This is a genomic window from Amycolatopsis sp. WGS_07 (assembly GCF_045278895.1).
GTDB lineage: Bacteria > Actinomycetota > Actinomycetes > Mycobacteriales > Pseudonocardiaceae > Amycolatopsis.
In genome coordinates, this window is the sequence record NZ_CP136053.1 from 6,363,935 (window position 1) to 6,419,673 (window position 55,739).

At 71.2% G+C, this 55,739-nt stretch carries 53 protein-coding genes and 3 pseudogenes (2 of these 56 running past the window's edge); 23 read left to right on the forward strand and 33 right to left on the reverse strand.

Going from position 1 to position 55,739, the window contains the following annotated elements:
• Positions 1-528, reverse strand: partial view of a purine-cytosine permease family protein gene (locus RPX00_RS30125; protein ID WP_406630412.1) — the start only. The gene continues 924 nt to the left of window position 1, outside the view; only the first 528 of its 1,452 coding nucleotides appear in the window; its start codon is at positions 526-528; the stop codon falls past the left edge of the window.
• A 120-nt stretch (positions 529-648) separates the two neighbouring features.
• Here RPX00_RS30125 and RPX00_RS30130 point away from each other — a divergent pair, with 120 nt between their 5' ends.
• A complete protein-coding gene (locus RPX00_RS30130) occupies positions 649-1,677 on the forward strand; it encodes a LacI family DNA-binding transcriptional regulator (protein WP_406630414.1) in 1,029 nt (342 codons plus the stop codon).
• A 17-nt stretch (positions 1,678-1,694) separates the two neighbouring features.
• Here RPX00_RS30130 and RPX00_RS30135 read toward each other — a convergent pair whose 3' ends face one another.
• Entirely contained in the window at positions 1,695-2,123 is a 429-nt protein-coding gene (locus tag RPX00_RS30135; protein ID WP_406630416.1) for a DoxX family protein, read from the reverse strand.
• Positions 2,124-2,386: 263 nt separating this feature from the next.
• A complete protein-coding gene (locus RPX00_RS30140) occupies positions 2,387-3,304 on the reverse strand; it encodes an NADP-dependent oxidoreductase (protein ID WP_406630418.1) in 918 nt (305 codons plus the stop codon).
• Positions 3,305-3,382: 78 nt separating this feature from the next.
• Here RPX00_RS30140 and RPX00_RS30145 point away from each other — a divergent pair, with 78 nt between their 5' ends.
• Positions 3,383-3,952 carry a TetR family transcriptional regulator gene (locus RPX00_RS30145; protein WP_406630420.1) on the forward strand — a complete coding sequence of 190 codons (570 nt, stop codon included), beginning with the start codon at positions 3,383-3,385 and terminating at the stop codon, positions 3,950-3,952.
• Here RPX00_RS30145 and RPX00_RS30150 read toward each other — a convergent pair.
• On the reverse strand, positions 3,947-4,519 hold the full coding sequence (locus RPX00_RS30150; RefSeq protein ID WP_406630422.1) for a TetR/AcrR family transcriptional regulator: 573 nt from the start codon (positions 4,517-4,519) through the stop codon (positions 3,947-3,949). The two genes, RPX00_RS30145 and RPX00_RS30150, sit on opposite strands and share 6 nt — an antisense overlap.
• 67 nt (positions 4,520-4,586) lie before the next feature.
• Between RPX00_RS30150 and RPX00_RS30155 the strand changes: the two genes are divergently transcribed.
• Positions 4,587-5,447: an SDR family NAD(P)-dependent oxidoreductase gene (locus tag RPX00_RS30155; RefSeq protein ID WP_406630424.1), complete on the forward strand. Its 861-nt coding sequence runs from the start codon at positions 4,587-4,589 to the stop codon at positions 5,445-5,447.
• On the opposite strand, the gene RPX00_RS30160 is transcribed toward RPX00_RS30155, so the two are convergent.
• The 4 genes from RPX00_RS30160 to RPX00_RS30175 all read right to left on the reverse strand — a co-directional run bounded on the left by RPX00_RS30160 (position 5,440) and on the right by RPX00_RS30175 (position 8,862).
• Complete coding sequence (locus tag RPX00_RS30160) at positions 5,440-6,462, reverse strand: NADPH:quinone reductase (RefSeq protein WP_406630426.1); 1,023 nt, start codon at positions 6,460-6,462, stop codon at positions 5,440-5,442. The two genes, RPX00_RS30155 and RPX00_RS30160, sit on opposite strands and share 8 nt — an antisense overlap.
• A gap of 307 nt (positions 6,463-6,769) precedes the next feature.
• Entirely contained in the window at positions 6,770-7,588 is an 819-nt protein-coding gene (locus RPX00_RS30165) for an LLM class flavin-dependent oxidoreductase (RefSeq protein ID WP_406630428.1), read from the reverse strand.
• Between the two features lie 57 nt (positions 7,589-7,645).
• On the reverse strand, positions 7,646-8,473 hold the full coding sequence (locus RPX00_RS30170) for a peptidoglycan-binding protein (protein ID WP_406630430.1): 828 nt from the start codon (positions 8,471-8,473) through the stop codon (positions 7,646-7,648).
• Positions 8,474-8,553: 80 nt separating this feature from the next.
• Positions 8,554-8,862, reverse strand: coding sequence for a cupin domain-containing protein (locus RPX00_RS30175; RefSeq protein WP_406630432.1), 309 nt, complete (start codon positions 8,860-8,862; stop codon positions 8,554-8,556).
• A gap of 249 nt (positions 8,863-9,111) precedes the next feature.
• Here RPX00_RS30175 and RPX00_RS30180 point away from each other — a divergent pair, with 249 nt between their 5' ends.
• Both RPX00_RS30180 and RPX00_RS30185 read left to right on the forward strand, forming a co-directional pair.
• Positions 9,112-12,258, forward strand: a complete 3,147-nt coding sequence (locus tag RPX00_RS30180) for a GH92 family glycosyl hydrolase (RefSeq protein WP_406630433.1) — start codon at positions 9,112-9,114, stop codon at positions 12,256-12,258.
• Positions 12,259-12,363: 105 nt separating this feature from the next.
• The gene (locus RPX00_RS30185) at positions 12,364-13,629 is read left to right on the forward strand and encodes a Bcr/CflA family multidrug efflux MFS transporter (protein ID WP_406630435.1); all 1,266 of its coding nucleotides are present in this window, start codon (positions 12,364-12,366) and stop codon (positions 13,627-13,629) included.
• 58 nt (positions 13,630-13,687) lie between these two features.
• Here the strand turns inward: RPX00_RS30185 and lexA are convergent, their stop codons facing one another.
• On the reverse strand, positions 13,688-14,341 hold the full coding sequence (gene lexA / locus RPX00_RS30190; protein WP_406630437.1) for a transcriptional repressor LexA: 654 nt from the start codon (positions 14,339-14,341) through the stop codon (positions 13,688-13,690).
• 117 nt (positions 14,342-14,458) lie between these two features.
• Here lexA and RPX00_RS30195 point away from each other — a divergent pair, with 117 nt between their 5' ends.
• On the forward strand, positions 14,459-15,064 hold the full coding sequence (locus RPX00_RS30195; RefSeq protein WP_406630439.1) for a hypothetical protein: 606 nt from the start codon (positions 14,459-14,461) through the stop codon (positions 15,062-15,064).
• Here the strand turns inward: RPX00_RS30195 and RPX00_RS30200 are convergent, their stop codons facing one another.
• The 7 genes and pseudogenes from RPX00_RS30200 to bla form a co-directional block, all read right to left on the reverse strand.
• The gene (locus tag RPX00_RS30200; protein ID WP_406630441.1) at positions 15,065-15,520 is read right to left on the reverse strand and encodes a MarR family winged helix-turn-helix transcriptional regulator; all 456 of its coding nucleotides are present in this window, start codon (positions 15,518-15,520) and stop codon (positions 15,065-15,067) included.
• Positions 15,521-15,578: 58 nt separating this feature from the next.
• A pseudogene (locus RPX00_RS30205) lies at positions 15,579-15,914 on the reverse strand (VOC family protein); the annotation flags it as partial.
• 53 nt (positions 15,915-15,967) lie between these two features.
• Positions 15,968-16,693, reverse strand: coding sequence for a decarboxylase (locus RPX00_RS30210; protein WP_406630443.1), 726 nt, complete (start codon positions 16,691-16,693; stop codon positions 15,968-15,970).
• A gap of 40 nt (positions 16,694-16,733) precedes the next feature.
• Positions 16,734-17,462, reverse strand: a complete 729-nt coding sequence (locus tag RPX00_RS30215; protein WP_406630445.1) for a hypothetical protein — start codon at positions 17,460-17,462, stop codon at positions 16,734-16,736.
• 93 nt (positions 17,463-17,555) lie between these two features.
• Positions 17,556-18,305, reverse strand: a complete 750-nt coding sequence (locus RPX00_RS30220) for a hypothetical protein (protein WP_406630447.1) — start codon at positions 18,303-18,305, stop codon at positions 17,556-17,558.
• Positions 18,306-18,431: 126 nt separating this feature from the next.
• On the reverse strand, positions 18,432-18,953 hold the full coding sequence (locus RPX00_RS30225; RefSeq protein ID WP_406630449.1) for a D-alanyl-D-alanine carboxypeptidase family protein: 522 nt from the start codon (positions 18,951-18,953) through the stop codon (positions 18,432-18,434).
• On the reverse strand, positions 18,950-19,837 hold the full coding sequence (bla, locus tag RPX00_RS30230; protein WP_406630450.1) for a class A beta-lactamase: 888 nt from the start codon (positions 19,835-19,837) through the stop codon (positions 18,950-18,952). Before bla ends, RPX00_RS30225 begins: the two co-directional genes overlap by 4 nt.
• Positions 19,838-19,947: 110 nt before the next feature.
• Here bla and RPX00_RS30235 point away from each other — a divergent pair.
• Together RPX00_RS30235 and RPX00_RS30240 are read left to right on the forward strand one after the other, a co-directional pair.
• A pseudogene (locus RPX00_RS30235) lies at positions 19,948-20,825 on the forward strand (LysR family transcriptional regulator).
• A 4-nt stretch (positions 20,826-20,829) separates the two neighbouring features.
• Entirely contained in the window at positions 20,830-21,735 is a 906-nt protein-coding gene (locus RPX00_RS30240; protein ID WP_406630452.1) for a serine hydrolase, read from the forward strand.
• A 298-nt stretch (positions 21,736-22,033) separates the two neighbouring features.
• Here the strand turns inward: RPX00_RS30240 and RPX00_RS30245 are convergent, their stop codons facing one another.
• Positions 22,034-22,999, reverse strand: a complete 966-nt coding sequence (locus tag RPX00_RS30245) for an SEFIR domain-containing protein (RefSeq protein WP_406630454.1) — start codon at positions 22,997-22,999, stop codon at positions 22,034-22,036.
• Between the two features lie 192 nt (positions 23,000-23,191).
• Here RPX00_RS30245 and RPX00_RS30250 point away from each other — a divergent pair, with 192 nt between their 5' ends.
• From RPX00_RS30250 to RPX00_RS30265, 4 genes are all read left to right on the forward strand, one after another.
• Complete coding sequence (locus tag RPX00_RS30250) at positions 23,192-23,767, forward strand: toll/interleukin-1 receptor domain-containing protein (protein ID WP_406630456.1); 576 nt, start codon at positions 23,192-23,194, stop codon at positions 23,765-23,767.
• Between the two features lie 4 nt (positions 23,768-23,771).
• A complete protein-coding gene (locus RPX00_RS30255) occupies positions 23,772-25,379 on the forward strand; it encodes a tyrosine-protein kinase family protein (protein ID WP_406630458.1) in 1,608 nt (535 codons plus the stop codon).
• 68 nt (positions 25,380-25,447) lie between these two features.
• Positions 25,448-26,080: a hypothetical protein gene (locus RPX00_RS30260; protein ID WP_406630460.1), complete on the forward strand. Its 633-nt coding sequence runs from the start codon at positions 25,448-25,450 to the stop codon at positions 26,078-26,080.
• Complete coding sequence (locus RPX00_RS30265) at positions 26,077-29,292, forward strand: ATP-binding protein (protein ID WP_406630462.1); 3,216 nt, start codon at positions 26,077-26,079, stop codon at positions 29,290-29,292. The genes RPX00_RS30260 and RPX00_RS30265 overlap by 4 nt, the downstream gene beginning before the upstream one ends.
• Before the next feature lie 48 nt (positions 29,293-29,340).
• Here RPX00_RS30265 and RPX00_RS30270 read toward each other — a convergent pair.
• Positions 29,341-30,047: pseudogene (locus RPX00_RS30270) on the reverse strand (S1 family peptidase).
• A 256-nt stretch (positions 30,048-30,303) separates the two neighbouring features.
• Here RPX00_RS30270 and RPX00_RS30275 point away from each other — a divergent pair.
• On the forward strand, positions 30,304-30,720 hold the full coding sequence (locus RPX00_RS30275) for an STAS domain-containing protein (protein ID WP_406630464.1): 417 nt from the start codon (positions 30,304-30,306) through the stop codon (positions 30,718-30,720).
• Positions 30,721-30,835: 115 nt separating this feature from the next.
• On the opposite strand, the gene RPX00_RS30280 is transcribed toward RPX00_RS30275, so the two are convergent.
• The gene (locus RPX00_RS30280; protein ID WP_406630466.1) at positions 30,836-31,486 is read right to left on the reverse strand and encodes a sigma-70 family RNA polymerase sigma factor; all 651 of its coding nucleotides are present in this window, start codon (positions 31,484-31,486) and stop codon (positions 30,836-30,838) included.
• Positions 31,487-31,768: 282 nt separating this feature from the next.
• Entirely contained in the window at positions 31,769-32,728 is a 960-nt protein-coding gene (locus RPX00_RS30285; RefSeq protein ID WP_406630468.1) for a hypothetical protein, read from the reverse strand.
• A gap of 535 nt (positions 32,729-33,263) precedes the next feature.
• On the opposite strand from RPX00_RS30285, the gene RPX00_RS30290 reads away from it, so the two are divergent.
• The 3 genes from RPX00_RS30290 to RPX00_RS30300 all read left to right on the forward strand — a co-directional run bounded on the left by RPX00_RS30290 (position 33,264) and on the right by RPX00_RS30300 (position 38,244).
• Positions 33,264-33,407: a hypothetical protein gene (locus RPX00_RS30290; protein ID WP_406630470.1), complete on the forward strand. Its 144-nt coding sequence runs from the start codon at positions 33,264-33,266 to the stop codon at positions 33,405-33,407.
• Positions 33,408-33,469: 62 nt separating this feature from the next.
• A complete protein-coding gene (locus RPX00_RS30295) occupies positions 33,470-35,632 on the forward strand; it encodes a tetratricopeptide repeat protein (protein ID WP_406630472.1) in 2,163 nt (720 codons plus the stop codon).
• A 1,016-nt stretch (positions 35,633-36,648) separates the two neighbouring features.
• Complete coding sequence (locus RPX00_RS30300) at positions 36,649-38,244, forward strand: FUSC family protein (protein ID WP_406630474.1); 1,596 nt, start codon at positions 36,649-36,651, stop codon at positions 38,242-38,244.
• A 492-nt stretch (positions 38,245-38,736) separates the two neighbouring features.
• Here the strand turns inward: RPX00_RS30300 and RPX00_RS30305 are convergent, their stop codons facing one another.
• The 4 genes from RPX00_RS30305 to RPX00_RS30320 form a co-directional block, all read right to left on the reverse strand.
• On the reverse strand, positions 38,737-39,135 hold the full coding sequence (locus RPX00_RS30305) for a hypothetical protein (protein ID WP_406630476.1): 399 nt from the start codon (positions 39,133-39,135) through the stop codon (positions 38,737-38,739).
• A 5-nt stretch (positions 39,136-39,140) separates the two neighbouring features.
• Complete coding sequence (locus tag RPX00_RS30310; protein ID WP_406630478.1) at positions 39,141-40,583, reverse strand: MDR family MFS transporter; 1,443 nt, start codon at positions 40,581-40,583, stop codon at positions 39,141-39,143.
• A complete protein-coding gene (locus RPX00_RS30315; protein WP_406630479.1) occupies positions 40,580-40,750 on the reverse strand; it encodes a hypothetical protein in 171 nt (56 codons plus the stop codon). The genes RPX00_RS30310 and RPX00_RS30315 overlap by 4 nt, the downstream gene beginning before the upstream one ends.
• Before the next feature lie 787 nt (positions 40,751-41,537).
• The gene (locus tag RPX00_RS30320) at positions 41,538-42,632 is read right to left on the reverse strand and encodes a calcium:proton antiporter (RefSeq protein WP_406630481.1); all 1,095 of its coding nucleotides are present in this window, start codon (positions 42,630-42,632) and stop codon (positions 41,538-41,540) included.
• A 192-nt stretch (positions 42,633-42,824) separates the two neighbouring features.
• Here RPX00_RS30320 and RPX00_RS30325 point away from each other — a divergent pair, with 192 nt between their 5' ends.
• The 4 genes from RPX00_RS30325 to ctaD all read left to right on the forward strand — a co-directional run bounded on the left by RPX00_RS30325 (position 42,825) and on the right by ctaD (position 46,098).
• Complete coding sequence (locus tag RPX00_RS30325; protein WP_406630483.1) at positions 42,825-43,592, forward strand: acetate uptake transporter family protein; 768 nt, start codon at positions 42,825-42,827, stop codon at positions 43,590-43,592.
• Between the two features lie 22 nt (positions 43,593-43,614).
• Complete coding sequence (locus RPX00_RS30330) at positions 43,615-44,031, forward strand: SPW repeat protein (protein WP_406630485.1); 417 nt, start codon at positions 43,615-43,617, stop codon at positions 44,029-44,031.
• A gap of 4 nt (positions 44,032-44,035) precedes the next feature.
• Positions 44,036-44,278 carry a hypothetical protein gene (locus RPX00_RS30335; protein ID WP_406630487.1) on the forward strand — a complete coding sequence of 81 codons (243 nt, stop codon included), beginning with the start codon at positions 44,036-44,038 and terminating at the stop codon, positions 44,276-44,278.
• A 113-nt stretch (positions 44,279-44,391) separates the two neighbouring features.
• Entirely contained in the window at positions 44,392-46,098 is a 1,707-nt protein-coding gene (gene ctaD / locus RPX00_RS30340) for a cytochrome c oxidase subunit I (RefSeq protein ID WP_406630489.1), read from the forward strand.
• Here the strand turns inward: ctaD and RPX00_RS30345 are convergent, their stop codons facing one another.
• From RPX00_RS30345 to RPX00_RS30365, 5 genes are all read right to left on the reverse strand, one after another.
• A complete protein-coding gene (locus RPX00_RS30345; RefSeq protein ID WP_406630491.1) occupies positions 46,099-46,677 on the reverse strand; it encodes a TetR/AcrR family transcriptional regulator in 579 nt (192 codons plus the stop codon).
• The gene (locus tag RPX00_RS30350; protein ID WP_406630493.1) at positions 46,674-47,105 is read right to left on the reverse strand and encodes a hypothetical protein; all 432 of its coding nucleotides are present in this window, start codon (positions 47,103-47,105) and stop codon (positions 46,674-46,676) included. The genes RPX00_RS30345 and RPX00_RS30350 overlap by 4 nt, the downstream gene beginning before the upstream one ends.
• Positions 47,106-47,195: 90 nt before the next feature.
• Positions 47,196-47,561 carry an RNA-binding S4 domain-containing protein gene (locus RPX00_RS30355; protein WP_009076800.1) on the reverse strand — a complete coding sequence of 122 codons (366 nt, stop codon included), beginning with the start codon at positions 47,559-47,561 and terminating at the stop codon, positions 47,196-47,198.
• Positions 47,562-47,568: 7 nt separating this feature from the next.
• A complete protein-coding gene (locus RPX00_RS30360) occupies positions 47,569-48,498 on the reverse strand; it encodes a hypothetical protein (protein WP_406630496.1) in 930 nt (309 codons plus the stop codon).
• Positions 48,499-48,581: 83 nt separating this feature from the next.
• Entirely contained in the window at positions 48,582-49,409 is an 828-nt protein-coding gene (locus RPX00_RS30365) for a MerR family transcriptional regulator (protein ID WP_406630498.1), read from the reverse strand.
• 269 nt (positions 49,410-49,678) lie between these two features.
• Between RPX00_RS30365 and RPX00_RS30370 the strand changes: the two genes are divergently transcribed.
• Both RPX00_RS30370 and RPX00_RS30375 read left to right on the forward strand, forming a co-directional pair.
• Positions 49,679-50,371: a helix-turn-helix transcriptional regulator gene (locus RPX00_RS30370; protein ID WP_406630500.1), complete on the forward strand. Its 693-nt coding sequence runs from the start codon at positions 49,679-49,681 to the stop codon at positions 50,369-50,371.
• Positions 50,372-50,434: 63 nt separating this feature from the next.
• A complete protein-coding gene (locus RPX00_RS30375; protein WP_406630502.1) occupies positions 50,435-51,019 on the forward strand; it encodes a nuclear transport factor 2 family protein in 585 nt (194 codons plus the stop codon).
• A gap of 53 nt (positions 51,020-51,072) precedes the next feature.
• Here RPX00_RS30375 and RPX00_RS30380 read toward each other — a convergent pair whose 3' ends face one another.
• A complete protein-coding gene (locus tag RPX00_RS30380; RefSeq protein ID WP_406630504.1) occupies positions 51,073-51,486 on the reverse strand; it encodes a hypothetical protein in 414 nt (137 codons plus the stop codon).
• A gap of 278 nt (positions 51,487-51,764) precedes the next feature.
• On the opposite strand from RPX00_RS30380, the gene RPX00_RS30385 reads away from it, so the two are divergent.
• Complete coding sequence (locus tag RPX00_RS30385) at positions 51,765-52,745, forward strand: winged helix-turn-helix domain-containing protein (RefSeq protein ID WP_406630506.1); 981 nt, start codon at positions 51,765-51,767, stop codon at positions 52,743-52,745.
• A 58-nt stretch (positions 52,746-52,803) separates the two neighbouring features.
• Here RPX00_RS30385 and mftD read toward each other — a convergent pair whose 3' ends face one another.
• The 3 genes in view from mftD to RPX00_RS30400 are tightly spaced (each overlapping or abutting the next) and all read right to left on the reverse strand, a layout consistent with a single transcriptional unit that may run on beyond the window.
• Positions 52,804-53,976, reverse strand: coding sequence for a pre-mycofactocin synthase MftD (gene mftD / locus RPX00_RS30390; protein WP_406630508.1), 1,173 nt, complete (start codon positions 53,974-53,976; stop codon positions 52,804-52,806).
• Entirely contained in the window at positions 53,973-55,400 is a 1,428-nt protein-coding gene (gene mftF, locus RPX00_RS30395; RefSeq protein WP_406630510.1) for a mycofactocin biosynthesis glycosyltransferase MftF, read from the reverse strand. The genes mftD and mftF overlap by 4 nt, the downstream gene beginning before the upstream one ends.
• Positions 55,397-55,739 carry the 3' end of a mycofactocin-coupled SDR family oxidoreductase gene (locus RPX00_RS30400; RefSeq protein ID WP_406630511.1) on the reverse strand. It continues 446 nt past the right edge of the window, so the window shows 343 of its 789 coding nt (coding positions 447-789); its start codon lies off the right edge, out of view; its stop codon occupies positions 55,397-55,399. The genes mftF and RPX00_RS30400 overlap by 4 nt, the downstream gene beginning before the upstream one ends.

Genomic DNA, 55,739 nt, shown 5'->3' on the forward strand with positions numbered 1-55,739 from the left:
GCTGATCACCAGCGTCGCGGCGGCGATCGCGACGATCACGAGGACCTTGCCGACGGTGTTCAGTTCGATGCCCAGCCGAGAGCACAGGCTGAACGCGGTCACCGAAGCCGCGGACCAGCTCAAGGCCACGTAACAGACCGAAACGAGCCAGCCGTTCAGCCCGATCACGAACCGGTTGCCGCGTGTGCCGAACATCGCGCGCATGATCACCTCGCTCGGCGCGCCCGCCGCCGGGCCGCTGACCGCGACGAGACCGACCAGCATCCAGCACAGGTTGCCCACGACGATCACCGCGAGCGCCTGCAGCAGGCTCAATCCGCTGAGCACCAGCGCACCGCCGACCACCAGGCTGAGGTAGCTGACGTTGGGCGCGGCCCACACCCCGAACAGGTCCCTGGCGCGGCCGTGCCGTTCGCCGTCGCCGATCACGTCGATGCCGTGGGCCTCCACCCGGGGGCCGCGCCCGGAGCGGGCCGGCGGCGGCGCGGACGTGCCGGGGGACGCGGGCGGGGTGGCGGGAGCGGTCATGGCGAGAACCTCCGGGCCGGGGACGCGACCCGGGTCACGGTAAGCACCCAAATCGATTTGGGCAATGGCCGCTCCGGACTGGGTTCCAAAACGATTTGGACGAGGTTAGGCTCGTGCGCCATGGCCGGGAAGAGAACGCGCGCGACCATCAAGGACGTCGCCCGCCGCGCCGGGGTTTCGCCGACCACCGTGTCGCACGCCTTCAGCGGGAACGGGACGGTCGCGGCCGGGACCGCGGACCGGGTGCGGGAGGCGGCGCGCGAACTGGGCTACCGGCCGGACACGGTCGCGCGCGGGCTGCGGTCCAGCAGGCTCGGGGTGCTCGGGCTCGTGGTGCGGCCGCTCGACCCGCAGGACACGGCGTTCCTGGAAGGCGTCGACTACTTCCTGCGGTTCGCCGGGTCGGCCGCGCTGGCCGCGGTGGAACGCGGGTACGGCCTGATGCTGGTGCCCGATCCGACGCGTGCCGACGCGCCCGCGGTCGGGCTCGCCTGCGACGGGTTCCTGATCACCGAACCGGTCGAGAACGATCCGCTGATCACGATGCTGACCCGGGAGTGCGTGCCGTTCCTCGGCGTCGGCCGGGATCCGGCGCGGCCCGCGTCGCCGGACTACCTCGACCTCGGCACCAAGCGGATCGTGACCGACGTGCTCGACCATCTGGCCGCGGCGGGCGGTTCGCGGGTCGCGGCGGTGCTGGGCACCGACCCCAACGAGTGGAACCTGGACGCCGAAACCGCTTATCTCGCTTGGGTTCGCGCGCGCGGGCAGGAGCCGCTGGCGGTGCGCCGCGCGGAGGTCGCCGGGGAAGCGGGCGGGCGCGAGGCGGGGGAGGAGCTGTTCGGACTCGCCTCGCCGCCGGACGCGGTGTACTGCCAGACCGGGCGGCACGCGGCCGGTGTGCTGGCCGCCGCGCGGGCGAAGGGGCTGGCGGTGCCGGGCGACGTGCGCATCGCCTGCGGTTCGGATTCCGATTCCGAGCAGACCCGCTCGTCGGTTCCGCCGATCACCTCAGTGGACTTGCGTCCAGTGCAATTGGCGCGCGTCGCGGTCGCGGTGCTCGTGGATCGTGTTGAGGGGATTGAACAATCCCCTGCCCCCGGGCCGGCGGAGTACGAGCTGATCGTGCGCGGATCGACCCGGGGGTAAGGGATTGCGCTCGGGAATCAGGCGTGCGGGACGGCTCCGACGCGCGAATCCCGCGGCCGGAGCGCCGAAAGCGCGCCGCTGAGCGCGAACCGGCCGGGGCCGGTGAACACGAGCAGCAGCAGCGTCCAGCAGAACATCACGGACGCTTCGCCGCCGTTCTCGATGGGGAAAAGCGCTTGCGGCACATGGACGGTGAAGTAGGCGTACGCCATCGACCCCGATCCGATCAGCGCCGCGATCCGGGTCGCGACGCCGAGCAGGACCAGGCCGCCGGCGACTAGCTGGATGAGCGCGGCCCACCAGCCCGGCCAGGAGCCCACCTGCGCGGTGCTGTGCGCGCCGAGCACCCCGAACAGCGTTTTCACGCCGTGGCAGGCGAAAAGGAACCCGACGACGATGCGGAACAAACCGAGCGCGTAATCCTGCGCCGCGTCCAGCCGGTGCATGATGCCTCCACATAGGACGACTCGGGCGGACGGCGACGTCCGTTCGGACACCCGTACCGGTCCGCACAGTGGTCCAGACCTTTCCTGGACCGGTGTCAGGTATACCGGTGACCGGAGTCTCGGCGATACCTGCGAAAGTCAGGTTCCGCCCGATTCGCCGGGTGTGGTAACGGCAGGGGAACGCGGCGGCCTCCGGTTCGGGGAAGGGGCGGGGCCGTTGAGGGGAACGGGGTTTCCGGCTTCTGCGCGCGCCCGCCGCCGGTTCAGAGCACGACCGCGATCTTGCCGTGGACGTGCCGTCCGGCTTGCGTCGTCACGGCTTCGCGGATTTGCCCGACCGGGAAGGTCGCGGCGATCGGCACGGTGATCTCGCCGGAACGGACCGCTTCGGCGATCCGTTCGAGGGAGCCTGGTTCCGCTTCGAAGGCTCCGGTCGCGCGCACGCCGGGAATGGCGGGGCCGTCGGCGACGGTGGAGATCCGCTCGGGCGCGACGCCGAGCTTGAGCGCGGTCTCGGCCGTGTCCCGGTCGAACAGGTCGGCCGCCGCGGTGATCCCTTCGGGAGCCAGCTCCCGCACCCGGTCCGCCAGGCCGGGGCCGTACGCCACTGGTTCGGCGCCGAGTTCGCGCAGGAAGCCGAACGTGCGCTCGGAGGCGGTGCCGAGCACGCGGGCACCGGCGAGCTTCGCCAGCTGCACGGCGAAGATGCCCACGCCGCCCGCCGCCCCGCCGATCAGGACAGTGTCTCCGGCCTGGAGCCCGATCGCGGCGAGTGCTGCGGAGGCTGTCAGGCCGGACACCGCGAGGGTGCTCGCGACCTCGTCGCTGATGCCTTCCGATGTGCGCCACAGTGTCGTTGCAGGGGTCTTGACCAGTACGTACTCGGCGACGGCCCGCCCGATCGCACCCCCGTGCACCCGGTCGCCCGCCGCGAAGCCGACGGCCTCGGCGCCCACCTCGTCGACGACTCCGGCGAAGTCAGTGCCGAACCCGGCCGGCAGGGTGATGCCGAACCGGGCCGCTGCCGCGGGACTCGCGGCGATCTGCCAGTCCATCGGATTCAGCCCGGCGGCCGTGACCCGGACGCGGACCTCGTCCGGCCCGGCGTGCGGTTCGGGCACCTCCAGCAGTTCGAGCGCTTCGGGACCGCCGAACCGCCGGTAGACGACAGCTTTGCTCATGGATGCCTCCTGAGTGATGGGACTTGGTCCCATCAACCGTACCCGAAGTGATGGGACCAAGTCCCGTAGACTGTCCCCATGGCTCGCTGGCAACCCGACGCACCTGGACGGCTCGCGGCCGCGGCCCTCGATCTGTTCGAGGAACGCGGCTACGAGAACACCACCGTGATCGAGATCGCGGAGCGCGCCGGGCTCACGAAGAGCACGTTCTTCCGGTACTTCCCGGACAAGCGCGAGGTGCTCTTCGGCGGCGGCGAGATCGCCGGCCTGCTCGCCGAGGAGATCGCTGCGGCACCGTCCTCGGCTGGGCCGCTCGACGCGGTGGCGCACGCACTGGACGCGCTCGGCCGGGAGTTCTTCACCGGCGACCGCCGCGAGTTCAGCGCCCGGCGGCAGGCTGTGCTGGCTGCGAATCCGGGGCTGTGGGAACGCGAAGCCCGGAAGAGGACGGATCTCGCCGACTCGATGATCGAGGCGCTCGAACGCCGTGGCGTCCCGGGCTTGGCCGCGCGGGTGGCGGCGCGGCTGGGCGCACTTGCCTGGGAGATCGCTTACGACCAGTGGATCAGCGCGAGCGACGAGTTTGGTGCGCTGGCGCGGCAGGCGCTCGCCGAGGTGCGGGCGGCCGGCGCCGACTGCTGCTCATGATCGTGGCGGCCAGCCGGATTCCAGCAAAGCGAACACTGACGCCAGCGCGGCCGCCGGGTCAGGTGCGGTGCCGGTGAGGTCCGGGATTTCCAGCACGAAGCGGGCCAGCGCCCGCACCGCCGGATCGTCCGGGGGCAGGCCGCTGTCCTCGGCCAGCGCCGCGGTTAGCTCGGGTTCGCAGGAATGCCACAGCCGTCGTGCGTACTCGCGTAGCGCGGGCGTCTGCACGATGAGGTCCCGTTTCGGCGCGTGTTCCGGCGGCAGATCGCTCGAGTAGGGGCCGCGGGCGGCGAAAAACCGGTGCAGGGCCTTGAGAATCGGCTCGTCGCGTTCGCGGACCGCGGCGACGATTCCGGCGCGGCGTTCGGAGCCGTCGTCGAAGATCAGGGCGTCCTTGCCGTCCGGGACATGGGCGAAGAGGGTCGCGACGGAGACGTCGGCCGCTTCGGCGATCTGCGCGACGGTCACGCCGTCGTAGCCGTGTTCCAGAAACAGCCGCAGCGCGACCTCGTCCAGCCTGCGCCGGGTTTCGAGCTTGCGGCGTTCGCGTCGTCCGGTGTTGACCACGGCCCCGAGTGTACCTAAACCTGAAGTGGGTCTAAAGTCAGAATCACTTCAGGTTTAGGAGGGTGTCATGGCGGTGCTGGTGACCGGGGGCAATGCCGGGATCGGCTACTTCGTCGCGGAGCAGCTGGCGCAGGCGGGGGCGGAGGTCGTGCTCGGCAGCCGCGACGAGGCGAAGGCGGAGGTGGCGTTGCGGGTCCTCCGCGAGCGGGTGCCGGGGGCGCGGGCGTCGTGGGCGCGGCTGGATCTCGCCGATCTGGCTTCGGTGAAGGGGATCGAGACCGGGCCGCTCGACGCGGTCGTGCTGAACGCGGGCGTCTATCTCGAAGGCCCGGAGCGGCGGGAGACCAAGGACGGGCACGAGATGACGTTCGGGGTCAATCATCTCGGCCATTTCGCGCTGACCGCGGCGCTCTGGGACCGGCTGGCGCCGGAGGCGAGGATCGTGACCACCGGCAGCTTCGCGGCGAAATCAGCCCAGCTCGACTTCACGGATCTGCAGAGCATGCGTTCGTACGCGCCGAAAACCGCGTACGAACGGTCGAAACTCGCGCAAACGCTCTTCGCGCTGGAGCTGGATCGACGGCTGAGGGCGGCGGGGAGCGGCAAGCTGAGCGTCGTCGCGCATCCGGGCGGGGCGCTGGACAGCTTGACTCCGGACCGGCCGCCGTTGCACGTGCGCAGCACTCGGCACAAGCTGAGCCTCGCGCGGATCGTCTTGCAGGGCAAGGACGGCGGCGCGCGGCCCGCGGTGCGAGCGGCGGTCGGTCCGGAGGTCCACAGTGGACAGATTTGGGGGCCGCGGGTGTTCGGTGTCAAGGGACGGCCGCGGCCGGAACCGGTTCGCGGGCCGTACGCGGACACCGAAGCCGCTGCCCGGTTGTGGGCGGCGAGTGTGGAGCTGACCGGGGTCGAGCCGGCGGTCAGCTGACCTCGATCAGCACCTTTCCGGTGACGCCCTTCTCGGACGCTTCGTGCGCGCGAGCGGTTTCCGCCAGCGGGAACCGGTGCACCGGCAGCCCGTGGTCGGGGCCGAGGCGGAGCCCGCCGTCGCGCAGGGCGGCGTTCAGGTCTTCCGCGCCTTCGTGCAGGAGGTCGAATCCGACGGTGTAGAGCACCAGGAATTGGTAGCGGGTATTGAGAAGAACGTTCTGGCGGAAGTCGAGAGTCACGGAACCGGTGCCGCCGTCGTCGCCGTAGGCCGCGACAGTGCCGCGCGGGCGGAGCACCGCGGTGTGCAGGGCAGCGTTGACGCCGGCGGCGACTTCCACGATCAGGTCGACACCGTCCGGCGCGATCTTCCGCACTGCCTCCGCGACGTCTTCCTCGGTGTACCGCACGACGTGGTGGGCTCCGGCCGCGCGGGCAAGATCGGCTTTCGCCTCGGTGCTGACGGTGGAGATCACCGTCGCGCCGGCCCAGCGGGCCAGCTGGATCGCCGCGTTGCCGACCGCGCCCGCGCCGCCGCTGACCAGAACAGTCTTGCCGGACAACGCATTCGGAGCCAGCCGGCGCGGCCCGTCCTCGGCGACGGTGAGCGCTCGGTGCGCGGTGAGCGCCGGGATCGCGAACGCGGCACCCTCGTCGAAACCGGCCTCGTCGGGGAGCGGGACAAGCCGATCCGCCGGGAGCACGGTGTACTCCTGCGCGGTCCCGGACAGCGGCGCGTGCGCGGCGGCCAGCAGCGTCCAGACCCGGTCGCCGACGGCGAACGCGGTCACCCCGGAGCCGACCGCGTCGACGACTCCGGCTCCGTCCTGGTGCGGCACCGACAACTCCGGCTCCGCGACCAGCCCGGACCCGGCGCGCGCCTTCCAGTCGGTCGGATTCACCGCGGACACGACGATCCGCACGCGCACCTCGCCCGGCCCCGGCTCCGGCACGGCGAGTTCGGACAACGTCAGCACTTCCGGGCCGCCGAACCGGCGGTAGGTCACAGCTTTCACCCTCGATGCAATGCACCGGCGGGCGCGGCTATTCCCGGCGGGCGGGTCAGCGGCCGCTGAGGCGGGCGATCACGGGGGCGAAGTCTTCGAGGAAGGCGCCGTTGACGCTGAAGTAGGAGACGCCGAGTTCTTCGCGTCGTCGCTGCAGTTCCTCGGCCATGGCGGCTGGGCCGCCGCGTAGGAGGGTGAGGGAGTCGTTTTCGATGAGGGTTTGTGCGTCGTGGCCGGTGAAGGCGCGGATCCACGGCGGGACTTCTTCGCCGATGACGAGATTGTTCGTCGCGAGTTCGGTGTTCTGGCGGGTGGGTCAGCGGCCGCTGAGGCGGGCGATCACCGGGGCGAAGTCTTCGAGGAAGGCGCCGTTCACGCTGAAGTACGACACGCCGAGTTCCTCGCGCCGTCGCTGCAGTTCCTCGGCCATCGCGGCTGGGCCTCCGCGCAGCAGGGTGAGGGAGTCGTGCTCGATGAGGGTTTGCGCGTCGTGGCCGGTGAAGGCGCGGATCCACGGCGGGACTTCTTCGCCGATGACGAAAATGTTCAGCGCCAGCTCGATGGTCCGGCCGCCGGCCGCGGCGCGGATCTCGGCGGTGTGCTTCGCGGTGTCCGCGCGGCTGGTGAGCACGCTGCCGGCGAGGGTGACGATGTCCGCGCGTTCGCCCGCCAGCTGCCGGGCTTTCGGGCCGCCCGCGGCGACCATCACCGGGGTGTGCTCGTCGCCGTCGAGCCGGCGCAGGTGCGAGATCGTGTCCGACACCTGGGCCAGCCGCTCGGCGCCGGTGCCGTACGGCAGCCCGAGTTCGGCGGCCGCTTCGCGCATTGCCGGCAGCCCGGTGCCGATCCCCAGCTCGAACCGGCGGTCGGTGACCACGCTGAGGCTGTGCGCCTCCCACGCGGCCGCGCGCGGCGTGCGCAGCGGGCTGGCGAAGACGAACGTGCCGACCCGCAGTTCGGTGGTCACCGCCGCCGCGGCGGCCAGCGTCGCGGTCGGGGTGGGCAGGAGCAGGTTGTCCGGCGAAAGCAGGGTCGAATATCCGAGATCCTCCGCGCGGCGGGCGGTTTCGCGCCATTTCGCGCCGCCTTCCTGCGCCGTCGCGACCACCCCGAACCGAAAAGTATTTCCCGCCATGCCACCAGAAAACCACGGCCGCCGCACTCGCGCCAGCAAGTGCGGCGGCCGGGCGGGTCAGCCGCGCTGGTACTGCTCCCAGGTCAGCTTCGGGTTCACCGCGGGACCGTCGTCCTTGCCGTGGTCGGCGAGGCCGTTCTGCCCGAGGTAGTAGGCGCCGACCTGGTGCTGCGCGCCCGACGAAAGATCGGGATCGTTCACCGCGATCGCGTGGATGTGGTAGCCCCAGTCGCCTTGCGACGGCGTGCGCACCCAGGCCGCGAAGCCGACCTTCCGGAGGTCCTTGGCGAATTCGGTGCGGGTCGCCGAGGACATGTTCGCCACCGAAACGTCGAACGCGCCGCCGCCGTCGTGCGTCCCGGCCGACGCGCCGACGCCGCCCGGGTTGTACGAACCCTGAGTGAGGCCGACCTCCTTGCCGAACAGCTTCTCGGCCGCCTGCAGCATCGCCTTGGTGCGCGTGTTCAGCGTGACGCCGTGGTAGGTCACGCGGCTGCCGGCGGAGACCACGTTGGAGACGGTGTACGTGCCCCCGCTGAGCTTCTCCAACGAGGTCTTGCCGGGCAGGCCGGAAGCGTCGATCCCGGTGTAGCCCAGCGACTTCTGGTACTTCGAGTAGGCGTCGATCGTGGTGGTGCCGAAGTAGCCGTCGACGTACTTGGCGTCCAGCAGCCCCTTGGCCTGCAACGCCTTCTCGACCAGCAGGACGCTGTCGTGCGCGCCCGGCGTCTGCGTGCTGTCCGCGCGCTGCGGGTCGATCTGGGCCGCCAGCAGCACGGCCTCCATGTTGGCCGCCGGCACCGCCGCGGCGACCCCCGGAGCGGCGACGGCGACCGTGGCCGCCGCCGCGGCCCCGGCGGTGAGCACTGCGAGTTTCCTGAACATCCGTGTCCTCCCGGTCCTGGTCGGTCCGGGGCCGAGCATCGCCGAGCGGGATACACGGGACGTACAAATGCGGCCTGACCTCACTCCAGCCACTCGGTGACGAACCGGTCGTTCTCGTGGATGTGCACGGCCTCGTACGGTTCGGGGCCGATCGAGGCGAACTTGTGCGGGGTGTCCGGCGGGCAGACGAGCACGTCCCCAGGCCCGCCCTCGCGCTGCTCGCCGCCGATGGTGAACAACGCGCGGCCGCGCTGGACGACGAAGGTTTCGCGGTAGGGGTGCCGGTGCAGTCGCGGGCCGGCGCCGGGGGTGACGACGTATTCGCGGATGACGGAAACGCTGGAGCCGACCTCGTAGCCCTCTACGTCCCGGGTGGCGGGTTCTGTCATGTCCGTCGAGGTTAGCGCGCTTCGTGTGGTTCAGGGGATCGTGCCGTTGGCCCGCGCCCGCCAGAGTGCGGTCCGCGCTTCGCGGGTGTCCAGGCGCGCCGCGCCGATCAGATCGAGCAACCGCTGACCGCCCGATCGGCGGAGGTGTCGGATGTCTGTCCGGACGAAACCGGCCAGATCTCTGTCATCCGGTTGACCTCGCCGCCCGGCAGCCGGAAAGGTCGGACAACACGAGGTCTGGGAGGTGCCGTGCGGTACTCAGTCGTGGCAGCGTTGGCGACGGCGGCGGTCGTCGGGGCGGGGGCGGTCGCGGCGGCCGCTCCGGGGGTTCCGTTGACCGGCGATCCGGCGGCGTACGTCGATCCGCTCATCGGCACCGGGCGCGGCGGGTCGTCGGTCGGCGAGATCAACAACTTTCCCGGGCCTGCCGCGCCGTTCGGGATGATGCAGTTCTCCCCGGACACCGACGGGTCCTACGCCGGCTATCAGTACCACAGCGACAAGATCCGTGGCTTCAGCCTCGATCACGCGTCGGTCGGCTGCAACGCGTTCGGCGACGTGCCGATTCTGCCGGTGACCGGCGACGTCGGGGCGCAGCCGTGGGACCGGGTCGAACGGTTCGCCCACGACGGCGAGCAGGCCGAGCCGGGCTATTACGCGGTCACGTTTCCGGATTCGGGCGTGCGCAGCGAGCTGACCGCGACCACGCGCACCGGGCTGGCGGCGTTCACCTTCCCCGCGGGCCAGAACGCGCAGGTGCTCGTGAAGGGCGGCGCGAGTCTCGCCGGGAACTCCGCGGCCGGGCTGCGGATCACCGGCGACCGGGAGGTCAGCGGGCAGGCCACGACCGGGCATTTCTGCGGCAAGCCGAACAAGTACACCGTCTACTACGCCATCACCTTCGACCGGCCGTTCGCCGCGCACGGCACCTGGGACGGCAAGACCGTCCAGCCAGGCAGCGACCAGGTCGACGCGCCGAAAGCCGGGGCGTACCTGACGTTCGGCGACGCGGGCGTGGTCCACGCCAAGGTGTCGATGTCCTATGTGGACGTTGAGGGCGCGAAGAAGAACATGGCGGCCGAGGTGCCGGGCTGGGACTTCGCCGCGGTGCGCAAGAGCACGCGGGACGCCTGGAGCGACGCGCTGGGCCGGATTCGCGTGGCGGGCAAGGATTCCGCGCAGCTCAAGACGTTCTACACCGCGCTCTACCACAGCCTGATGCACCCCAACACGTTCAACGACGTCGACCGCCGCTACATCGGCTTCGACAACAAGATCCGCACCCTCCCGGCCGGGCACGCGCAGTACGCCAACTTCTCCGACTGGGACACCTACCGCTCGCTGGCTCCGCTGCACGGCATGCTGTTCCCGAAGGAAGCCAGCGACATGGCGCAGTCGCTGACCAACGACGCGGTCCAGGGCGGCTGGTGGCCGCGCTGGCCGATGGCCAACGGCTACACCGGGCAGATGACCGGCGACAGCTCGGTCGCGCTGCTGTCCAATCTCTACGCCTTCGGGGCCCGCGACTTCGACGTCAAGACCGCGCTGAAATACCTGGTCAAGGGCGCGACCTCGGTGGACGAAACCCCGGGCGCGTATCAGGAGCGCCGGGGGATCGCGGACTACGTCGCCCGCGGCTACCTGCCGAACAACGACGCTTCCCGCGGCGACCACGCGCGGGTCGGGGCCTCGATCACGCTGGAATGGGCGATCGACGACTTCGCCATCGCGCAGTTCGCGGGCGCGATCGGCGACCGCGGCGTGGCCCGCGACTTCGCGAAACGCGGCCAGAACTGGCAGCACCTGTTCAACCCGGCTACCGGCTACGTCCAGCCGCGTGGCCAGGACGGCCGGTTCCCGGACGGCCCGGCGTTCAAGCCGCCCGCGCCGGGCACCTTCGGCCAGGACGGCTTCGACGAGGGCAACGCCGCGCAGTACACCTGGCTGGTGCCGCAGAACACGGCCGGGCTGGTGACCGCGATGGGCGGCCCGGCGGCGGTGTCCGCGCGGCTCGACACGTTCTTCCAGAAGCTCAACGTCGGCCCGAACGAACCGTACATGTGGGCGGGCAACGAACCCGACTTCGGCGTGCCGTGGCTGTACAACCACGTCGGCCAGCCGTGGAAGACGCAGGAGGTGGTGCGCCGGATCGCGACCACGCTGTTCAGCGCGACGCCGGACGGCGAACCCGGCAACGACGACCTCGGCGCGCAATCGTCCTGGTACGTCTGGGCTGCACTAGGCCTTTACCCGTCGACGCCGGGCACGCCGGATCTCACCGTGCACAGCCCGTTGTTCGAGCGGGCGGTGCTGACGTTGCCGGGCGGTCGCACGTTGGACCTCCGGGCCCCGGGAGCGTCGACGACTAACCAGTACGTCCACGGGCTGACGTTGAACGGGCACCGGTGGGACCGGACGTCCTTGCCACAGGACCTCGCGCGCAACGGCGGTCGGCTCGACTTCGCGCTGTCGGCGCAGCCGGACCGGAACTGGGCCGCGAACACGCAGCCACCGTCCTATCGGGACGGTGAGGAGCCGTTCGTCGGCTCGGTGGCCAACCAGGTCACCGTCGAACCGGGCGGCTCCGGCACGGTCGCGGTGCACGGCCAGCGGCTCGGCGGGCAGCTGCGCTCGCTGAACATCGCGACGTCGGCCCCGGCGGGGATCACCGTGTCCGGCCCGCGTTCGGTTCGGCTCGACGACCGCACCGGCGGCGGGAAAACCGACCTGACCGTGACGGCCGCGGCTGGAACTCGCGCGGGTTACTACGAGGTTCCGGTGACATTGCGCGGCGCCGGACATTCGGTTTCGTCCTCGGTAATCGTGCTGGTCGCGCCGAAGGGAAGTCTCGCGAGCGCGCTGGGCAATACCGGAATTTCCGACGACGGCGACGCCGGTTCGGCGAATTTCGACGGGGCGGGCAACAGCTATTCGCGGAAAGCATTGGCCGACGCCGGTCTCGCTCCGGGGTCGGCCGGGCACGCGGCGGGCACGACGTTCGTCTGGCCCGCCGCGCCGTCCGGCCGTCCGGACAACGCGGCGGCGTCCGGACAGAAGCTCGATCTAGGTGGAACTTCAGCGCGCCGGCTGCTTTTCGTCGGCTCGGCGGCGAACGGCGACCACCGGGGGAGCGCGACGGTCGCGTTCACCGACGGCACGACGGCGACCGCCGATCTTTCGTTCGGTGACTGGGTGTTGCCGGGCGGAAATGCCGAACCAGTGTTCGGCAATACGCTCGTGGCCCGCACCGCCTACCGGAATCAGCCCGGCGGCCAGGGAATCGGCGCCTCGGTTTACGCCACCGCCCCGCTGGAAATCCCGGCGGGCAAGAAGATCGCGACGGTGACGCTCCCGTCCGATCCGGACCTCCACGTTTTCGCACTCGGCCTCGGCTGAGTTTGTCAAGCGGGATTCCCAGGGTGTGATCTGTTCGGGGGTCCCGGAATTTCTCGGCCCCCTTCGTCGTAAGTGACTGGCGTGCTCACGACGAAGGGGAGTGGCGTGAACGAAACACGCGAAGCGCCGAAAGCCGGGAGCCAGCTGAAGCTGGTGCTCGTGCTGGGCGTTCTGGTGGCACTGGGGCCGCTGTCCATCGACATGTATCTGCCGGCGCTGCCGGACATCACCCGCGAACTGTCGACGACGGAGTCGACCATCCAGCTGACCCTGACCGGAACGGTGCTGGGGCTCGGGCTCGGTCAGCTGATCGCCGGCCCGCTTTCGGACGCGATGGGGCGGCGGATCCCGCTCGTCGCGGGAAGCGCGATCCACGTGCTCGCGTCGCTGCTGTGCCTGGTGGCTCCGACGGTCGAGCTGCTGAGCGCGGCGCGCGTGCTGCAGGGGCTCGGGGCGTCGGCGGGCGCGGTGCTGGCGCTGGCCGTCGTGCGCGATCTCTACACCGATCGCGCCGCGGCGAAACTGCTGTCCAAGCTCATCCTGGTGATGGGCGTTTCCCCGGTACTGGCTCCGACGCTCGGCAGCGCGCTGCTGGCGTGGACGCACTGGCGCGGGGTGTTCGTGGTGCTCGCCGCGATCGGCCTGGCGAGCGGGATCGCGGCGGCGTTGGCGCTGCCGGAGACCCTGCCGCCGGCGCGGCGGCAGCCGTTCCAGTTCCGGGCAACCGTGCGGTCTTACCGGAGCCTGTTCACCGACCGCTCGTTCGTCGGGCTGGTGCTGGTGGCCGGGTTCGCGATGGCCGGGCTGTTCGCGTTCGTCAGCGGCGGGTCGTTCGTGTTCCAGCAGCAGTACGGGCTGGACCAGCAGCAGTTCGGCCTGATGTTCGGGGCGAGCGCGGTGTGGCTGATCGCCGCGACGCAGGTCAACGCCCGGCTGATGAACCGGTTCGAACCGCACCAGGTGCTGCTCGTGGCGAGCGTCGCCGCGGCGGTGTCGGCCGCGGTGCTGCTGGTGACCGCGCTGACCGGCTTCGGCGGCATGTTCGGCGTCGCGGTGCCGGTGTGGGTGGTGCTGTTCTTCGCCGGGCTGATCCTGCCGAACGCGCCCGCGGTCGCGCTGGACGCGCACGGCGACAACGCGGGGACGGCGGCGTCGCTACTGGGCGCGGTGCAGTTCGGCGTCGGCGCGGCGGTTTCGCCGGTGGTCGGCCTGCTGGGCAACAACGCGGTCGCGATGGCCGCGGTGATGTTCGGCGGACTGGTGGTGTCCGGGCTGGTGCTGTGGCTGATCGCGCGGCCGTGGCAGGGCCGGGCGGCCGAATCCGCCGAACCGGCCCTGGCCGGCGCCCGGGTGCCGGTGGCGGTCGACTGAGGCTGCTGGGGGTCGTGAGCGGCGGCGCCGGTTCTCCCCGGCGCCGTCGCTCACGGTGTCACATGCTGCGGAGCACCGAGACGACCACGCCGAGCACCGTGGCCCGGTCTCCGTCGATCACGTCGTAGGCCGGGTTGCGGGGCTCGAGGTACACGTGCCCGTCGCGGCGGCGGTAGACCTTCACCGTCGCCTCCTCGTCGATCATCGCGGCGACGATCTGGCCCGAATGCGCCTCGGCCTGCTGCTTCACCACCACGATGTCGCCGTCGCAGATCGCCGCGTCGACCATCGAATCGCCGCGCACGCGCAGCCCGAAGACGGTGCCGCGGCCGGTGAGCCCGCGCGGCAGCTGCATCACGTCGTCCACGTGCTCCTGCGCGGCGATCGGCGTGCCGGCCGCGATGTCGCCGACCACCGGCACCGGCACGGAGTCGCCGCTTTCGCGGGAGGGGAGGTCGCCGAGGAAGGCGCGCACGTCGATCGGCCGCGACATCGTCGAGCTGCGGCGCAGGAAACCCTTGTCCTCCAGCGCGGCGAGATGCTTCGACACCGAGGACGTCGACCGCAGCCCGACCGCTTCGCCGATCTCGCGCGTGCTCGGCGAGTACCCGTGCCTGCCCACCCAGTCCCGGATGGTGGCGAGGATGCGCTGCTGCCGCTCGGGCAGGGCCGAAGCGTCCAGGTCGTCGAAAACGTCGTCGTAGGCGGTCACGGGCCCGATCGTAGAGGGCGTACGGGCCGGTCGCGGGGACCGGGGGCGTTGTTCCACTGTGGACGGTGGATGCGGTTGGTAGACTCTTCCCTCCGGAGGGTGACGGAGGGGGACGGGATGACGCAGCCGCTGGAGCGGCCCAAGGTGACGGGGATCGGCATCGCGGTGGCGGTGCCGCTGGTGCTGCTGGAAATGCTCGCGCTGCTGGAGATCTGCGTGGCATACGGGGGAATCTGGTCGGTAGACAACCTAGTGAGCGGCATCGGCACTCTCTCCGATTGCCTGTTGGTGGTGACCTTGCTGCTGGCGATCGCAGTGCTCGTCGGCGTGGCGATGATTTTCGCGCGGCGGCAGCGGGTCGGCCGGATTCTGCTCTGGGGTGCTCCGGTGCAGCTGCTGTGTTCGTTCGTACTGGCGATCCAGTTCCATTCCTGGTGGGACAGTGTCGCGTACGGCGTGATGACGGTCTTGGCGGTGGTTCTGTGGCTGCCTGCGGTGTCCGCGAAGACGCCTCCGCCGGTGGGATACGGGATGCCTTATGGGGCACCGGGTCCGGGCATGCCGCAGTATCCGTTGCAGCAGTATCCGCAGCCGGGGCCGGTTCCGCCGCAGTACGGGACGCCGCAGCCGTATCCGCACCAGCAGCCGATGCCGGGGCAATGGCCGCCGCAGGGGCAGTGGCCGCCGCAGAGTCAGCCGCCGCAGGGGTGGCCGCCCCAGTGATCACTGCCCGGCGAAGTGCCGCTGCTGGTCGGTGACCTCGGCCAGCACGCGTTTGAACTCCTCGTACTCGTTCCGGCCGAGCCGCCGGGCGTGCCGGTCCTCGATCCCGGCCAGCACGCGGGCCGAGGCGCTGATCATGGCCTGCCCGCGGGAGGTCGGGCAGACGAGTTTCGCGCGCCGGTCGGCCGGGTCGGGGCGGCGTTCGACGTAGCCGAGGGTTTCGAGTTCGTCGACCATCGTGCCGATGACCTGCTTGCGCCGCCCGGACAGGCGGGACAGCTCGGTCGCGCGCGAACCGTCCGGGCCGAGATAGGCGAGCACCGCGCCGTGCCGCGGGCTGAGGTCGTCGAAGCCCTCGGCGGCCAGCGCGGTGAACAGCTCCCGCTGCACCGCGAACAGCAGCCGCCCGGCGAGCATGCCGAGATCGGGACGGGCGGGCACGCGGGAATCGGGCACGGCGGAGATCGTAGCCCCCGGCCGGGCGCGGGTCAGGACCGCCGGGGAGTACGCAGAATTCGTTGTCCTCGGGGTCTTTCAGCACGATCCAGTGGTCGTTTTCCGGATCTTCCACGACTCTCGCGCCCAGCGTGACGAGGCGGGACACCTCGTCGCGCTGTTCCACCGTGTCCGGCGCGATGTCCAGGTGCAGCCGGTTCTTGCCGGTCTTCCCCTCGGGCACCGGCTGGAACAGCAGCGACGGCCGGTCCGGCGCCTTCAGCTCGACGTAGCCGAGCCCGTGGCTGTCCTGCCACTGTTCGGTCCGCGGGTAGCCCAGTGCTTCCCGCCAGAATTCGGCGAGCGCGTCGGCGTCGCGGCAGTCGACGGTGACGGCGATCAGATGACTGCTCATGCCCGGCGGCTACCCGCGATCCGGCCCGGTTACTCATCTGTCCACAGTGGACGCTAATGCGGGTGGGCGAGCAGGGCGCCGAGCCCCGGCCCGGCGGCTGGGCGGCCGAGCAGGGTGAGACAGTGCCAGAGCGTCACCTGCGTCGCGGTGAGCACGGGTTTTCCGGCGAGATTTTCGAGTTCGGCGAGCAGCGGCGCGGTGTGCAGGGCGGTTTCGGGGAGCAGGACGGCCTGGGCGTCCGGGGAGCCGGCGGAGCGGACCAGGTCGCGGATGCGGTCGCTGTCCCAGCCGGCCAGGTCGCGATCCGATCCGGCGTTGGCCGACACGGCGTGCACGGTGGCGATGTTTTCCTCGGCGAGGAACGCCGCGAACTTGTCGGTGATCTCGGGCGCGTACACCGAGGCGAGCGCGACGCGGTCCAGGCCGAGCCGATGGGCGGCCGCGATGAACGCCAGCGACGTGCTGCTCGCCGGGACGTCCAGGGCGTCCGTCAGCGCGGCGGTCTGCGTCTTGGCCACGGCGACGCCGTCGACGAAACTGCAGCTCGTGCAGGCCCAGCTGACCACCCGCGGGGACGTCGTGAACGTCTTGGCGGTCCGGACCAGGCGGTCCGGTTCGCTCAGCTCGCGCACGGCCGTCTGGACGTTTTCCCGCTCGACGGTGCGCCGGGCCCAGGGCACGTAGGCGAACTCCACCCCCGGCCGGGCGTCCAGGCAGCCGGCCAGCGCGGTGAAGTCGTCTTCGGCGCAATCGCGCGTGGGGTACAGCAGACCGATCATCTGGGGCAGTGTCGCACTCGTTCGCCCGCCCGGCAGAACTTCAGGAGCCGGGGCCGGAGTAGATCTCCTCGGCGGCCGGGGCCTTGAACGGCTTCGTGTCTCCGTTCCAGTCGAAGTCCAGCGTGCCTTCCTTCGGGGACTCGTACCGGGCCATCTCGTAGGACGACCCGTATCGCTCGAGGTAGATCGTCCTGCTGCCGTTCCGGTACCGGATCGCCGGAGTGCCCGCCAGGTCGACGGGTTCGCCCGCGGAGTAGCCGGGCTGGTCCAGGTCGTCGACGATGCTGTCGACGAAGAGGTCGCGGTTCAGGGCGCGCTTGAGTCCCTCGCGGAAAAGCTCGGCCAGCCGGGCCTTCGAGGAGTCCGTCGGCACCCACTTGCCGACCACCGCGGAGAGAGCCTCGCCGGTCAGCCCGGCCGCCTTGGCCATCTCGGCGCTGAACTTCAACCAGACCTTGTCGCCGACGCGCAGCAGCTGCATCGGCACGCCGTCTTGCTCGATCGTGCCGCCCGCACTGTCGTGGTTGAGCTGCAGGTCGAGCTTCACTTTTCGACTGTCGCCGCCCTTGACATGGAGCGCGACCGAGGCCTTCAACTTGCCTGCGACGGTTTCGCCGACCACTGCGCCGTCGGGAGGAGCGTCGAACGGCTTGACCGGCGAACTCGCGGCCGGGCTGGCCAGCGACGGGGCGGCGTTTCCGCCGGAGCCGGAACAGGAGGTGCACACGAGCACGGCGGCGGCCGCGAGGAGGAGAACCGGGCGAATCATGCGATTTCCGTTCGGGACGGGACCGGAGAATGGTCCACAGTGGACGAACGGCCTCGCGTTCCCGAGCGGCACGGGAACGCGAGGCCGTGCGGGTCAGGAGCCGGGGCCGGAGAAGATCTCCTCGGCGGGCGGAGCCTTGGCCGGGACGGGCTGGTCCCAGCCGGTGAACTCCATCGTGCCTTCCTTCGGCGACTCCATCCGCAGCAGGCGGTGCGGTTCGACGGCCTCGATGAAGATCGTCGTGTCGTCGTTCTGGTACCGCAGCGCCAGGGTGCCCGCCGCGTCGGCGGGCTGGCCGAAGCCGTAGCCGGGCTGGTCGGCTTCGGAGGCCATGGAACTGACGAAGATGTCGAAGTCCAGGAACAGCTTGAACGCCTCGCCGAGACCCTGGCCGAGCTTGGAGTCGAGCGACACCCACTTGTCGCGCAGCATCGCGGCGCCCGCGGCGGGCACTCCGGAACTCTTGGCGAGCGAGTCGCTGAACTTCATCCAGACCTTGTCGCCGACGCGCAGCACCGGCACCACGACGCCGTCCTTCTCGATCGAGCCGCTCACGCTGTCCTTGTTGAACTGCAGGTCGACCTTCATCTTGCCGTCTTTTTTGCTCGCCGAGCCCTTGACGTGGACCGCGGTCGACTTCTTCATCGCGGCCTTGATGGCCGCGGGGTCGAGCGGGTCGGCGGACGGCACAGCCGACGAACTCGCGGCCGGGCTGGCCGAGGCGGGCGGCGGCGCGGCGGTTCCGCCGGAGCCGGAGCCGGAGCAGGAGGTGCACACGAGCGCGGCAGCGGCCGCGATGGTGCCGTAGCGCAGAAGGAGACGGTGCGAGACCGGGCGAGTCATGCGATTTCCGTTCGGACAGGCCCAGGACGCCCCTGAGCACATCCGGTTATCGCCTGGTCCGAGGACCCGTTACGGCTCTTCTGCTTCCGTCACGTATTCGTGACTCGCGCTGCGGTCCACAGTGGACTAGCTGGCCGCGCGGGTGACGGTGTGGCCAGGGTGCGGCAGCCGCTGCGGACGGCCGCCCGGGTGGTACTCGAAGTGCCACCATTCGTTGTCGTACACGCGATACAGGCCGAATCGCGCGCCGTGGACTTCGAGCCATTGCGCGCCTTCGTACGGGCGTACGTCGAGCGCGACGCCTTGCACGTGCTGCGATTGCGCGGGCGGCAACGTGAGCTGCAGGGCGAGTTCGGGCGAACCGGCGCGCAGCACTTCCTTGCGGAACAAGTCGGCCTGTGTCGCGGCGTCGCGGTGCCCGGACGTCAGGCCGAGCAGGATTCCGTGCCGCCACAGGGCTTCGGTGCGCGCCGCGGTGAACGCGGCGTACGTGCCGGGGGTGAGCCCGGCGAGGTTTTCGGCCGGGTAGCGGGCCCCCAGCGCCCACTGGCACGCGACGTGCCGTGCCCGGCCCCGCGCGACCACCCACGCGACCGGCACGAAAAGCACCGCGAGCACGTGGGTGACCACTCGGTAGATTCCCGTCACGGCAACGCCTTCACGACCGCGGCGGCGGCCTGCGCGATCAGTTTGTCGTCGGTCTTCGCGTCTTTCTGCGCACGGTCGGACAGCACGGCGAGCACGATCGGGGCCCGGTGCGGCGGCCAGAGCACGGCGATGTCGTTGCGCGTGGCGTAATCGGCGGAACCGGTCTTGTCCGCGACCTGCCAGTCCGCGGGCACGCCGGCGCGGATCACGTTGGCACCGGTGGTGTTGGCGCGCATGATCTTGGTGAGCACGGCCTGTTTGTCCGCCGGGAGTCCCGAGTCGAGCGCGACGGCGCGCAGGTCCTTGGCCCAGACTCGCGGGGTGGTCGTGTCCCGGACGTCACCAGGGCTCGTCTCGTTGAGAGCGGGCTCGATGCGGTCCACGTGGGTGACCGTATCCCCCAGCCTGCGGACCTCGGCAGCCAGCCCGCCCGGACCGCCGATTTCGCGGAACATCAGGTTATCCGCCGTGTTGTCGCTGTAACGGAGCGCAGCGTCGAGGACGCTCTGTAACGACATTTGCTCCCCGATGTGCTTCTCCGTGATCGGGGAATTGGGCACGAGATCGCTTTGCCGAATCGTGACCGTCCGGGCCAGATCATCCCCTCGGTGCAGGATGGCTGCCGCGTTGAACACCTTGTGCGTGGAAGCGTAGGCAAAGCGGTCGTCGGCGTGATAGGCGACCTCGCGGCCGTCGCCGGTGTCGATCGCGTAGACGCCGAGGTGCGCGTCGAAAGTCTTTTCCAGCGCGGCGAAATCCGGCTGGACGACTGTCTTGGCCGCGGCAGGCGCGGCGGACGGCGCCGGGGCGGGCGGTGTTGCTGGTGTGGCACATGAGGCTAGCGCGACCAATGCGAACGCGGCCAGGGGCAGCCTGCGGAACACGGGTTCTCCCTCCGAAGTCGATCAACTCCTCCGAAGCCTGCCCTCGGCCGGTTCATGCGGTCCAAGACACTTCTGTGCGAAATGATGCGAATCTGGCATAAGCTCTGGTCGTGGACTTGGTCGGCTGCTGCAAGGCGTTCGTGAGCGTGACCGAAGCGGGGAGTTTCACCGGCGGCGCGGCGGTCGCGCGCATCCCGCAGCCGGTGGCCAGCCGCCGGATTGCGGCGCTCGAGCGGCATCTGGGGGAGCGGCTGTTCGACCGGTCGACGCGGCGGGCGCGGCTCACGCCGTTCGGCCGGGACCTGCTGCCGTCCGCGCAACGCCTGGTCCGGCTCGCCGAAGCGATGGAACACGACGCCGAGCGCGCGCGTCGGCGGCCGCTGCGGCTGGCGGTCCCGGACACGTCCACCACCCGCGATCTCGCCGAACTCGAGGCGCAGGCGCGGACGGTCGAGGTGTTCCTGGAATTCCGTGTCGCCGGGCCTGCCGAACGTGCCGAACTGGTGCGGACGCAGGAGGTGCGGGCCGCGCTCGTCGCGGTGCCGCCCGAGGAGGGGTGTGGACGGTGCCGCTCGGGCTGGCGAGCGAGGCCGAGCCCGGCGAACCGGTGCTGCACCTGGAAACCCTGCGCGCGGGCCGGTCGGCGGCCGCGCGGCGGCGGGTGTGGGTGCAGCCCGAGGACGACGTGCCGCACGTCCGCGACCGGGTGTTCCGCGCGCGGGACGCGGCCGGGCTGCTGCCCGCCCAGGTGGAGGTCGCCGCGACGCTGACGACGGCCGCGGCGAGCGTGTTCAGTTCGGCGGATCTGCTGCTGTGCTCGGCGGATCAGGCGCGGGAGCTGGGGCTGGCGTGGCGTTCGGTGGGCGGCGTCCGGCTCGCGCGCGGGTACGACGTGGCGGCCGGGCTCGGCGACGACATCGACCGGGTGCGGACGCCGCTGCGGGCCGCGATCGCCCGCTGTCTCGGCGCGAGCGTTGAGGCAGACTGACGCCGTGAACACTGAGGCGCTGCTGGCGCGGCTGCGGGACGAACTCGACGAAGGCGGGCTGCGCGGTTCGTTCCTCGTCCGGGATCTCGGGTCCGGCCGCGAGATCGGGATCGAGCCCGACCTGCAGTTCGCGACCGCGTCGCTGGTCAAGGTCCCGCTCGTGGCGGTGACCGAGGACCGGATCCGCCGCGGCGAGCTGGACGGCGCGCGGCAGGTGGAGATCGAGCCCGACCGCATCGACACCGCGGGACCGACCGGGCTGTCGCGCTTCCGGCATCCGGCGCGCGTGGCGGTCGCCGACCTGATGTACCTGGCCTCGGCGATCAGCGACAGCGCCGCGGCCGACGAACTGTTCGCGCTCACCTCGCCCGCGGAGGTCACGCGGACCGTGCGCGACTGGGGGATCGCCGGCATTTCGGTGCGGCATTCGGTGCGGGAGCTGAGCGATACGCCGGTGGAACGGTTCGCCGAGGCCGACGTGCACCTCGCGCATTCGCTGGCGATCGGCGCGGTCACCGAGGGACAGGGGCATCCGGTGCGGCAGCTGGACGTTTCGCGGGCGAGTTCGGGTTCGGCGCGCGCGTTCGCCGACCTGCTGACCGCGTTGTGGACCCCGTCGAAGATCGACCCGGACGTGTCCGCGCGGGTGCGGGAGCTGATGGGCGGAAACCTGCTGCGCCAACGGCTGGCTCCGGATTTCGCGTCCGATTCCGCCAAATGGTCCTCGAAAACCGGGACACTGCTGAATTTGCGGCACGAGATCGGGGTGGTGGAGCACTCCGACGGACAGAGCTTCGCGGTCGCCGCGCTCACCGAATCCCGGGTGCCCGCGGCGATCCAGCCGGAGGCGGAGATCCTGATGGCCCGGGTCGCGCGGACCCTGCGGGACCATCTGCGGGCGCGCGGCTGACCGGGTCCGGCCGGATCCGCCCTCGCGGCGAATCCGGCCGGTCGCCTCGTCTTCCCTCGTCAGACCAGGCCCAGCAGCGTGAGGATGAGAACGATTCCGTGCGTCTGCATTTCCCGCACCTCCCTCCCGGATCCAGGCACGGAAAATCCCCGCCGCGAAAGGACGTGCTTTCGCGGTTCGCGGGATTTCCGTGATTCTCGGCGATCCGCCCGCAGCGGGCGGCGTGCACCCAGAATGCGATCCGGGAACGAGGGCGGACAAGGGGTTTCCTGTTTCCTGGAAAGCAGGAAACACCTGGTCAGCGAAGGGTCGGCGTGCCCCAGGCCAGTGCGGCCGGCCGGGTCGTGCGGGCAGCTGGGCCCGCCGGGGAGACGCCCGCCGCCGGGCGGCAGATCTCCAGCCGCAGCAGCCGGACGCCGGTGACGTCGAGTTCGGTGTGCCGCGGGCTGCCGAACGCGGAATGGTCGAGGTGGCGGATTTCCCCGTCGAGGCGGACGCAGAACAGGCCGGTCTGGAATGCCGCGTCGTCGGCGTCGTCGAGAATTCCGGCGACCGCGGTGAAATGCGCGTACGCGCCGCCGAGGTCGATTTCCGCGAACACCCACGATCCGGAAGTCGGCCCGGCGGTCCGGAAAATGACGCTGTGCTCGTAACTGATTCCGTCGATCCACGCTGAGCCCGCCGTGATGTCCGCGCTCTTGTCGCGCCACGGCAATTCGGTCGCCAGCGTCGGCCCGGCCGCGGAATCCGCCGCGCCGCGCCAGATTCCGCGCACCGGCCGCTCGTTCTGGCTGCGGCCGGTGATCGCGGAGATCAGCCCGGCGACGCCGTCGTCGGTGAATTCCGGAATCCGGTAATGCGTGGTGCAATACGGGGTCAGGAACGACGGGATGTCCTCGACGGCGCCTCCGGGAAGCACCACCGGCAGGATGCGGCGGGTCTCGCCGTGCAGGTCGCGGGTGAGCGCGTCGCGCATGATCCTGGCCTCGAACTGGGAACCGCGGCCCTCGTGGGACGGAGCCTCCCCGTTCGCGCGCCGTTTGTAGTCCGGCGAGGCGATCACCAGGACGAAATCGGCGGCGAGGATGTTCCGGATCGCCCAGTCCGACCAGTCGATCCGGGCGGAGTCGTCCCACTGGTCCAGCCGGACGTCGAGCCCGATCCGGGCGCGCAGGAAGCTGGCGAAGGTCCCGACCCGCTGGTAATGCTCGGCGGTGTCGTGGGCGTAGCTGATGAAGATCCGCGGTGCGGCGGGGGCGGACATCGGTCTCCTCGGATTCCGGCGGCAGCGACCGGTCCAGTTTCGGCTCCGGTCCCCGGCGCGACCGGCGGCCGCGGGTTTTCGGCCACAAAGTGTCCAGAATCTGTCCCTTGTCCGCGCCGGGGCCGAAGGTATCGTCGGTGGCCGAGTCGAGCACAGCCACGGCCGCGGAAATCGACGGGGAGCGCTGCCCAGGTGTACCACTATGATGTTTTCATCAGTTATCTGCGGACCGCCGATCCGATCGCCCGATGGGTGCGCAACCATTTCCAGCCCCGGCTGCGCGAACTGCTCGACGGCAACCTCGACCGGAAGGCCGAGGTGTTCTTCGACGGCTCGGTCCGGGTCGGCGGGCGCTGGCCGGACGAGGTGCGCTCCGCCTTGCGGCACACCAGGATCCTGGTCCCGGTGTGCTCCCCGAAGTACTTCTACGACGAATGGTGCCTCGCCGAGTGGGCCTCGATGGAGCGCCGCGAGAAACTGGCCGGCGGGGACCGCCCGGCCACCCTGATCTACCCGGTGATCTACTGCGATTCGAAGAATTTCCCGCCGTACGCCCACGAACGCCGGTGGGAGAATCTGACCGAATGGAATCATCCGTACGAGCAATTCCAGGTCTCGCCCAAATACATCGGTTTCCACGACCGGATGAACCGCATCGCGGCCGAGATCGAGGAACTGCTGAGCGACGCGCCGGCGTGGCGCGCGGACTGGCCGGTGCTCACTCCGCAGCCGGATGTCCCGCCCGCGTCCCGTTTCCCGAGGCTCTGACGCGATGGCCGGAACCGTGATCACGTTCTACTCCTACAAAGGCGGGGTGGGAAGGAGCTTCACGCTGGCCAATGTCGCGGTGCTGCTGGCCCGCTGGGGCCATCGCGTGCTGTGCGTCGACTGGGACCTCGAAGCGCCGGGCCTGCGCGAGTACTTCCGGCCGCGGCTGAACCCGGCGCTGAAGGGCGGGGTCGTCGACCTCGTGGCCGACTTCCGGGCGGGCTCCGTCCAGCCGAACCGGCACGTCCTCCCGGTCGAACTGGACACGGTGACCGGCGCGCTGGACTTCCTTCCCGCGGGCGCCGACAGCCCCGATTACCCGGCGCAGGTACAGGGAATCGACTGGGAAAGCTTGTACGACGACGAGTTCGGCGAGTACCTCGAACGCTGCCGCGAGGCGTGGACCGCGGACTACGACTACATCCTGCTCGACAGCCGCACCGGCATCTCCGACGTCGGCGGCATCTGCACCGCGCATCTGCCCGACCGGCTGGTCGTCCTCTACACCGCGAACATGCAGAGCCTGCGCGGCGCGGTCGATGTCGCGCGCCGAGCGAATGCCGCACGGAACGCCCTGCCCTACGACCGTCCGCAGCTCCCGGTGCTGCCGGTGCTCTCGCGGTTCGACACGCGCGAGGAGTACGACCGCTCGGAAAACTGGCGGGAAATCTGTCTCGACGAGACGCGAAGCCTGTTCGACAGCTGGCTGGACCAGGACGTCCCGCCCGCGGTGATCGCGCGGCACCTCACGCTGCCGTACGTGTCGTACTGGACCTTCGGCGAGCAGTTGCCCGTGCTGCTGGAGAAAAGCCCCGGCGCGGACCAGATCGGCTTCGCCCTGGAGACGGTCGCCGCGGTGATCGCGCATTCCTTCGACCGGACCGAACTGCTGGCCGAAAACCGCGACGCCTACGTGGCGGCGGTGCGCACCAAGACGCAGAACTTCGCCTACGACATCCAGGTCAGCATGCCCCGCTCGAACCTCGAGGTGTCCAAGAACGTGGTGGCGGAGCTGGAAAAACTCGGCATCCGGGTCGGCCGGTCGCTGTCGGGCGACCGGTCCTGGCTCGGCCGCGCGGAGACCGACGCCCGGCACCTGTGCCTGGTGATCGACGGCAAGGCGAGCCGGTGGCAGCTGGCGGAGGTCGAGCTGTTCCTGCACCGCACGCTGGGCCAGGACCGCAGGCTGATCCCGGTGCTCACCGAAGGAACCGACCCGCGCGAGCTGTCCGGATACCTCGGCAATCTGCGGCACCTGCGGCTCAGCTCGGTGAACGGCCCGGCGAAGGTCGCGCGCAGCCTCGCCGACGAGATCGGCGCGGGCCGGACCCTGGTCGACACCGGCCAAACCGACCTCGTTTCCCTGCTGCGGCAAGCAGTGCACGCCCGCCTCCGGCCCGGACTGTGGGACCTCGTCGACGACCTCGCGAGCGAAATGCCCGCCGCGGTCGGCGCCGGAGACAGCGTGCGAGCGCAAGAACTCGGCGCGGACCTGGCGGTGCTGCTGCGCCCGCGCCGGGACGACGACGACGCGATCCCGCCGCCGCCCCGGGTCCAGAAAGTCCTGGACTGGGCCCGGCGAGTGCTCGACGTGCGGGTGACCGGCAGCTAGCCGCGCCCCGCGAATTCCCACGCCCCGCCGCGCCCGCGGCCGGGCCGCCCGGTGAGAAAGGACGGCGGATGCACGAACGACTGAGCCACAAGCAGTCCGCGGCGATGATGGCGCTGATGGTGCACGGCCAGGAAATGTCGAACCCGGATCTGCGCGCCAAGGCGGGCTTCGCCCTCGACGGGAAAGACCGGCACAAACTCAACGAAAAATACGTCAGCAGCCGGAAATCCGGCCGAGCGTTCGTACACCAGCTGACCGACGACGGCTGGGTCTGGTGCGAGGAGGAACTAGCCGCGCTGACCCCGCCGAAGCCGGTGCGCAGCACGCTGACCGTGGTGGCTTACCTGGCGCTGAACCGGTTCTTCGAGTACTTGCGGCTGCACAACGTCTCCCTCAAGGACGTTTTCACCGGCGGGGACGGCACCGCGCCGGAGGCGGTGAAGCTGGAGGACATGATTCTCCAGGCCTACCGCAAACTCGCGCGCGAGCCGCGCGGCTGGGTGGGGCTGGCGGATCTCCGTTCGCTGCTCGGCGACGCCGCGGACGCCGAGGTCGACGCGGTGCTCAAGCAGCTGAGCCGTACCGGGCAAGCGAAACTGGTGCCCGAGTCCAACCGCAAGGTGCTGACCGCCGCGGACCGGGCGGCGGCCGTGCGCATCGGCGGTGAAGAGAATCATATGCTTTCGATCGAGGCGTCATGATCGAGCACCTGGCCGTACTGGCGACCTTGCGTTTCGACTGGGCGGACACTCCCGACCACGTATGGCGGGATTCTCCGTACCACGTAGACGGACTGCACGCGGACGTGATGGCGGCGATCGACGTCGGCATCCGCGACGCGGCGGCGAGCGACGGGCCGAGCCCGATCGGCCTGGTCATGCAGGGCATGAAGGGCGTCGGCAAGACCCATCTGCTGGGCATGGTCCGGCGGGCGGCGCACCGGGCGGGCGGCTATTTCTTCCTCGACGACCTCACCGCGGGCGACGCGTTCTGGGAGAACACCGCCGACGCGCTGCGCCGCGGCCTGCTGCGGGCCGACGATTCCGGCGAAACGCAGCTGCGCAGCTTCGTGCGCCGGGTCTGCGAACGCGGCGACGTGTCCTGGGAGGCCACCTCGGCCCTCCTGGGCACGGGTGCGTTGACCCGTTCGCACCTCGACGCGTTCGTGCTCGGGCTCCGGAAGCTCGACCGGCAGGTCGCCGTGGAGTGCGCGGACACCGCCCGCGCGCTGGTGCTGTACGCCGCCGAAGACCTGACTCAGAACGAGATCGGCGACGAGTACCTCGGCAGTTCCGAGGAATCGAAGTCGGGTGCCCGCCGGAAGTGGGGCATCCGGGCGAAGGCGAAATCCGCGCTGGGGCAGGTGCACGACATCACGCGGCTGCTCGCGCTCACCGGCCCGCTCGTGATCGGGGTCGACCAGCTCGACACGCTCATCGCCCGTTCCTCGTTGCAGACAAAGGAGATCGGGAGCCGAGGGGAGGAGGATTTCCTCGTCGCCCAGATCGCCGACGGGCTGATGGAGCTGCGCGAGGTCACCCGGCGGACGGTGACCGTGCTCGCCTGCCTGCCGACGACGTGGATGCTGATCAAGGACAAGGCCGCGGACACCGTGCCCGACCGCTTCCGCGAAACCCTGACGCTCGGCCGGGTGCTGGACGCCGAGGTCGGCAGGCGGCTGGTGGAACGGCGGCTCGGGGTCGCCTATGCCGCGATGGATTTCACCCCGCCGCATTCGACGTGGCCGGTCGCGCCCTCGGCGTTCGACGGGCCGTGGGAGGAGTACACCCCGCGCGAGCTGCTGAAGCGGATCGGCGCGCACATCGACGCCTGCGTCCGTGCGGAACGGGTGCAGGAGCTGACCAGCTTCGACACCATCGCACCGCAGGTGCTGCCCGCGCGCCCGGAGCCGAAACCCGACCGCTTCGCCGAACTCGACGCCTGGTTCGAGCAGCTTCGCGCGGCGGCGGATCCGGCGGCGCTGCTCGACCACAAGGTGGAAGACGAGGTGATGCCCCGGCTGCTGTCGGCTGCGCTGCGCGGGTGGATCACCGAGGTCGGCGACGACGAAATGGAGTGGGACGCTCGCGGCAGCGAGGACGAACTGCACGCGTGGCTCACCCACACTCTCGACGAGGACTCCGACCTCGAGGAGCACTGGGCGTTCCGGGCGATCTCCGTGCGGCATCCGCTGGCGGTGCTCAACCGGTTCCGCAAGGCGCGTTCGGCCGCCGGGCTGCGGCCCGGCGCGGACAACCGCCACCTCGTCCTGATCCGGAATTCCTCCTGGTCCAAAGGCGAGAAAACCCAAGCCGAGCTGCGGGCCTTCGAAGCCGCCGGCGGGAAGCGGCGCAAGATGTCCGAAGCGGACGTCCGCACGTTCTGGGCGCTGGACGAGATGTTCGTCAAGGGCGGCCCGGACGTCCACGAATGGCTCATCGACCGCCGTCCCGCGCGTCGGTCCCAGCTGCTCTCCGGCGTCCTGCCCGACACCGCGCAACGCGCCGAGAGCACCGCGCAGCGCCCCGAGCGCACCGTGCCCCAGCACTCACCGACCCAGCCGCCGCTCTTCCCGCAACCCGCCGCCGTACCAGCGCAAACGCAGCGATCCGCCCGCAACGGAACCGCGCAGGCCCCTCGTTCCGACGGGACCCACCCGCCACCGGACGGCACCCTCACTCTCGGCACCGAAACCGGCTCCGGCGCTCCCATCCGGATCGAACTGTCCGCCCTGCGCAAGCACGCCGCGGTCTTCGCCGGGTCCGGTTCGGGGAAAACCGTGCTCCTGCGCCGGATCGTCGAGGAATGCGCCCTGCTCGGCGTGTCGTCGATAGTTCTGGACCCGAACAACGACCTCGCCCGTCTCGGCGACGCGTGGCCGAGCCCGCCGAGCGGGTGGGGGCCCGAGGACGCTCAGCTCGCCGAACGGTATCTGGACGGCACCGACGTCGTCGTGTGGACGCCGGGCCGGGCCAACGGGCGGCCGCTCGGGTTCGAGCCGTTGCCGGATTTCGCCGGGGTGCTCGACGACGAGGACGAGTTCGCCGCGGCGGTCGAGGTGGCGGTGGCCGCGCTCGCGCCGCAGGCCCGGCTCACCGGCAGCACCGCGAAGGCGGACATCGGACTGGCGGTCTTGCGGCAGACGATCGTGCACCACGCGCGCACCGGGTCGCGGAGCCTGCCCGAGCTGATCCAGGTCCTCGCCGATCTTCCCGACGGCGTCACGAATCTCAACGGCGGAAGGAAAATCGCGGCCGAGGTCGCCGAGCTGCTCAAGGCGGCGATGGTGAACGACCCGCTGTTCGCCGGAGCTGGGACCCCGGTCGATCCGGCGTTGCTGCTGACCCCCGCGGACGGCAAACGCGCGCGGATCTCGGTGATCAGCTTCGCCGGGCTGCCGTCCGAATCCCAGCGGCAGAGTTTCGTGAACCAGCTGCAGATGGAGCTGTTCGCGTGGATCAAGCGGAATCCGGCGGGGGACCGGCCGCTGGGGGCGCTGTTCGTGATGGACGAGGCGCAGACGCTCGCGGCGTCGGGATCGCTCACCGCGAGCACGCGGAGCACGATCGTGCTGGCCGCGCAGGCCAGGAAGTACGGGCTGGGGCTGCTGTTCGCGACGCAGGCGCCGAAAGGCCTGCACAACCAGATCGCCGGCAACGCGACGACGCAGTTCTTCGGGCGGCTCAACAGCCCGGCGCAGATCGCCGCGGCGAACGAGATGGCGCGGGCGAAAGGCAGCCCGGTGGCGGACATCTCGCGGCTGGAGCGGGCCCAGTTCTACGTGTCCGGGGAGGCGTTCGGGTTCCGGCGGGTGTCGACGCCGCTGTGCCTGAGCCACCATCCGGCGAGCCCGCTGCGGATCGAGGAGGTGCTCGCGCGGGCCAGGAACGGGGAGGGAAGAGGGGAGGGGTGAAACAGCGGCCCGGGCCCGGGGATCCGTCCGGGCCCGGGCCGCTGCGGATCAGACGCCCGCGACGGACTTGATCCAGTCGCGGTACTGGGTGACGTTGATGTAGGCGGTGTAGGACTGGCGGTCGCTGGTCGAGGCGACGCCGACCTGCTTGCCGTTCGCGTACATCGGGCCGCCCGAGTCGCCGCCGGCGGTGATGCCGTCGCCGCGGTTGGCGCACACCGACACGCCGGCCGCGCCGTCCGGGCAGTCGACCGAGGTGACCTGGACGTTCGCCACCTTCAGCACCTGCGACTGGCAGTTGATCTCGGGCTGGTCGGTGCAGGTCGCGCCCCAGCCGTAGACCTGGACGGTGTCGCCGACGTTGACGTCGCTCGCGGTGCCGAGCGGCGCGTACTCGGTCTCGACCTTCTGGTCGATCTGGACCAGCGAGATGTCGGCGTCGGGGAGTCGTGCACCGACGTCGCGGAGACCTCGGTGCCCTGGGTCTGGTCGAGGCTGCCGATGTGGAAGGTGATCTGCTTGCCGCCCGCGCCCTGCGTGCAGTGCCGGGCGGTCAGGATCCAGTCGGGCGCGACGATCGTGGCGGAACAGAGTTCCTGGCCGCCGGCGAACATCCGGGCCGCGGCGTGCAGGGAGTCGGCGTTGCTGCCGTCGATGATGGCGGGCTGGGCGGGAGCGGCGCTCGCCGGGGCGGCCGCGACCGCGGCGGCGAAGGCGAAGCCGGACAGGATTGCGGCGGTGCGCGCGATTCGCACTGGTGATCATCTCCGGTGGGTGCGGGGAGCTGTCAGGTACTGACCCACCGTCGTGAATGTCGGTAAATGACGGAACCCGCCGAAGGTCGGGCTGACAGAGTTCCCGACTTTCGTCGTAGGGCAAGCGGAGCAGCGGCCGTCCGAGGTGCGCGGACGTGGACTGTGAGCGCGGTCACCGTGCCCGGAGGTCCAGAATGGTGTCGGGTGGACGTGCGGGCGCGACGGGCCCCGCCTGGACAGGGAGTGCAGCACGCGGATGGAAGCCGGCTCACAGGGATCGGCACGGCTGAAGTCGTCGTACCGCTACGACGACCTCGACGTGCTCACGCTGCTGCTGGCGGGCGAACTCGACGCCGGCACCGCGCTGGTGGTGGTGCGCGCGGTGACGTTCGCGCTGGCCAAACGCCCGATGGCGCTGGTGCTGGACCTGACCGGGCTGACCGAGCTGAGCGACGCGGGCGTGCACGTCCTGCGGGCCGCGCAGGACCGCGCGGCCGCCGAGGGCGTGGTGCTGCGGCTGCTCGCGCACCCGTCCGGCGCGGCGGGCCGCCGGCTCGCCGAGACCGGGATGACCGGGGTGTTCGACATCTATCCCGACCGCACGGCGGTCCGCGTCGAGACCGACCGGATCGCGTTCCTGCGCCGGATGCGGCGGCGCCTCGACGCGGGCTGAGGCCGGTCCGGAACCGGGCTTCCCGGGCCGCACGGCCCCGCCGCCGTGGCCCGAGCGGGTGAACTTCCCGGATTTTTTCGCCGGTGGTCCGGACCAGTGCCGGGATGTGGCAAGTTCACGCGAGCAGCGCCTCGGCCAGCCCCTGCTCCCGGATCGAGTCCCGCAGCTTCGCCAGCGCGCGGCATTGCGTCACCCGGACGTTGCCCGGCGAGATCCCCAGCGCCTTCGCCGTTTCGGCCGACGTCAGGCCGACGACCACGCGCATGGTGAGGATTTCCTGCTGCAGCTTCGGCATCCCGGCCATCAGCCTGCCCAGCGCCGCGCCGAGGTCGGCGGTCAGCGTGTGCGATTCCGGGCCGTCGCCGAGATCCGGGTTCTCCGGGAGGTCGGGCACCGGCCGCGAACGGTCGCGCGACACCGCGCGGAACGCGTCGGCCACCTTGTTCGCCGCGATCGCCCGCACCAGGTGCAGGAACGAGCCGCCGCGGTCCTCGTAGCCCGGCACCGCCTGCAGGACCGCGATGCACACTTCCTGCGCGACGTCGTCGGCCGACAGGTACGACAGGTCGCGGCCGCCGATGCGGGCCCGGCAGTAGCGCGCGATCACCGGTTTCAGCAGCGCCAGCAGTTCCGGAGCCGCGCCGGGGGCGCCGTCGCGGGCCGCGCGGACGACGGTTTCCAGTCGCTGCGCCAGTCCGGAGGGACGCGGCAGCGCGGCGAGCGGCACATAGCCTTCGACCGGTTCGGGCACGGTGGCGGTGGGCATCAGGGTCGTTCCTTTCGTACGGGCGGCCGCGGCGGTCTTCGCCCGCTTGCTCCGGGAATCGGGGGCCCGCGCGCGAATGTTGCGCGGGCGCGGGTGTTGTCCAGCTTCTGTCCGTTGCGCGGCAACGTGTTCCGCGCGGACCTGGACAGATCTTGGACAGCTTCGGCCCGCCGGTAGCGCGGCGGCGCGCGGCCGCGATCCCGGTGCGGTCGGAGAGTTGTCCCGATCGGGAAGGGGAATCGCGATGATCACGCACTGACCGGAGGCTCCGGCCCGGCCGGTTCAGCCGGCCGGGCACCACCGGATGCCGTAGGCGAAACCGGGCGCGAGGTGTTCGAACAGCAGGTGCGCCTCGCCCGAGCCGTCCGGGTGCACTACGTCGCCGCGCGCGCCCGGATCGCGTGCGTCGTCCTGGAATACGCGGTCCAGCCGCACGATTTCGGTCGGCGGCGCGGCCGGAAAGCGCACGTGCAGGTCGAACCGGTCGACCGGATGCCGCGGCACGCACACGTAGTGCGGATGCCGGAATTCCGCGCGGAACCGCAGCGCGAGGTCGTGGGTTTTCCCGCGCTGCAGCGGTTCGGCCAGCCGCAGCGCCAGCCCGACCCGGTCGTTCGACTCCATCGCGCGGCGGACCAGCGTGCCGCCGTGGAAGACGTCGACCTCCAGATCGCTTTCCCGCACCGGCCCGGAGGCCGCGGACGTGGTGGTGAGGGTGAGCGCGAGGTCCAGTTCGGAGACCTCGTCGGCGTCGGCGACGATCCGCCGGAACTCGAACACCTCGGGCCGATCCTGGTCCAGCGCAAGGAAGACGCGCAGCAGCTCGGTGTGCCAGCTGCCGTCCGAAGCCGGCCGTCCGCCGCCCTCGCGCGGACTGGCGAGCGCGAGCTGCGCGACGTGCTGGATGCCCTCGTCGATGCGCCGCCGGATCGTGCGGTCGTCGCGGTCCAGCTCGCGCGCGGCCCAGTGCACCCGTTCCTGATAGAACGGCTTGCGCGCCGGCTCGTGCATCGCGAACGCGGCGAGCACGGCGATCCGGAGATCGTCCGGGAGGGTCTTGGCCAGCGGTTCCAGCACGTGCGCGAGCCGGTCGCGGATCTCGACGTTTTCCGCGTTGTCGGGAATCCCGCACACCTCGCGCAGGACCGGCCCGACCCGAATCCCGAGCGGAGTGGTGAATACGCCGCGCCCCTTCCGGAGAACTTTCAATTCCGCGACCAAGTCCGCCGCGTTCGGTTCCACCCGTTCCTCCCTCGCGTCTCCCCGCCCGCAGCCACTGTTCCGCAATGCGGCCGCCGATGTCCAGCCTTGCCCGGCACCGCCGCACGGACTGTGACCGTAATGATTTCCCATTCCCGCATACGGCTGGCGGGATCCGGTTTATCCGCGCGCGAAATTCGCTCGGATGGCGCCTTCCGGAAACGGCGGGTGACTGCTCTCCATTGCCGTCCGCCGGGGCTCCGGGGACGGACGGTGCGGAGGGGACGCGAGTGGCGCGCCCTGTCCGTGCTGCTGGCGGGCAGTCAGCAGATCCCGTTCGGGCAGCTTTCAATCTTGTAAGCCGTGTCCCCGCGCGTCCGGGTCTACCATGCGGACCGTCCCCGCTCGCCGAATGCCTTTCCCGGCGGCGGGGCGCGCACGGGCAATCCGGCCTCCGGTTTCCCGTTCACGCGATTAAGGCGGAAACGGGAAACTCCTTCCCCGATTGGCGGGGAGTCCCGCATTCTCGGGGCAAGCCGCCGACCGGGCGGGCGGAAATCCGCCGAAGGAGCTTGCCGTGAAGGTCGTCTGTTCGTTTTCTCTGCTGGTGCGGGCCGCGTTCTGGCTCGCCGGGATCGCACTCGTGTCCGGCCTCGCGCTCGGCCATCCCGGCGGGCCGGGACCGGCCGCGCCGCCGGTTCCGGCGCGGACCGCGCCGTGACCGGACCGCGGCCCGGTGCCTGCCGGATCGTCATACTGGGAGCGAAAAGAAGGTGGAGGCGGATGACAGCGCGCGCGACTTTCGGGGCGGAATTGCGGAGGCTGCGCACTTCGGCCGGGTTGTCGCTCACCGAACTGGCCGGCCGGGTGCACTACAGCAAGGGATACCTGAGCAAGGTCGAAACCGGCTTCGCGGCCCCGAATTCCACGCTCGCGGCGCTATGTGAAGCCGAATTCCACACTCCTGGCGCGCTCACTTCACTGATTCCCGCGGAAACCGGCAAACGCCGGACCCGGCCGGACGTCCGCCCGTCCGGCCTCCCGCCGGTGACCGCCGACTTCACCGGCCGCGACGAGGAATCCCGAGCCGTGCGCGAGATCCTCGAATCCGACGGCGGCGTCTGCGTGATTTCGGGGATGGGCGGAGCGGGCAAGACGGCGCTCGCGGTGCGGTGCGCGTACCGGCTCGAAGCGTCCTTCGCCGACGGCTGCCTCTTCCTGGATCTGCGCGGCACCTCCGACGAGCCGGTCACGCCCGCCGACGCGCACGACCGGCTGCTCCGGATCCTGGAGGTGCCCGCCGACCGCATCCCGGCCGATCCCGACGACCGCGCGGCGCTGTTCCGGACCTGCCTGCGCGGCCGGAGTTTCCTGCTGGTGCTGGACAACGCGGGCAGCACCGGGCAGGTGCGCCCGCTGCTGCCCGCCGAACCGAAATGCCGCGTCGTGATCACCAGCCGCTCCCGGCTGCCCGCGCTGGACGAGGCGAGGCACGTCTCCTTGGGCGTCCTGTCCTCGAATTCCGCGGCCGCGCTGGTCGCCGCGGTGACCGGTGCGCCGCCCGCCGCCGCGATGCGGATCGCCGACCGCTGCGGCCGCCTCCCGCTGGCGATCCGGATCGCCGCGGCCCGCCTGCGCGCGCACCCGGCGTGGGATGTCGCCGAACTGGAGCGCAGACTGGCCGACGAAACCCGGCGACTGGGCGAACTCGACGACGGCGAACGAAGCCTGGCCGCCGCGTTCCGGTTGTCCGTCCGCCAACTGGGCGAGCCGGAGGCGCGGCTGTTCAGCCTGCTGGCCCTGCACCCCGGCCCGGATTTCGACGTCACCGCCGCGCAGGCGCTGGGTTCGCTCGACGCCCTCTCCGCCGAGCGCCTGCTCGACCGCCTGCACCAGGCGTACCTGCTCACCCAGCCGGAGCTGGGCCGGTTCGGTTTCCATGATCTGGTCAGGGTTTTCGCCGCCTCCGGAGCCGCTGACAACGATGCCTTCGGCCGCCTCGCGGACTTTTCCGTCGCCACGGCGGAACGAGCCGACCGCGCGATCAGCGGCCCGCGCTACCGGCCGGAAGTCGCGTATCCGCCGGGGCTGCCCGAAGTGGACTTCCCGGACCAGGACGCTGCGATCGCCTGGTTCCGCGCGGAATGGCCGAACCTGGTCGCCCTCTGCCGCCGGGCCGGCGAGTCCGAGCGATGCTGGCAGCTGGCGTTCTTCCTGCGCGGATTCCTCCACCTGACCAAGCTGTGGGACCCGTGGATCGCGACGCACCGCTGGGCCCGCGCCGCCGCCGAAGCCACCGGCAACCGCTGGGCCGCCGCCGCGACCACCGCGAACCTGGGCATCGCCTACGTCGACCGCGGCGACCTGGACGAGGCATCGCGGTGCTACAGCCAAGCCCTGCGCGAGTACCGGGAAATCGGCGACCGCCACGGCGAAGCGACCGCCCTCGCGCATTCCGCCTGGGCCGACCACTACCGAGGCAACCATGAACAAGCCCTGCGCGACTTGCATTCCGCCGCGGACTTCTACGACCTGACCGGCAACCGCCGCAGCGGAGCCATCACGAGGCGAGGCGTCGCACTGGTCCTGACCGCGCTGGGACGCCCCGCGGAAGCCGCCCGTCTGATCGAGGAGACCTTGACGGTGTTCGAGGACTTGGGGTTGGAACTGGACATCGTGATGGGACTGAATTGCCTGGGCTGGGCCAAATTCCGCGCTGGTGATCACGCCGAGGCCGCGTCGGCGTACCGGGAAGCTGCGGCGCGCGCGGAGGCTTGCGGCAGCACGCACGAAGCGGCGCGGGCGTACCTGGGGTTGGGCAATGTCGCTGCGGCGCAAGGGATTGGGTCGGATGCTGCTGTGCAATGGGGGCGGGCTGAGGCTGCGCATCCCGAGCTTGATCCGGTGACTGTCGGGGAGGCAGCCGCGCGCGCCGAGTTCCTTTGAGGACTCCGGCTTGGTCTGGGCGAAATCCGCTCGTCCGATCTGCGCGATCTCGCGGCTTGCCCGGCGTCCTGCGGAAGTCTCGCGCGCTGGAGGCCGATCGGGGAGAGACGGTGATCGTCGAGGTCGCGGTGCGGAAATCGCCTGATTGGCCGCTCGCGAGGCGCTTCGAGCCGTGATCGCGATCCTTCCGGGCCGGGCCGGGCCGGGCCGGGTCGGGCCGGGCCGGGCCGGGCTGAGCCGAGCTGGGCCGGGCTGGGCTGGGCTGGGCTGAGTCGGGCCGAGCCGGGCCGAGGGGAGCTGAGCCGGGCCGAGCCGAGCCGAGCCGAGCCGAGCTGAGCCGGGCGGGCCGAGCCGGGCCGGGCCGAGCCGGGCTGAGTCGGGCCGAGCCGGGCCGGGCCGGGCTGGGCCGAGTCGAGCTGGGCCGGGCGGGCCGAGCCGGGCCGGGCCGAGCCGGGCTGAGTCGGGCCGGGCCGGGCTGGGCCGAGTCGAGCTGGGCCGGGCGGGCCGAGCCGGGCCGAGGGGAGCTGAGCCGGGCCGAGCTGAGCCGGGCCGAGCCGAGCCGGGCTGAGTCGGGCCGAGCCGGGCTGGGCTGGGCTGGGCCGAGGGGAGCCGAGCCGAGGCGATTGCGGGCAAATGCTGGTTTCGTGGTGCGCTGATCACTGGCCGTCCATCACTGGACGCGCGCCCGCCGAGGCCGGGCCGCGGTCAAGGGCGTCGAGGCAACTGCGGGGGCGAGGGTTCGGGCGGCGGCGCGGTTGCCATGGCCGATCTCCGCTGGCGGGGACGGGGGAGCGGGTCGTAGGGGTGCCGGGGTTCGGTCGATCGCTGCCCGGGTTGGCGGGGCGAGGCTGTTGTGGGACGCGGGCTGCGGTCGTCGGTAGCCCGTCCGGGTCGGGCGGCCACGTAAGAAACCTCTGCCGCCGGAAGCCCGGCGCAGCTGGACCGGAGTGTGCTCGCGGTCTCTGCCCGCCGTGGCCGGGCGTCCGGGGCGGGTGGGGGCGTGCTGGGATGGGCGGATGGGATCGTCGCCCGAGCCGGTGGAGCAGTTGCCTCGCGTGGCGGGGTTCCGGGCGCTGATGTTCGCCCTCCCGCCGGTCGGGCGGCGGTGGTCGGCGGGGTTGCGGGCCGCGGCGGCGGTGGCGGTTCCGGGGATCGCGCTGGTGCTGGCGGGGGCGTCGGCGTCGGCGTTGTTCGTCACGCTGGGGACGTTCGCGGTCTTGTACGGCGAGGGGCGGCCGTACCGGGTCCGCGCGGGTGTCGTCGCGGCTGCTGGCGCTGGGTTGCTCGCGGCTGCCGCGCTGGGCGCTTCTGTCGGGACGGTGGTTCCGCCCGGGCCGGTGTCCGTTTTGGTGGTTTCGGCGGTCGCGGTGCTGGCGACCTACGTCGTCGACGCGTTGCGCCTCGGACCGCCGGGGCCGTTGTTCTTCGCGCTCGTTTGTGCGGGCGCGCAGGCGGCGGTCGAGGCGGGTGCGCGGCCGTGGGTCGTGCTGGGTTGTGCCGCGGCCGGGGTCGGGTCGTCGGTGGTGGTGTCGATGGCCGGAGTGCTGGCTGATCGGGCCAAACCGGAGCGGACTGCCGTCGAACGCGCGGTGCGGGCGGTCGAGGGGTTCGTCTCGGCGGAACGCAAGACGGCCGAGGCCCGGCACGCCGCCGGTGCCGCGGTGTCCGCAGCGTGGACTGCGCTGCACGACGCGGGACATCCGCGCAGGGGCACTGAACCAGACCTGGTGGCGAAGCTGCTCGCCACGCACCGTCGGTTCGCGGACGCGTCACCCGGGGAGTCCGTCGAGCTGCCACCAGGGCAACTGCCGCTGCCTCGACCAAGCATCGGCTACCGGTTGCGCCGCGCGGTTCCGTTGCGCTCGCACGCCGCGTTGACTTCGCTCCGCGTCGGAGCGGGCTGCGTGCTCGCGGGGGAACTGGCGGTGGCCGTCGGGTTCGGACGTCCGCATTGGGCGGTGCTGAGCGCGCTGGTGGTGCTGCAGCAGGGATTGGACCGGCGGCGGGCGAATGTCCGTGCGCTGCACCGGTTTGTCGGGACCGCGGCCGGGCTGGTGCTCTTCGGAGTGGTGATGATGACCGCGCCGTCCGGGATAGTGCTGATCTTGATTCTGGCGGTGCTGCAGTTCTGTGTGGAACTGGTGGTGCCGCGAAACTACGCCGTGGCAGTCGTGGTCATCACGCCGCTCGCGCTGCTGGCCGCCGGGGTGGCGAGCCTGCCCGGCCCGGTGTGGCCGGCAGTGGCGGACCGCTTCGCCCAGACGGCGATCGGGGTCGCGGTCGCGGTGGTCGTGCAGTACGCGGTCCTGCCTCGCGCGCACCGGAAGACGTTGGACTGGACCGGATCCCGCGTCCGCGCCGCGGCCCGCGCGGTCTTGGCGGGGGCACCGGTGCCGGGCCCGGCCGCGCGCCGGGACCTGCAGTTCGAACTGGAGGGAGCGACCCGGGCCGGAGTGGACTCGGCCCACAACGAACCCGGCTGGACAGCCGGACGATGGCCCGCCCACGCAGCCCTGGTCCACGACGGTTACGACCTGCTCCAGTCCTGCTGGTCCGCACCGGACGGCGGGTTGCGGGACGTTGGACGGTGGGAGCGGGTTTTCGGCCGGTGAGGGTGAGGCGGGTTGGGGGTGTCAGGCCGCGGGAGCGTGCTTCCGGCCCGTGAGGGTGAGGCGGGGGGATGTCGGCCGGTGGGAGCGGGTTTTCGGCTGGTGAGGGTGAGGCGGGTTGCGGGAGGTCGGACGGTGGGAGCGTGCTTCCGGCCGGTGAGGGTGAGGCGGGGGATGTCGGGCGGCGGGGTGAGTTTCGGCCGCTGAGGCTGGTGCCCGATGCGGCCGGAGGTCTGCCTGGGCAGGCCCGGCGGCGGCAGAACGCTGGTGAGAACGCCCGGGGCTGGCTTGCGAACGGCGAGCGCCAGGCACCCGGCGGCAGAGCCCACCGAATTCGCCTGCGCATGCTGGCGCGGCCCAAGCCCGCGCCGCCATTCGGCGAGACTGCCGCCGACGGCGGCTACCCCGCGCAGGAAGGCACCCCCGCGAGCGGCTCGAAGCTGGGCCGCAACTGTGCAGCACAGGCTCCGGCCTCGACCCGCCCTCACCCCGGGACTACAGCAGGGCCGCCTCGATCTCGGCTTGGTCGGTGTCGCCGGGGACGATCGTCAGCGGGCCCGCGACGTCCAGCAGACCTGGATGCCGGACGGTCCAGCTCAGCACCGGCAGCGAGTCTTTGGTCAGGTCGTGCGCGGACGTCACCGTGACGCCGGGCGTCGGGCCGCACGTGACGATGTTCGCGGACGGGCCGCGGCCGTCGGTGTGGCAGAAGGCGGCTCGGCCGTCGGCGGACAGGGCCAGCAGTGCCGGGGTGCCGTCGGCGGTGACGGCGGGCAGGACGTGGTCGTAGCCTGCCAGCCGGCGCGTCACCAGGCGGTGCACGCGCCGGCCCCGGATGCTGGTCATCTCCGCGGTGTAGGTGCGGGCGACGGCGTCGAGCCGTTCCGGGTCCACTGGGGTCAGGCTGCCTCCTCAGCGCTTTCCGGGCGGGTCGACCGGACGAACCAGGCGCCGACGAGTCCGACCAATCCGATGCAGCCGGCGACGACGAAGGCTGTCTGGAGGCCGGTGGCGTCGGGGCTCACCGCCGCGTGCTCGGCGCTGGTCAGCGTGGCGACGCTGACGAACACCGCGGTGCCCAGTGCACCCGCGACCTGTTGGAGCGTGGAGAGGATCGCGCTGCCGTGCGAGTAGAGGTGGTCGGGGAGCGCGGCCAGCGATTCGGTCATCAGCGGCGTCATCATCAGGCCGAGGCCGGCCATCAGGACGATGTGGATGCCGATCACCGCGATCAGCGGCGAATCCGGGCCGAGCAGCGAGAACAGCCACAGTGCGACCGTCATCGCGAGGGCGCCGGGCAGGACCAGCGGACGCGCGCCGACCTTGTCGAAGAGCGCGCCGACCGGGCGGCCGAGCAAGCCCAGCACCAGACCGCCGGGCAGGACGGCCAGGCCGCTGACGAACGTGGACTTGTGCAGGACCGTCTGCAGATACAGCGGGAGCAGGATCGCGCCCGCCCCGATCAGGCACATGAACAGCAGCGCGCTGAGCGCCAGCGCGACCACGAAACTGCGATGGGTGAACGGCCGCAGGTCCAGCAGCGCGCGGTCGCGTTGCTGCAGGCGCAGCTGCCGCCAGCCGAACACCGCGAGCGAGACCACGCCGACGACGATCGGCAGCCACGGCGGCGCCAGCGCCGTCTCGGCCGATTCGCCCGCGGACGACAGGCCGTACAGCACGCCGCCGAAACCGATCGCGGACAGGATGACGGAGAGGACGTCGAGCGGGACCGCGCGGGTTTCGCTGTCGATCCGCAGCTGCAGCATCCCGGTGACCAGCGCGGCCAGCGACAGCGGCAGCACGATGAAGAACATCCACCGCCAGCCGAGCGACGACAGCACCGCGCCGCCGATGGTCGGGCCGATCGCGGGCGCGACCGCGATGACGATGCTGATCGTGCCCATCGTCGCGCCGCGGCGCTGGGCGGGCACGAGCCGCATGACGGTGGTCATCAGCAGCGGGATCATCACCGCGGTGCCGCACGCCTGCACGACCCGGCCCGCCATCAGCAAGCCGAACCCGGGCGCGATGCCGCACAGCAGCGTGCCGAGGCTGAACGAGGCGAGCGAGAAGACGAACACCTGCCGCGGCGTGAACCGTTCGAGCAGGAACCCGGTCGTCGGGATCACCACGGCCATCGTGAGCAGGAATCCGCTGGTGAGCCATTGGATCGTGGTGGTCGGCACGGAGAGGTCGACGGTGAGGTCGCGCAGCGCGATGCTCAGGATGGTCTCGTTGAGGATCATCACGAACGCCGACAGCACGAGCACGCCGATCAGCAGCCCCGGCTTGGCGGCGGGCCGCCCGGGAGCCGCTTCGGCGGGGGACGAGACGCCGCTCATGCGCGCACCTCGCCGACGATCGTGCGAGCGGCGGCGGTGCGCGTTTCGCGGGAAATGTCAAGGGTCGCGAGCCGGGCGGCGTTGCCTCGGGCGCTCGCGGACGCGGCGGCCGCGGGGACCGCGGCACGGACGAAGCGGGCACCGGCCGACGGACGGCCGGCGAACATCGGACGGCTCCTCGAGAAGGCTCTGCGCGCGGCTTCACCAGCCGCAGCGGACGGGGTTGGGGACTGCTGGATCTTCACTCGGCCAGGATACGGAGAAGCACCGACAAAACCGGCGTCGTTTTCCGCGCGCGGGCCGCGGAGGTGCGCTGACCGCGGGCTCGCGGGCGGTGCGAAAGGCGGTCCGACCAGCGGCTGGGCAGTTCACGGAGAGTTCATCGCGAACCGCGGGAATCGGCTCGGGTTCGGGGGCGAGTAGGGGGCGGCCGGGCGCCGGGGATCTCGGCCGCGCCTTGAGGCCGGGTCGCCGGAAGCCGGGTGCCTGCCGTTGCCGGGGCGGGCACCGGGGTTGGCGAAGGCGCTTCGGGACAAGGCCACCGGAGGTCGGATTCAGGCTCGCTGTCGTCGGGAGCTGGTGCCGGGCTTTGGTCGGCGAGGCGGGGGCCCCGGAGGTTGGATTTCTGCCTGGTGTCGCCGGGAGTTGGCACCGGGCTTTGGTCGGCGAAGCAGGGGTGCCGGAGGCTGGTGTCGCCGGGAGTTGGCATCGGGCTTTGGCCGGTGAAGCAGGGGTGCCGGAGGCTGGTGTCGCCGGGAGTTGGCACCGGGCTTTGGCTGGCGAAACAGGGCCACCAGAGGCTGCTGTCGCCGAAGCGCATGCTGGCGGGCACCAGGGTTCTGGTCGGCGAAACTCGGGACAGGCACGCCAGACTCCCGCCGTTCGGGAAGCACCGGGCTCCTGGTCAGCGAAACCCGAGCCGCCAAGGCAGAACGCCTGCCGTCCAGCGACACCTCACGGATTCATCGCCAGCACCAGGAATCCCGCCAGCAACACCAGATGCACCCCGCCCTGAAGCCGGGTCGCGCGGCCCGGCACCACAGTCAGCACGCTGACCACCACGGTGAGCGCGAGCAGCACGATGTGCGTCGGCCCGAGGCCCAGCAGCAGCGGGCCCTTCAGCCACACCGACGCGAGCGCGATGACCGGGATCGTCAGGCCGATGCTGGCGATCGCGGATCCGTACGCGAGGTTGAGGCTGATCTGCATCCGGTCGCGCCGGGCCGCGCGGACCGCGGCCAGCGTTTCCGGGGCCAGGATCAGCAGGGCGATTACCACGCCCACGAACGACTGCGGCAGCCCGGCCGCGCGCACGCCCGCCTCGATGGCCGGGGATTCGACCTTCGCCAGGCCGACCACGGTGACCAGTGCGACCAGCAGCAGGCCGAGGCTCACCATGGTCTTCTGAAGGCTCGGCGGCTCCGCGTGTTCTTCCTCACGGGTCTCGCCGTCGGCATCGACCGGGAGGAAGAAGTCGCGGTGGCGGACGGTCTGCGTCGCGACGAACGTGGCGTACAGGACCAGCGAAGCTCCGGCGGCGAAAGCCAGCTGTGGGGCGGAAAAACCCGGGCCCGGGGTGCTGGTGGTGAACGTCGGCAGCACGAGGCTCAGCGTCGCCAGCGTGCCGACGGTCGCCAGCGCCGCGCCGCTGCCTTCGGGGTGGAATCGCGTTTCCCCGTACCGGCGCGCGCCTACGAGCAGGGACAGGCCGACGATGCCGTTGGTGGTGATCATCACCGCGGCGAACACCGTGTCGCGCGCCAGGGTGTCGGCCTTTTCCCCGCCGGAAGCCATCATCGTGACGATCAGCGCGACCTCGATGACCGTCACCGCGACCGCGAGCACCAGCGAGCCGTACGGTTCGCCGACCCGGTGCGCGACGACCTCGGCGTGGTGCACCGCGGCGAGAACCGTGCCCGCCAGCGCGATCGCCACCAGCGCGACCGGCACCGGGCCCAGCGTGCGGCCCCAGGTGAGCGCCAGCAGAACCAGGGAGATCACGGGCAGCAAAGTGGTCCAGGACAACAGATAACCGCGGACGCGCGCCATGCGCACACCCTGGCACACCGCACCCCCGCTCGCCGGGGATGCCGTCCGCGCGGGGGAGTGTCGGGTCCGAAATGGACACTGCCCGTCGAGCGACCCCGCGCGAAATTCACTCGTTTGGCGGACCCACGGCAGGGTTCCGCAGGTCGGCGGCGGGGTACGCGCGGCGCACAGAAGAAGAGGAAGGAGCCGGAGATGACCCGCGAAACGCAGATGGCCGGCGACCGTGCCGCGCCCGTCGGCGGCGACGGCGCGGAGTACTCGTTCTGGCGCGAGCACACGCACATCAACCTGAGCCCGGTCGCCGCGCCGTCGATTCTCGGCCTCGCCGGGCTCGCGGTGTCGACGTTCATGGTGGCGGCCAACCTGGCCGGCTGGTTCGGCGACGGGACGACGACGCCGCTGCTGCTGGCCCCGTTCGCGTTCGCTTTCGGCGGCGTCGCGCAGTTCCTCGCCGGGATGTGGTCGTACCGGGCCCGCGACGCGCTCGCCACGGTCGTGCACGGGACGTGGGGCGCGTTCTGGCTCGGCTACGGCGTTTACCAGCTGTTCGTCGGCCTCGGCGGGCTGCCTTCGACGACGGCGAGCCCGGTCGCGGCGGCCGCGATCGGCTTCTGGTTCGTCGGGCTGGCGGCGATCACCTGGACCGGCGCGCTGGCCGCGCTGGCGGAAAGCCTGGTGCTCTGCGCGCTGCTCACGGTTCTCGCCGCCGGGTCGACGCTGATGGCGATCGGCCTGATCGCCGACGCGGGCGTCATGCGCACCATCGCCGCGTACTTCCTGCTCGGGTCCGCGGTGCTGGCCTGGTACGCGTGCAGCGCGATGGTGCTCGAAGCGGCGCACCACCGGGTGGTCCTGCCGATGGGCCTGCGCGCTCCGCGGGCCGCCCGCACCACGACAGTGCCGTGGCACCAAGCGATCCAGTTCGATCACGGCGAGCCCGGGATCAAGGCCGGGCAGTAGCCCGGCGAGGAGGTGAGCACCGATGAAGTTGAGCATCGCGCTGACGCCGCAGGACCGGAAACTGCGGGAAAGCAGACTGCCGCTCGCCGCGGAGTTCCTGGCCGGGGCGTGGCTGGTGATCGCGGCCTTCGCGTACAGCTACGCGTTCACCCTGTCGGAGGCGGCCGGGTTCTGGAACAGCCTGCTGTGCGGGATCGTCGTGGCGGTGGTCGCGCTGGTCCGGTTCGGGCTGCCGGAACGGGCGCGCTGGCTGGGACTGGTCAACGTCGCGATCGGGTTCTGGCTGATCGCCGCGCCGTTCGCGTTCGGCTATCCGGTCGACGGCCATCGCGACGCTCTCCGCACGAACGCGTTGATCGTCGGCGTCCTGCTGGCGATTTTCGCGGCTATCTCGGTGACTGTCGCCTATCGCAGGCACAGCGGCGATTTCCGAGAGTAAAGAAATGTACTGGCCGGTGCTGGCGGTGCTCGCGCTCGGCGTGCTCGCCTTGGGCGGCGCGGGGTTGCGTTCGCTCAAGGCGGCGTCGCCGGCCCGGAAGCAGACGCTCGTCGGCGCCTGGCTGGTGGCCGCGGCGGGCGTGGTGTGGTGGGCGTCCGCGCCCGCGGCCGGAGCGGTGTTCCTGGTCTTCGGCGCGGCGGCCGTCTTCGGTGCGGCGCTGGTGAACGGGGAGCTGCCGTCCCGCTGAGAAACCCGGATAAAGCCGGGGTTTGCCGAGGGCCGCGGCCGGTTACCCGGCCCGAGGTGAGGCCGGGCGGCTTTCGGCTGCCCGGCGATCGTCGGGTGCGCGGGAGGACGGTCATGACGCAGCTGAAGCCCCGGCCGGTGGTGATCGCCGACGCGCGGCCGCGCGGCAAGAAAGGCGGGGTGCTGCTCGGCATCCTGCGCACCACCGACCACAAGCAGATCGGGCTCCTCTATCTCGGCACCTCGTTCGCGTTCTTCCTCGTCGGCGGCGCGATGGCGCTGCTGATGCGCGGCGAACTGGCCCAGCCGGGCCTGCAATTCCTCTCGCAAGAGCAGTACAACCAGCTCTTCACCATGCACGGCACGATCATGCTGCTGCTGTACGCGACGCCGAACGTGTTCGGCTTCGCCAATTTCGTGCTGCCGCTCCAGATCGGTTCACCGGACGTGGCGTTCCCGCGGCTGAACGCGTTTTCCTATTGGCTGTACCTGTTCGGCGGCTTGATCGTGCTGAGTTCGTTCCTCACTCCGGCCGGCGCGCCCGATTTCGGCTGGACCGCGTACACGCCGTTGTCGGACGGCGTGCACAGCCCCGGCGTCGGCGGCGATTTGTGGATCATGGGCCTGATCGTGTCCGGTCTCGGCACCATTCTCGGCGCGGTCAACATGACCACGACGATTCTGTGCCTGCGCGCTCCGGGAATGACGATGTTCCGGATGCCGCTTTTCACCTGGAACATCCTGTTCACCGGGATTCTCGTGCTGATCGCGTTCCCGATTCTCACCGCCGCGCTGTTCGCGCTGGAGGCCGACCGGCGGCTCGGTGCGCACGTTTTCGACCCGGCCAACGGCGGGGCCATCCTGTGGCAGCACCTGTTCTGGTTCTTCGGCCATCCCGAGGTGTACATCGTCGCGCTGCCGTATTTCGGGATCGTCACCGAAATCATCCCGGTGTTCAGCCGGAAACCGCTTTACGGGTACCGGATGATGGTGTTCGCGACGATCGGCATCACCGGGCTGTCCGCGACGGTCTGGGCGCACCACATGTACGCGACCGGCGCGGTGCTGCTGCCGTTCTTCTCGATCATGACTTTCCTCATCGCGGTGCCGACCGGGCTCAAGTTCTTCAACTGGATCGGCACGATGTGGAAGGGGACGCTGTCGTTCGAGTCGCCGATGCTGTGGTCAGTCGGCTTCCTCGTGACGTTCCTGCTCGGCGGACTGACCGGGGTGCTGCTGGCCGCGCCCGCGCTGGACTTCCACATCACCGACACGTATTTCGTGGTCGCGCACTTCCATTACGTCCTGTTCGGCACGATCGTGTTCGCCACGTTCGCCGGGATCTACTTCTGGTTCCCGAAGATGACCGGAAGGATGCTCGACGAATCGCTCGCCAAATGGCACTTCTGGACCACGTTCATCGGTTTCCACACGACGTTCCTGGTACAGCACTGGCTCGGCGCGGAAGGGATGCCGCGACGGTACGCGGACTACCTCCACAGCGACGGGTTCACGGTGCTGAACACCATTTCCACCATTGGCGCGTTCATTCTCGGCGCGTCGGTGCTGCCGTTCATCTGGAACGTGGTGAAGAGCTACCGCTACGGCGAACGGGTCGAAGTGGACGACCCGTGGGGCTTCGGCAATTCCTTGGAATGGGCCACGTCGTGCCCGCCGCCGCGGCACAATTTCACCGAATTGCCGCGGATCCGCTCCGAGCGGCCCGCGTTCGAACTGCACTATCCCGACGTGGTGGAGCGGCTGCGGGACGAGCAGCACGTCGAGTGGCGACGGCGGGCGCGGGAGAAATCCCGCACCTGATCAGGGCTCGAACCCCTTGACCAGGGCGCGGAGCCCGGCGGCGAACCACTGGTCGTAGTACTCGGCGGCAGCCGGGTCGGCGGTCCGTTCCGGCGGCGAGCCGACCTGGGCGAGCGCGTGGCCGAGGGTGTAGACGCCGATGGACTGCAACGCGATCAGCGCGGTTTCCTGGCCGATGCCGGCGGCGGCGAACCGGTCGAGCACGCCCGAGAGCAGCGGCGTGACGGCGTCGGCGTCGACCGGATGGGTGGCCAGCAGCGGAACCGCGTTCGGGTGGCTGAGCAACATGGCGCGGTACGCCCGCGCGAAGCCGGTCGCCGCTTCCGCCCAGGACGGCTGGGGCTCGAGGTCGGCGAGCGCGGTGGTGACCAGGCGGTTCACCACCGCGGCGAGCACGGCGTCGCGGTGCGGAACGTGGCGGTACAACGACATCGCCGCGACGCCGAGGCGGGCTCCGAGCGCGCGCATGGTCAGGGCGTCCAGGCCGTCGTCGTCGATGAGGCCGATCGCGGCCGTGACGATCTGGTCGGCGCTGACCTGCGGCGGGCGGCCCGGCCGGCGGCGCGGCGTGTCGTTCATGCGGTCAGCGTCGCAGCCAGCGTCGTGCCGAGCATGACCAGGGTGAGCAGGCCGACGACCAGGTGCTGGACGTCCGGGACGACGTCGTGCCCGCGAGTCGGCAGGATTTTCCAGGTGCGCGCGTAGTCGCGGGCGTAGACCTCGCGCTGGGCGGCCGAGCTGATCCCGAAGTACGGCAGCCACCAGCTGACGACGTGCCCGGCGAGGATCAGCCCGCACAACGCGAGCGCCGCGATCGACGACCACGGCCGGTGCACGGCGACGCCGGCGGCGATGAGCAGCGGAAACGGGTAGTTGATCGCGGCGGCGAGCAGGCGCGGGCGGAGGTTGCCCGGCGCGAGGTCGTTGAGCGGGAACATCGGGACCCATTCGGTCAGGGCGAGCCAGGCCAGCCACAGCAGGGGGACGGCGACGGCGATCGTGGTCAAGGCGGTCTCCTCAGGTATGCGTACGAGGTAAGCTTACAAGGTACGCAAATTAGCCCGCGCGGAACCGGCTGTCGAGCGTTCAGTGCGTGGTCAGCCCTGCTGGCGGCGGAATTCGTCCAGCACGCGGCGTTCCCGCTTCGTCGGGCGGCCCGCTCCGCGTTCGCGGCGGGCGACCGGGATCGCCGCTTCCGGCGGCGGCTTCGGGGTGCGGTCGATGAGGCAGGTGGCCGCGACCGCGGCGCCCACGCGCTTCTGGATCACCTGCACGACCTCGACCACGCGCGTCGTCGTCCCGATCCGGGCGCGGACCTCGTCGCCGGGGACGACCGAGGTCGCCGGCTTCGCCGGACGGTCGTTCACCCGCACGTGCCCGCCGCGGCAGGCGGCCGCCGCGTCGGCGCGCGTCTTCGTCAGCCGGACCGCCCAGAGCCAGCGGTCGATCCGCGTCGATTCCATGCGTCCATCATGGCCCGTCCCATTCCCAGCGCAGGCCGAGGATCCCCGGCGTGACCCCGGCCGACACGACGTGCGCCGGCAGGCCCCGGGTGACCGGCAGGTCGGCGACCGGCGTCTCCGGCCCGGCGGGGGAGTCGAGCCGGTAGGCGTGGCAGGTCCGCGGTTCGCAGCCGGGCGCGAAATGCACTTCCAGCAGGTGTTCGTGCACGGCGTTGCGGAACCGGCGCTCGTAGGAGAAGTCCGGGCGGTCGTCGGTGAACTCGAACTCGTACTCGGCGATCGCGGTCTCGCCCCGGTCCAGTCCGCGGCCGAGGACCAGTTCGGTCACCGTGAACCCCTCTTCGGCGAGGGTTTCGGAGCGTCCTGGCGAGCAGTAGCGGGTGCGCACCAGCCGGGGCGGGCAGCCCGGCCCGACGCCGTGCGCGGTGACCAGCCGGATGTGCGTGTCGTCCTCGGTCGCGCGGACGACCTCGCGCACTTCCAGCCGGTGCAGCCGCCGGTCCGCGCCGACGTGCACGGCCTCGTGGAGGCTGACCAGCACCAGCGACGTCCGGTACGCCGCCTCGAACGAGTTCAGCACGCGCAGCACCGCGCCTCGCCGTCCCCACAGCCGTTCCCAGCGCACGACGGGCACCGGCGGCGGTTCCGGATCGCGTTCGAGCAGGCCGGTCAGCGAGCCCGGCGGCAGGTCGAGCACGCCCTCGAGGATCCGGACCGCGACGCGGGAGCGGGCGCGGGCGGGCACGGTGCGGCCGGTCCGCCAGTAGCTGAGGGTGGTGGTGCTGACCGCCGCGCCCGCCGCGGCGAGCCGGTCCCGGAGCCGGTCGAGGCCGAGCCCGCTGCGGTCGATGGCCAGCGTCAGCGCGCGGCTGAACGGCCCGTCCGCCAGCGCGTCGGCGAGCCGGTCCGGCTGGGTGCCGGGACCTGTCGAGAACACCTGCGTCCTCCTCGGGTCGACCTCCCCCATTCGCCTCCGGAACCGGCGGCGGCGCAACCGCCGAAGGTCGGGTCTTGCCCCGGTCAGCGGGGCGTCTCGGCGAAGGGCTCGCGCAGTTCGACTACCCATTCGCGCTCGTCGCCGGAGGTGTGCAGGTAGACCTCGCACGGGAAGCCGTCCGCGCGGTAGCCGTGTTCGTCGGTCCACCGGGCGAGTTCCTGGTAGCCCACGAGGATTCCGGCCGCCGGACCGCGGTGGACCAGCGTCGCGGCGCGGGACGCGGGGAGTTCGGCCACTTCGAGGCCGTTCGGTTCGGCGACCGGGCCGGAGACCGGGAGCGCCGCGTGCACGACGACCGGGTCGTCCTCGCCGGCGGGCTTTTCGTAGTAGCAGACCAGCGGCCCAGCCGGGGAGGCGTCGGATCCTTCGAGCCGCTGGCCCAGTTCCGCGCACAGCGGGCGCAGGACGGGGGTGATGGCGGCGGGGGAGAAGCTTTCCGCGGTGGCGGTGAGCCGCACGACGCGCGTCGCGGGGATGTCCTTCACGAGGATGTCGGTGTCCGGCATGGCGTGCTCGCTTTCCAGGGTGCGGAGCCTCGCCTCGACCTCGGCCAGCCGGAGCCGGTCGGCCGCGACCCGTTCGGCCAGTTCGGCGCGGCGCAGGGTCAGCATGCCGCGGACCTGCTCGGGCGTGACCTGCTCGTCCAGCAGGGCGGCCACCTCGCCGAGACCGAAGCCGAGATCCTTCAGCGCGACGATCCGGTTCAGCACCGCCAGCTGCCCGGCGGTGTAGTGCCGGTAGCCGGTGCGCGGGTCGACCTCGGCGGGCCGGAGCAGGCCGAGCGCGTCGTAATGCCGCAGCATGCGGACCGACACCCGGCCGTGGCGGGCGAATTCTCCGATGGTGAACATGACCTTCCCAGCACACGCTCTGACACGGTGTGAGAGTCAAGTGTCCCCGCCGGACCGGGAACGGGCCGGCCCCCTGCGCCGACCCGCTCCCGGCGGCCCCCTCGTCCCCCGACGAACGAGGGGACCGCGGCGGTCCGCCGCCCTCCTAGGACGGACCGGCGCCGGGCGCGGCTCCCGCGAACGGAACAGCGGAGGTGCGCCGTCGTGACGGCGGTCGCCCGCAAAGCCACCCGATCGGGTGAGGATGGGCAGGTCCGTAGGCTGGCCGGGTGAATCGCACGGACCGGCTGTATGCGCTTGTCGAGGAGCTTCGGGCGGTCGCGCCGCGCACCCGGACCGCGGCGTGGCTCGCGTCCCGGTTCGAGGTCAGCGTGCGCACGATCGAACGCGACCTCGGCGCGCTGCGCGAGGCGGGCGTCCCGATCTGGACGGAAACCGGGCGGACCGGCGGCTACGGCCTCGACCGCGAACGGACGCTGCCGCCGCTCACGCTCACTCCGGAGGAGGCCATCGCGATCACCGTCGCGCTGCGTTCGGCCGCCGGTTCGCCGTTCGCGGGGGCGGCGGAGTCAGCGGCGCGCAAGGTGCTGGCGCGGCTGCCGTCCGACGTCCGCGACGCCGAACAGCACCTCGCGGCGCGGCTGCACCGGGTCGGCGAGTCCGAACCGCCGGCTGTCCACAGCGGACTGATCCTCACCGCGCTCGCGGCACGGCGCGTCCTCCGGCTGTCCTATGTGGACGCGGAAGGCCAGGCGACGGAACGCGACGTCGAGCCGCTGGGACTGTTGTGGGGTCCGGCGGGCTGGTATGTGCTCGGCTGGTGCCGCCTGCGCGACGCGGTCCGCGGTTTTCTGCTGGACCGGATCCGCTCGATCGAGCTGACCGGCGACCGCGTCGAGCGCCGCGAGGTGGACCTGGACGCCGAACTCGCGCGGATCTCCGCCCGTCCGCTCGGCGAGTGACCTGCGCCACGCGGCGGAAAACACCGACAGGACGGTGTCGCCGGCGCCCGCGATCTTCGTCGCATGGCAAACGAACTGAACCCCGAAGAAATCCCCGCCCTCTGGTGTCGCATGTGGAACGAGGACGCCTCGCTCGCGCACCGGCTGCTCACCGCCGACGGCCGGCAGTGGTCCGGCACCAAACCCGGCCTCGACCCGCTGATCGGGCCCGCGGACGCCGAAGAGTTCATCGCGAAGTACCAGGTCGAGGTCGGCAATGTGTTCGTGCCGCGCACCTTCGTCATCGACGGCACTGAGCGGCTCGCGTTCACCTGGGACGTCACCCGCCGCGACGGCGTGGTCATCACCGGGGCCGACATGTGCGTGCTGTCCGGTGGAAAGGTCGCGCGGAACTGGACGATTCCCTCGCCGGACGGGCGGTCGGCCTTGCCGGACGGACCGGGCGAGGGCGGCTTGGACCGCGAAGGATTGCGGGCGCTGGCGGCGGAGGCGCATCCGTGGCACGGCGAGCTGGCCGTCGATCCGGTGCGGCAGACCGTCGCCGGGACCTGGTCGGACGGCGCTCGCGGCGGGCTGGCGGTGCTGGTCGCGGTCGACGGGCGGGTCGACCGGGAATGGGTGGTGCCGGGGACGCGTCCGCTTCCGTGACGTCCGGCGCCGAGGCGGTGTTGCCCGCCTCGGCGCCGACCCCCAGTCGCTGGTCAGATCGTCCATTTCTTGCTGGCGGAACAGTTGTCCGGCCACCAGTTGATGTCGCGGCACACCCGGAAATGCGCGTACTGGTAGGAGCCGTCCGGGTTCGAGCGCGCTTCGGAGACCTTCTTGGCGCTGCCGTTCCCGCCGCGGTTGTACAGCAGGCGGTGCGCGTATCCGTCGCCCCACCATTCGACGTAGACCGAATCGCCGTCCGCCTTCGTGTCGGACAGCGTGCAGGTGATCTGCAAATGGTCGTCGTGGACGAGCGTTCCCCAGCTGACGAAGGAACAGCTCGCCTTCGCGCCGGTGGTGCTCTTGGTGTAGGTCGGCGAGGACGCCGCGGACGCGCTGGTCGCGGTGAGCACCGCGGCGGCCCCCGCCGCGGTGACGCCGGTGGCGATGCGCAGCAAATTCTTCATGATTCCCCCAGTGAATTGATCAGCGGAACTCGTTCACGGTTTCCCGGCACTGCCCCGGGACGCAGCCGCCCGGGAGTCCTAGTGCGGTGGGCAGCCACGCAGATACGCGACTTCTGCATTTTTTCTCCCTCCGAAATGGCTTTTCGGACCTGTCCGGGTGACAGTGACAAGGGAAGCAAGGCGAGTCCACAAGATTTCCCTGAGGCGAAAACGCGAACGGCTGGATTGAGGCGGACGCGTGTGAGATGGTGATTGCGTCGACCCTGGGGAGGACGTCGATGGTATTGCAGATGATCTTCGGTCCGCGCGACCTCGAACGAACGCGCTTCGCGACGGGCGCGGACCCGTTGTGGGAACTGGTTCTCGCCGGGCAGCAGCTGAGATCGAGCCAGCCCGCGGCCCGCTGCCACGCCTGGCGGGCACACGCGGCGCGGCGGATCGCCGAGGCCGAGATGCCTGCCCGCGCCGCGGTGGAAAACCTCACCGCGATCGCGCCCGCGCGCGGGGATTTCCCGGATTTCCTCACGCCCGCGCCGTACACGGCCGACTTGGACGCTGGTTGCGCGGCGCTCGCATGCACGTCCCGTTCGAGACTGCGCGGCGACCTCGAACGCGCGTTCCCCGGCGGCGTCGAGTCGCCGTGGCTGCGGGAACTGGCCGGCGGGGAGGTCGGCAGCCTGGTCGGGGCGCTGCGGACGGCGTACCGGCTGCTCGTCGCGCCGGTGCGGGACCGGGTCGAGGACGTCGTGGGCGGCGACCGCGCGGCGCGGCTGAGGACGGTGGCGCAACGGGGAATGGGCCAGGTGCTCAGCACGTTGCCGGGGGTCTGCGGCTGGGACGGGACCACGCTGGCGGTGCGGTATCCGCACCATCGCACCGTGGAGCTGGCCGGGCGCGGGCTGGTGCTGGTGCCGTCGGCGTTCTGCGCGGGCGCGCCGGTCAGCCTGATCGACCCGGATCTGGCCCCGGTGCTGGTCTACCCGGCCGAGGCGCCGCCGCTGCGCCCGGAGCGGAGCCTGAACGGCGCGCTGGTGTCGCTGCTGGGCCGCACCCGCGCGGAATGCCTGGCGGCACTGCGGGTCACGCGCACGACGACGACGCTGGCCCGGCACCTCGGCGTGTCTCCGGCGACGGCGAGCAAGCACGCGTCGGTGTTGCGGGACAACGGGTTGATCCGGACGACGCGCTCCGGCTCGACCGCTCGGCACGGGCTGACCGAGCTGGGCGCTTCGCTGTTGAACGGCCAGCTGGTCGCCTGAGGTCCGTGAAGGACTCCTTGAGGGAATCTATGTCCCCCAAGGAGTCCTTCACGGACAGCTAAGCGCCGATGCTGCGTTCAAAGCCTTCCGGGACGATGAGGTCGTCCCGGCTCAGGTCGTGCACGCTGCGGTGCCCGAGCGCGAGCAGCGTCGAGTCGATGCCGTTGCGCAGCACGTCCAGCACGTTCTCCACGCCGGCCTGCCCGCCCGCCGCGAGGCCCCACAGGTACGCGCGCCCGATCAGCACGGCGCGAGCCCCCAGCGCGAGGGCTTTCACGACGTCGCTGCCGCGCCGGATTCCGCCGTCCAGCAACACTTCCACGTCCTTCCCGACTGCTTCCGCGACAGCGGGCAGCGCGCGGATCGTGGCGGGAGTGCCGTCGAGGTTGTTGCCGCCGTGGTTCGAGACCGAGATCGCGCTGACCCCGGCGTCCACCGCGCGACGCGCCTCGTCGACCCGGTACACGCCCTTCAGCAGGAACGGCCCGTCCCATTGCTTCCGCAGCCAGCGCACGTCTTCCCAGGTCGGCGGCGCGGTCTGCATCCACTGGCCGTACGCGCCGAAGAACGTCGGCACCGGAGTGCCCGGTTCGGCCATGTTCGGGACGCTCAGGTCGGGCAGTTTCCGCGTGCGGGCATAGGCGAGCAGCCACCGCGGGTGCATCATGCCCTCGGGGGCGAAGCGGAGCAGTTCGCGCAGCGACAGCTTGTCCGGGATGTGCGGGCTGCCCCAGTCGCGGCTGTGCGAGAACGACCAGTCGAGCGTCAGGATGATCCCGACGGCGCCAGCTGACCGGGCGCGCTCCAGCCGGCGCAGGATGTCGTCGCGGCTGCCGGTCCAGTAGACCTGGAAGTAAGTGTTCGGATTGGCCGCCACCACTTCCTCTACGGGCTTGCTGGCGAACGACGACAGCCCCATCGACGTCCCGCGCGCGGCGGCGGCGCGGGCGACCGCGACCTCGCCGTCGGGATGCACGGCCTGCACGCCGGTGGGCGAGATCAGCACCGGCAGCGCGACGTCGCGGCCGAGCACGTGCGTGCTCAGCTCGCGTTCGCCGGGCAGCCCGGCGGTGCGCGGGGCGAAGCGCAGTTCGTCGTACGCGGCCAGATTGTCCTGCAGCGTCAGCCCTTTTTCCGAACCGGCGATCAGTGCCGAGTAGACGGACGCCGGGAGGCGCTTCTTCGCCCGCCGCTGTGCTTCGGCGATCGATTCGAACCAGGTGGTGCTCATCGTTTTCCCTTCGGGTCGACGCGCAGAGGGCGCCAGGTCACGCGCGGGCGCAGCGGGACCGCGGTCTGATGGTGGAGACAGCCCGCCCACACACCGGCGCCGTACGCGAGGTCGTCGGCGACCGCGCCGGCGGTGTAGCGGAACGGATCGAGGCCGGGTCGTTGCCGGAGCCAGGCGGTCAACGGCGGTCCGGCGAGCAGGGACGCGAGCGCGGCTCGCCGTCCCCAGCGTTTCCGCCCGCCCGGCAGCATGAGCGCGGCGAGCAGGGGAGCGGCGAATTGCGTGCTGTAACGGCCGAAACCGAGCCAGGTCTGGCCGACAGCGGTACCCATCGCACGTACGACACCGTCTGCGGGTACGTCGCTTCGGCGCAGCACGCGGGTCATGGTCAGGACCGCGCCCGCGAACGCGGCGGCGGCCGGAAGCGGACGGCGGGCCAAGAGCGCGGCGACGGTGAGCGTCGGCCACGGGTGCAGGACGAGCGGGGCCATCGCAGCCGGGCGGCGAAGGGCGAGCGGCGCGGCGGAGGTGCCGTAGCTGGCGCGGCGGCGGAGCAACGTGCGCCAGGTGGCCGGTTCGTGGTGGTCTACGTGCGCGGACGGGTCGTAGCGGATCCGGAAACCGGCGTCGTGGAGCCGCCAGCCGAGGTCGACGTCCTCGCCGACGCGCATGGCCGGGTCGAAGACCGCACCGTTTTGGGTGACGGATTCCAGTGCTGTCAGGCGAACCAGGAGGGCGGCAGTGGGCACATAGGACATTCGCGTGCCAGGTGCGACGCGTGCGGCGGCGGTGCCGAGGTCGAGGCTGCTGGCGGCTTGGGTGTAGCGGCCGGCCCAGGTGCCGGGGGCGAGCGGACGCACGCGCGGCGCGACGGCGGCGACGAGCGGATCGGCGAAATGCCCGGCCAGGCGGTCGATCCAGTCGGGGGAGGGGACGCAATCGCTGTCCAGGAAAGCGATCAGATCGGTGGAAACGTGCTCCAGCGCGGTGTTCCGGGCGGCTCCCGGGCCGCCGTTGACGTCGCGGCGGACGAGTTTCGCGCCGCGTGCGGAGGCTGCCGCGGCGATGGCGGCCGGGTCGGCGGATGCGTCGTCGACGACCAGCACGGGGTAGCGGTCGTCGAGTCCGGCGAGGCAGCGGCCGAGGAGTCCGGCGCGGTCGCGGACCGGGATGACGACGGTGACGTCCGCAGTTTTGGCTGGTGGCAACGGATGTGCGAACCCGGCGTCGGTGAGCAGCCGGGCGAGGACGCCTTCGGCCGGGCTTTCGACTGGGTGGTCCGCCAACCGCACCCACGCCGTCCTCCCGGCTTTTGTCAGGCGCAGCACGCGGGCGGGGGAGCCGCCGAAGAGGAGGCCGTCGGAGAGCTGTTTGACGCTCGGGTCTCTGGCGAGGCGGAAGCCGGCGGGCAGCGGGGTCGTCACAGCGCCAGCCCTCCGTCCGCCGGGACGACCGCGCCGGTCATCGCGCTGCTTTCCGGCCCGGCGAGGAAGGCCAGCACGGCCGCGACCTCCTCGGGATCGAGCAGCCGCCGCACGGGTTGTTGCGCGGCAAACGCTTGCGCTTCTGGAAGGCCGTACAGCCGGGCGCTTTCGGCGAGGATCGGAGTGTCGGTCGAACCCGGGCTGACTGCGTTGGCGGTGACGCCGGAGTCGGCCAATTCGGTGCCCAGCGCGCGAATCAGCCCGGCGACCCCGGCTTTCGCCGCGCAGTACGCGGCGAGCATCGGCAGCCCGCGCGTCGCGGCGGCGGACGCGACGGCC

What these genes read in the sequence shown, in the direction of transcription:
- RPX00_RS30130 (WP_406630414.1), top strand. Translation starts at nt 649, where the DNA reads ATGGCCGGGAAGAGAACGCGCGCGACCATCAAGGACGTCGCCCGCCGC.
- RPX00_RS30135 (WP_406630416.1), bottom strand. Translation starts at nt 2,123, where the DNA reads ATGCACCGGCTGGACGCGGCGCAGGATTACGCGCTCGGTTTGTTCCGC.
- RPX00_RS30140 (WP_406630418.1), bottom strand. Translation starts at nt 3,304, where the DNA reads ATGAGCAAAGCTGTCGTCTACCGGCGGTTCGGCGGTCCCGAAGCGCTC.
- RPX00_RS30145 (WP_406630420.1), top strand. Translation starts at nt 3,383, where the DNA reads ATGGCTCGCTGGCAACCCGACGCACCTGGACGGCTCGCGGCCGCGGCC.
- RPX00_RS30155 (WP_406630424.1), top strand. Translation starts at nt 4,587, where the DNA reads ATGGCGGTGCTGGTGACCGGGGGCAATGCCGGGATCGGCTACTTCGTC.
- RPX00_RS30165 (WP_406630428.1), bottom strand. Translation starts at nt 7,588, where the DNA reads ATGGCGGGAAATACTTTTCGGTTCGGGGTGGTCGCGACGGCGCAGGAA.
- RPX00_RS30170 (WP_406630430.1), bottom strand. Translation starts at nt 8,473, where the DNA reads ATGTTCAGGAAACTCGCAGTGCTCACCGCCGGGGCCGCGGCGGCGGCC.
- RPX00_RS30175 (WP_406630432.1), bottom strand. Translation starts at nt 8,862, where the DNA reads ATGACAGAACCCGCCACCCGGGACGTAGAGGGCTACGAGGTCGGCTCC.
- RPX00_RS30195 (WP_406630439.1), top strand. Translation starts at nt 14,459, where the DNA reads ATGACGCAGCCGCTGGAGCGGCCCAAGGTGACGGGGATCGGCATCGCG.
- RPX00_RS30210 (WP_406630443.1), bottom strand. Translation starts at nt 16,693, where the DNA reads ATGATCGGTCTGCTGTACCCCACGCGCGATTGCGCCGAAGACGACTTC.
- RPX00_RS30215 (WP_406630445.1), bottom strand. Translation starts at nt 17,462, where the DNA reads ATGATTCGCCCGGTTCTCCTCCTCGCGGCCGCCGCCGTGCTCGTGTGC.
- RPX00_RS30220 (WP_406630447.1), bottom strand. Translation starts at nt 18,305, where the DNA reads ATGACTCGCCCGGTCTCGCACCGTCTCCTTCTGCGCTACGGCACCATC.
- RPX00_RS30245 (WP_406630454.1), bottom strand. Translation starts at nt 22,999, where the DNA reads ATGTCCGCCCCCGCCGCACCGCGGATCTTCATCAGCTACGCCCACGAC.
- RPX00_RS30255 (WP_406630458.1), top strand. Translation starts at nt 23,772, where the DNA reads ATGGCCGGAACCGTGATCACGTTCTACTCCTACAAAGGCGGGGTGGGA.
- RPX00_RS30260 (WP_406630460.1), top strand. Translation starts at nt 25,448, where the DNA reads ATGCACGAACGACTGAGCCACAAGCAGTCCGCGGCGATGATGGCGCTG.
- RPX00_RS30265 (WP_406630462.1), top strand. Translation starts at nt 26,077, where the DNA reads ATGATCGAGCACCTGGCCGTACTGGCGACCTTGCGTTTCGACTGGGCG.
- RPX00_RS30275 (WP_406630464.1), top strand. Translation starts at nt 30,304, where the DNA reads ATGGAAGCCGGCTCACAGGGATCGGCACGGCTGAAGTCGTCGTACCGC.
- RPX00_RS30280 (WP_406630466.1), bottom strand. Translation starts at nt 31,486, where the DNA reads ATGCCCACCGCCACCGTGCCCGAACCGGTCGAAGGCTATGTGCCGCTC.
- RPX00_RS30295 (WP_406630472.1), top strand. Translation starts at nt 33,470, where the DNA reads ATGACAGCGCGCGCGACTTTCGGGGCGGAATTGCGGAGGCTGCGCACT.
- RPX00_RS30300 (WP_406630474.1), top strand. Translation starts at nt 36,649, where the DNA reads ATGGGATCGTCGCCCGAGCCGGTGGAGCAGTTGCCTCGCGTGGCGGGG.
- RPX00_RS30310 (WP_406630478.1), bottom strand. Translation starts at nt 40,583, where the DNA reads ATGAGCGGCGTCTCGTCCCCCGCCGAAGCGGCTCCCGGGCGGCCCGCC.
- RPX00_RS30315 (WP_406630479.1), bottom strand. Translation starts at nt 40,750, where the DNA reads ATGTTCGCCGGCCGTCCGTCGGCCGGTGCCCGCTTCGTCCGTGCCGCG.
- RPX00_RS30320 (WP_406630481.1), bottom strand. Translation starts at nt 42,632, where the DNA reads ATGGCGCGCGTCCGCGGTTATCTGTTGTCCTGGACCACTTTGCTGCCC.
- RPX00_RS30325 (WP_406630483.1), top strand. Translation starts at nt 42,825, where the DNA reads ATGACCCGCGAAACGCAGATGGCCGGCGACCGTGCCGCGCCCGTCGGC.
- RPX00_RS30330 (WP_406630485.1), top strand. Translation starts at nt 43,615, where the DNA reads ATGAAGTTGAGCATCGCGCTGACGCCGCAGGACCGGAAACTGCGGGAA.
- RPX00_RS30335 (WP_406630487.1), top strand. Translation starts at nt 44,036, where the DNA reads ATGTACTGGCCGGTGCTGGCGGTGCTCGCGCTCGGCGTGCTCGCCTTG.
- ctaD (WP_406630489.1), top strand. Translation starts at nt 44,392, where the DNA reads ATGACGCAGCTGAAGCCCCGGCCGGTGGTGATCGCCGACGCGCGGCCG.
- RPX00_RS30345 (WP_406630491.1), bottom strand. Translation starts at nt 46,677, where the DNA reads ATGAACGACACGCCGCGCCGCCGGCCGGGCCGCCCGCCGCAGGTCAGC.
- RPX00_RS30355 (WP_009076800.1), bottom strand. Translation starts at nt 47,561, where the DNA reads ATGGAATCGACGCGGATCGACCGCTGGCTCTGGGCGGTCCGGCTGACG.
- RPX00_RS30365 (WP_406630498.1), bottom strand. Translation starts at nt 49,409, where the DNA reads ATGTTCACCATCGGAGAATTCGCCCGCCACGGCCGGGTGTCGGTCCGC.
- RPX00_RS30375 (WP_406630502.1), top strand. Translation starts at nt 50,435, where the DNA reads ATGGCAAACGAACTGAACCCCGAAGAAATCCCCGCCCTCTGGTGTCGC.
- RPX00_RS30380 (WP_406630504.1), bottom strand. Translation starts at nt 51,486, where the DNA reads ATGAAGAATTTGCTGCGCATCGCCACCGGCGTCACCGCGGCGGGGGCC.
- RPX00_RS30385 (WP_406630506.1), top strand. Translation starts at nt 51,765, where the DNA reads ATGGTATTGCAGATGATCTTCGGTCCGCGCGACCTCGAACGAACGCGC.
- mftD (WP_406630508.1), bottom strand. Translation starts at nt 53,976, where the DNA reads ATGAGCACCACCTGGTTCGAATCGATCGCCGAAGCACAGCGGCGGGCG.